This window comes from Stenotrophomonas sp. TWI1149 (assembly GCF_039673155.1).
Classification (GTDB): domain Bacteria; phylum Pseudomonadota; class Gammaproteobacteria; order Xanthomonadales; family Xanthomonadaceae; genus Stenotrophomonas; species Stenotrophomonas maltophilia_AA.
In genome coordinates, this window is sequence record NZ_JBDJLB010000008.1 from 1 (window position 1) to 56,766 (window position 56,766).

Consider the following 56,766-nt stretch of genomic DNA (forward strand, 5'->3'; position numbering starts at 1 on the left):
CTTTAAAACAATTGATATGTTGCTTGATCAAACGTCTGCAAGATGGACATACATCCTTCCTGCAGGCGCCTTCACAAGATACCTGCGCATACTGTCAAAGAACTTGGGAGTCGGCCTCAGCGCCTTCCTCCGTATGCCCCGACGTTTCCGTCGTTGCGAGCCGCCCATTATAGACCGGCTTATCTGCTTCGTCAACACCTTTTTCAAGGCCGTTTCACCGTAGTGAACCGTTGTTGCCGATGCCGCTTCGTCGTTTGCCCCGAGAGGCTTTCGTCGTTGCGAGCCGCCTATTATGTCAGGCTTTTCGTTTCCGTCAACACCTTCTTTCGAAGGTTGTTGCCGTCGCTGCGGGTGGGTGTTCACCGGGGTGAAGACCGCGTCGCAGCGAGGGAGCGAATACTAAAGACTTCTGAAAATTCGTCAAGCGTTTTCGTCGATCTTTTTCATCAACGCGTCATCCCTACGTGCTGCTCATCAACAAGCGCGGCAGCACGCGCGTTGCGCGTGCTGCCGCTGGCTTGCTAACAATGCATCTCTTGTCATCAGGAATGCATGCGATGTCTGCGGTCGGCAAACGTTCGTTGTGGCGCGATCTCTCTCTGCCAGCGGTGATGGCAGGCTTCATTACGGTATTGGTGGGCTTCGCCAGTTCGGCGGTGATCGTGTTCCAGGCCGCACGTGCGGTGGGCGCCGATCAGGCGCAGATCGCCTCATGGATGTGGGCGTTGGGCCTTGGCATGGGCGTGACGTGCATTGGTCTGTCACTGCGTTATCGGATGCCCGTCGTGACCGCATGGTCGACGCCGGGCGCTGCCATGCTCGTGGTGGGTGCGAGCGCCGTCGGCTACAGCGATGCGATCGGTGCATTCGTCCTTGCCGCGGTGCTGGGGATGCTGGCCGGCTTCTCGGGAATCTTCGCGAAGGTGATGAAACGTGTACCGATGGCGTTGGCCGCCGGCATGCTCGCCGGTGTACTGCTGCGCTTTGGACTGGATGTATTCGTCTCCATGGGCACGCAGCTCGGGATGGCGCTGGCGATGTTCACCACCTGGCTGATGGGGCGGCGGCTGTTCCCGCGCTATGCGGTGATCGCCACCCTGCTTGTAGGGGTGATGGTGGCGGCCGGTCAGGGCCTGCTGCATATGCAGGACGTGCGGCTGGAACTGGCCACGCCGGTGTTCACCTGGCCGACGCTGTCGTGGTCGGCAGTGTTCGGCATCGCCCTGCCCCTGTTCGTGGTCACCATGGCCTCGCAGAACATCCCGGGCGTGGCCGTGATCCGCGCCTCCGGCTACGACACGCCGGTGTCGCCGGTGATCGGCTGGATCGGGGTGGTCAATACGCTGCTCGCCCCCTTCGGCGCCTTTGGCCTGAACCTGGCCGCGATCACTGCGGCGATCTGCATGGGGCGCGAGGCACACGAGGATCCGGCGCGGCGTTACACCGCAGCGGTGGCCGCCGGCGCCTTCTATATCGTGGTCGGGCTGTTCGGGGCGACGGTGGCGGCCGTGTTCGCCGCCTTCCCCAAGGAACTGGTGGCCTGCGTGGCCGGTATCGCGCTGTTCGGCACCATCGCCAACAGCCTGGCGATGGCGCTGCGTGAGGAGGCGGATCGGGAGGCAGCGCTGGTGACGTTCCTGGTCACTGCCTCGGGCCTGTCGCTGGCCGGGATCGGCTCGGCGTTCTGGGGGTTGGTGGCCGGTGGCATCTGCCTGGTGGCGCTGCGACCGCGCCCTGCCCGATCCGGCCGGGGCAGCGCGTGACGAACGCCCTGCCCCCGTCCATGACTTACTGAAGCGGCAGCACCCGGAAGGTCTGGGTCAGGGTGTGGCTGGCACCCGCCGCCAGGGTCACCACGTCCGGACCGGCGTTGGCCGCTTCCAGGCACACATAGTTGCGCCAGCCGGCCCCGACATCGGCCATCCTGCTGGCGCCCGCCTCGCCCGGGTTCCACGCGACCAGCGAGCGGCTGCCGGTGGTGGTGATCTCGATGCGCCGCTTCAGGCCCGGGTCCTTGAGCAGGTAGCGGCCGCCGGCCTGCGTATAGATGCGGTCGCTGCGACCGGGATCGCGCGGGTCGCGCAGGCTCCACTCGCCCTGCTGCTGACGCGGCGCGGCGTAGTTCTCGAACTTGTCCAGGTAGGACAGGCCGTCCAGGCCTTCGACGCTGACCTGCATCGCGTCGCTGACATGGAAGTAGTTGTGCAGGGCCTGGGTGAAGGCGACCGGCTGCCGGCCGGTGTTCTCGGTGATCAGGCGCTGTTCCAGGGTGCGGCCGATCCGCAGTTCCATGCGCAGGCGCAGGTCCAGGTTCTCAAGCACCGGCGGGGCCAGGGTCAGCACCATCGTGCCGTCAGCCTCGCGGCGTGCCTGCTGCAGGGTCCACGGCACGTTGCGGACGAAACCGTGCGAGGGCACGTCATTGCCCTGTCCCTGACGGCCGAAGTAGGGCCAGCACACGGGGGTGCCGCCGCGGATCGGCGTCGGCAGCGGCTGGGCGCTCGGCGAGAGCCACATGACGTCCTGCCCGCCCTTGGGCACATAGGACAGCAGCTGGCCGCCGAACACGCTGATCGCGGCGGTGGCGAACGGGGTCTCGACCGTCCACGCGGGGAAACCCTGCACATCGGCCAGGCTCAGGCCGGGCACCTTGGGCAGGGCAGCGCGCGGCGCGGCCGGGGACTGGACGTACTGGGCATGGTTCGGCGGCAGGGTGAACACGGTGGATGCGGGCATGGTCGGCGTTGAAGAAGGAGGAGCACCGCGCAGGGCGGTAAGGATGCGCTGGCCGGCACGGCCATCCGCAGGGGTCCAGCCCAGCCGCTGTTGTTCGGCCTGGATGGCGCGGCGGGTCGCGGTGCCGATCATGCCGTCCGCAGTACCGATATCGTGGTCGCGGGCCAGCAGCAGGGTCTGCAGCTCGCGGCGTTCGGTCCGGCCGATGCCGGGATCGTCGGTTGGCCAGGCCGCGACGATACCTGTTCCACCGCGCAGGCGGTCGGCCAGCGTGGCGATGGCCAGCGCGTAGCTCTCGGCGGCGTTGTAGGCGTAGATCGCGTCGTAGTTGCGGAACACCAGCCAGGCCGGGCCCTTGGCACCGGTCGGGAGCAACAATGCCGCATTGCTGTCGGCCGGGAGTCCGGTAGGCGCCAGGGCACCCCCGGCGATCGGCACGATGCCCAGCGCGCGCCAGTCGGCCAGCGGCTTGCGCTGGGTGCGACCGGCCAGGCCGGCGTTGAAACCGGCCGGAATCTTCACCTCGACGCCCCATGGCTGCCCGGTGCGCCAGCCGGCCTTCTTGAGGTAATTGGCCGTAGACGCCAGGGCATCGGGAATGCACGCGACCAGATCACGACGACCATCGCCATCGCCGTCCACCGCGATGCGCGCATAGGTGGAGGGCATGAACTGGGTGTGGCCGAACGCGCCGGCCCAGGAGCCGGTCAGGCCTTCGGCACGCAGGTCGCCGGCGTCGATCAGCTTGAGCAACGCCAGCAGTTCGCCGCGGAAGAAGGGCTGGCGGCGGCCTTCGCAGGACAGCGTGGCCAGCGACTGCAGCAGCGGGCGCTTGCCGAACACGCGCCCGTAATCGCTCTCCACGCCCCAGACGGCGACGATCGTGGCCGGATCGACGCCGTACTCGGTCGATACCCGCGCCAGCAGATCACGGTGCTCGGCCAGGCGGGCGCGCCCATCCGCCACGCGCTGGGTATCCACCAGGGCGGCCAGGTAATCCCACAATGGCGTGGTGAACTCCGGCTGCGCATCGAGCAGCGGCAGCACGCTGGGATCCGGGGTCAGCCCGGCGGTGAGCGCGTCGAAGCGCTCACCCGTGAGGCCCTGCTTGCCGGCCTGCGCCTTGAGCGTGCCCAGGCACGTGGAGAAGGCATCCGGCGCAGCGATCGCGAGCGACGGTGCGCCGAGACACAGCCCGGCCAACAACAGGGGCGACCATCGCATTGGCGGGAATCCTTGCAGCCAGTGGACCTGCATCATAGCGGCAATGCCGCGCAGGTCAGGCCGGCTGCAGCAGGCGCAGGCCGAAGGCGGGATCGGTGGCGTTCCAGTGCGCCGTCACCTGCAGACCGGCGTCGGCGGCCATCCGGGCGAACACCGCGTCGGTGTACTTGTGGCTGTACTCGACGGTCATCGCTTCACCTTCGGCGAAATCGAAGCTCTGCCCATCCACATGCACGCGCTGGTCGCGCTGGCTGACCAGTTCGGTTTCGATGCGCAGGCGCGGCACGCTGTAGCGGGCGCGATGGCGGAAGCCGTCCAGATCGAAGTCGCTGCCGATGTCGCGATTCAGACGCCGCAGCAGGTTGAGGGTGAACTCGGCGGTCACCCCGGCGGCGTCGTTGTACGCGGCCTCGATCAACGCCGCATCCTTGTGCAGGTCGATGCCGATCAGGGCCATCCCCTCCGGGCCCATGGTCTGGCGCATCGCCTTCAACAGCGCGACCGCCTCGTCATGGGCAAAGTTGCCCAGCGTCGAGCCGGGGAAGAACACCAGGCGGCGGGCCGGTTCGCGCTGCGGGGACGGCAGCTGCACCGGCTGGGTGAAGTCGGCACACACCGGCAGCATCTCGATGTCGGGCAGCGACGCGGCCAGCCGGCTGATGCTGTCCAACAGCGCGGCACGGGAGATTTCGATCGGGGTGTAAGCAACCGGATCGCGCAGCGCATGCAGCAGCAGTTCGGTCTTGCGCCCACTGCCGCTGCCCAGCTCCACCACATGCAGGTGCGGGCCGACCACCTTGGCGATATCCCGCGCGCAGTCCTGCAGCAGCTGCAGCTCGGTGCGGGTCGGGTAGTACTCCGGCTGCCGGGTGATCTGCTCGAACAGCGCCGAGCCGTGGGCATCGTAGAAGTACTTGGACGGCAGCTGGCGCGGCGTGGCAGAGAGCCCGCGCAGGATGTCGGCGGTGATCTGGTCGCGATCCGGCTGCAGATCGGTCAGTGCGTCGAGCGCATCCCGGACCGAACTCATGCGGCGTCCCGTGCAAGGCGCACGCCGGCGAACTGCCACCGGGCCGACGGGGCGAAGAAATTGCGGTAGCTGGCGCGCAGGTGATCCGCCGGCGTCACGCAGCTGCCGCCTCGCAGTACCCACTGCCCGCACATGAACTTGCCGTTGTACTCGCCCAGGTTGCCCGGGAAGGTGCGGAAGCCCGGATACGGCCCGTAAGCGCTGCTGGTCCATTCCCAGACATCGCCGAACAGCTGGACCATGTCGCCGTCCTCCTCCGCGCCGCCGGGGTGCAGCTGATCGGTCTCGACAAAGCGTCCCCGCAGCGGACGGCCCGCGGTCGCTGCTTCCCACTCGAACTCGGTGGGCAGGCGGGCGTCCTGCCAGCGCGCATACGCGTCGGCTTCGAAATAGCTGAGATGGCAGACCGGTGCGTGCGGATCGAGCGCGCGCCAGCCTCCAAGGGTGAACTCGCGCTCCAGTGCGTCGTCCCAGTACAGCGGATGCTGCCAGTGCTGGTCCTGGCACAGCGTCCAGCCCTCGCTCATCCACCAGCGCGGCTCGCGGTAGCCGCCGGCCTGCACGAACTGGCGGTACTCGTCGTTGCTGACCGGGCGGTTGGCCAGCGCATGGGCGGGGACCAAGGCACGGTGCACCGGCGATTCGTTGTCATAGGCGAAGGTGGGCTGGGTCGGCCAGACCGGCGCGCCGATCTCCACGATCTGCTCGGGACTGCTGAGCCACTGCAGGGGCAGCGCAGATGCCGGCGTCGCCACGAGGTCATCGCGGTAGGCGGGCTGCAGCGGGTTGGACCAGAACGCGTGCTTGATGTCGGTCAACAGCAGTTCCTGGTGCTGCTGCTCATGGTGCAGGCCGAGCAGCAGCTGCTGCTGGGCCTGCCCACTCAACGTGCCGGCCTGCAGTGCGGCGATCACGCGCTGGTCGATCTCGGCGCGGAAGTGCAGCACCTCGTCCAGCGTCGGCCGCGAGAGCAGGCCGCGCTGGGGACGCGCATGCGCCGGGCCGATGCTCTGGTAGTAGCTGTTGAACAGGTAATGCCAGTCCGCATCGATCGGCACGTAGCCGGGCCGGGTGGCCAGCACGAAGCGCTCGAAGAACCAGGTGGTATGGGCCAGATGCCATTTCGCCGGGCTGGCGTCGGGCATGCTCTGCACCATGGCATCTTCGGCGCTGAGCGGCGCGGCCAGCGCGACCGTGCGGGCGCGCACGCCGGCATAGCGGGCGGCCAGCGACGACGGCGGGGCGGCAGTGAGGGGTGGTGCGGCAGCAACGGCGGTATTCATCCCGATCAGGATCGACCAGCCGGGGTGAGTGCCACGTCATGGCACGGCATCGGTACGGTGACAGCGCTCAAGTTGAATACGCGTGGGCCGCTATCGGGGAGACCCCTTGCCTGTGTTGTCCGGTTTGCACGCTGCAGCCACGGCGCGCCGGCCCACCACGTGGACCCCTACTTGCGGACGCACCTGCTACGCCAGCCCAGCCACTATCTGTTCGTGCTGCCTGCCGTGCTGGTGGCCGTCGGGCTGTGGGGCGCCACGCCGGCGGCCGAGGTCGGCAATCCCGTGCACCGCCTGCTGCCGCTGGTGCTGGCCTGCCTGGGCGTCGGCCTCGGACTGATCTACGCCCGCGTGCGGGCCGTGTGCCTGATGCTGGCGATCGCGCTGGCCTTCGCCGTGCTGCACGGCGTGGTCGGCACCTTCCTGCGCCAGGGCACGATCTCGGCGCTGACCCCGCTGATCTTCCATGCGGTGTCCTGGTGGCTGCCGCTGCTGTTCCTCTTGCACGGGCTGTGGCCCGAGCGCGGGCGGCTGCGCCAGGACCTGCTGCTGCGCGGCGTGGTCAGTGGAACCGCACTGGGCATTTTCCTGCTGCTGGCCGCCCAAGGCCCCGACGGCATGCAGGCGCTGCTGTCAGACCGGCACCTGGCGTGGCTGCCCGGTGGCTGGAGCGCGCTGGCCCAGTTCCCGGCGCTGCTGTTCGTGGTGGCCACCGCAGCGCTGGCGGTGCAGGCCTGGCGCCGGCCGCGGCCCCTGCACACCGCCCTGCTGGTCGCCCTGATCTGCCTGTGGTGGATGTTGCCGCGGGTGTTCGTCTCGCCCGCGCTGTTGCCTGCGGTCAGCGGCATGGCCCTGCTGCTGATCACCTCGGCGATGCTGCAGGAAGGCTTCCACATGGCCTACCGCGACGAACTGACCGGCCTCCCCGGACGCCGGGCCTTGAACGAGTGCCTGCAGCGGGTCGGGACGACCTACACCATCGCCATGGTGGACGTGGACCATTTCAAGCGTTTCAACGATACCCACGGCCACGACGCCGGCGATGACGTGCTCAGGCTGGTGGCCGCGCGCCTGGCCGACATCGGCGGCGGTGGCCGCGCGTTCCGCTATGGCGGCGAAGAATTCGCGCTGGTGTTCCTGGATCGGCCTGCCCCGGCCTGCGTAGCGGCGGTGGAGGAGATCCGCGCGCGGATCGAGGGCGGGCGCATGCACCTGCGCGACCGCGCCGCCCGCAGCCGCGATGATGCGGCAGGGCAGCTGCAGCGCGGACGCGGGGGCAGCGGCGAAGTGGTGCAGGTGACGGTGAGCATCGGCGTGGCCGACAGCCGGGTCGCCAACAGTCCGCAGGCGGTGATCAAGGCCGCCGACCAGGCCCTGTATGCGGCCAAGGACGCCGGCCGCAACTGCGTGCGCGCGCATGGCCAGCAGGGGACCGTGCCGGTGCGCACGGCCGCGCTGGCTCAGGGCACTGCGTCGAGATAGAACCAGCGGCCGTCTTCGCGGACGAAGCGGCTATGTTCGAGCATCTTCACCGCGCTGCCGCCGCCGACCTTGTAGCGCGCGGTGAAGCGGACCTGCGCATGATCGGCATCCGACCGGGTATGTGCGTGGATCGTCAGCCCCAGCCACTGGGTGCGCTGCCCGGGTGCTTCATCCAGCGACAGCTCGGCCGGACGCGTGGACGGGTGCCAGCTGGCCAGCAGGTAGTCGGCCAGGTGGCGCACGTAGGCGCTGTAGCGCGACCGCATCAGCGCTTCGGCATCCGGTGCGGGGGTGCCGGCATGGTAGAGGCCGCAGCAGGCGGCGTAGGCCAGCGGGCGGCCGCAGGGACAAGGATCGGAGGGGACGATGGTCATGGGGGTATTGTCGCGCGATGGGCGGGCGTATGCTGGCGCGCCTTCTGCCGCGATGTGTTGCCGTGCTTGAGCTGGTTCCCCCTGAGCTGTTGTGGTTGGTGGCGATTTCCTTCATCGCCGGCCTCGTCGATGCCGCCGTCGGCGGCGGTGGGCTGGTGCAGCTGCCCGGGTTGTTCACCGTCTTGCCGCAGCACACGCCGGCGATGCTGTTCGGCACCAACAAGTTCAGCTCGATGTTCGGCACCGCGGCCGCGGCATTCCGCTATGCGCGCAATGTGCGCTTCCCGTGGCGGCCGGTGCTGTTCGCGGCGGGCACGGCCTTCGTGTTCTCGTTTGCCGGGGCCACGGCGGTCAGCCTGCTGCCCAAGGACGCGGTGCGCCCGCTGGTGCTGGTGCTGCTGGTGGCGATGCTCGGCTACACGCTGTGGAAGAAGGACTTCGGTGCCCTGCACCGCCCGCGCGAGATCGGCCGCAGGGAGCTGGTGACCGCACTGGCGATCGGTGCGGTGATCGGGTTCTACGACGGCTTCTTCGGGCCCGGCACCGGCAGCTTCCTGATCTTCCTGTTCGTGCGCTTCTTCGGGCTGGACTTCCTGCGTGCGTCGGCCGCGTCCAAGGTGGTGAACCTGGCGACCAACGTGGCGGCGATCTCGTTCTTCGTGCCGACCGGCAACATCCTGTGGCTGTTCGCGCTGCCGATGGCCGCGGCCAACATCATCGGCTCGGTGGTCGGCACGCGGATGGCGCTGCGCGGTGGCACGCCCTTCATCCGCAAGCTGTTCGTCGGCCTGGTGGTGGTGCTGATCGCCCGGATGGGCTGGGATACCTTCGCCGGTTAGTCGGACGGGCCAGCCCTGGGGCTGACCCCTCGATGGCTCAGCGCTTGGGCTTGGCCGGCTTCTTCGCGGCGGCCTTCGTGGCGGCCTTGGCGGCCGACTTTTTTGCAGCTTTCTTTGCCGGCGCCTTGGCCGCGGCCTTGGGTGCCGCCACCTTCGGGCGCGATACCGGTGCCGGTGCGTCCACGGCGTCCACCGCGGCGTCGGCCTGCCCTGCGGGCGATCCGGCGATCACCTGGTCGGCACCCTCCTTCGGGGCATCGACCACGTCAGACGCCGCGATCGCCGCGGGTGCCGGTGCCGATACTGCGGCCGTCTCACCCGCGCGGGCCCGCTCCGGCAGCTTCAGGCGCCGGCCCTCGTCGTCGTACTCGATCAGCAGCACGCCGGAGTCGTGGCGACCGCTGATTTCCACGAAGCAGGCCCCCCCGATGAAGGGCTCCAGCGTCATTACCGACTTCAGCGGGGTGGCCACGACCATCTGGAACCCGAAGTTGTCGAAGATGTTCATCGCCAGCGCGGTGAACTCGTTGTCGGCCTTGTCGAAGGCTTCATCGAGCACCACCGCCGCGTAGCTGGGCAGCTGGCCGTCGGCACCGCCGAGCTGGTAGCGCAGCGCGGCGGCCAGGCAGGTGGTGGCCAGCTTCTGGCGCTGGCCGCCGGACTTGCCCGCACCGCTGCGGTAGATCTCGACCTGCTGGCGGGTGGCGGCATCGAGTTCGACGCCGACGAACTCCACGTGCAGGCGCACGTCCAGCACCAGCTCGCGCCAGCGCTTGTCCTCGCCTTCCTGCGAGCCGAGCTTGGCGACCAGCTCTCGCAGCACCGCGAACTGCGCTTCGGCCAGTTCGCGCTGCTCGGTCTGCTGCTGGGACAGCACATCGCGCAGGCGCTGATGGAAATCCAGTACCTCGGGCAGGCGGCGGTCGGTCAGTTCGATGGTCAGCAGGGTGCCGCGGTTGAACGGCACCTGCTCCAGCGAGGCATTGACCTCGTCCAGGCGCTGGGCGATCGACTTGCGCGCCTCGGCCGTGTGCCGCTGCAGGGCCAGCAGGTTGTTCTTGCTCTGGCTCTGCAGCAGATCGAAGAAGCGCGCTTCGTGCTGCGGCAGGCCATCGTTCTCCAGCCGCTGCAGGCGGGCGAGGAAATCCTCGGCGCTGGACAGGCTGACGGTGAAATCGCCGCTGTCTTCCGGCCAGGCCTGGCAGTAACGGCGGAAGCAGCCGAGCAGCAGGTTCTCCAGGCGGTTGTGTTCGGCCTGGGAACCGCCGAGCTGTTCGTTGAGCGTGTTGCTGATCTGCCGGAAATGGGCTTCCAGGTTCTCCAGGCTGAGCACGCCGAGCGCTTTCAGACGTTCGTCCAGGCCCTGTTGCTGCAGCGGCGTGACCACGCGCTTGGCCAGCGGCGCGCACTGCTCGTGCAGGCGCTCCAGGCGTTCGTGCTCACGGCCGAGCTGGCCGCGCTCCACGCGCACGTCTTCATAGGTGCGCTTGGCCTGGGCCACATCGGCCCGGGTCTTCTCGATCTGTTCGCCCAGCCTGCGCAGATCGGCATTGCCTTCGCGCAGGTCGTGCAGGGCCTGGGCGATGTCGTCCAGGCGCTGCAGCGGTGCGGCCACATCGATCTCGTCCCAGCCCAGCGTGCACAGCTGATGGCAGGCCAGGCGGGCCTTGCCGTCCTGTTCGCGCTGCGCGCGCAGGCCGGCCACGTCGCTGTCGCAGGCGGCGATGCGCTGGGCCAGTTCGATCGCTTCGCGCTCGTACAGATCCAGCTTGTCGCGGTTGTTGAAGCCGAGCAGCCAACGACGGCGATCGCTGATGTTGTGGCGATCGTCCTTCTCGAAGCGCTCGCCCGGATGCTTGACCTGGCCTTCCTTGGTGATGCCGCGGTCGGTGTCGCGCAGATGCCGCGCATCCACGCATTCGTAGTCGAAGCGCTTGCCCAGCTCGCGGCGCAGCCAGCCGGCATAGCCGTGCTCGCGCAGCTCCAGCTTGTGCAGCAGCGAACGCGCGCCCGGCTCACGGCCGTGCAGCGCATCGTCGTTGCGGCGTACGCGGTAATACACCAGGCGGGTACCCAGGTGGGTCTGGTTGATCCACTCCGAGACCTGGGCGTGGTGACGCTCATCGACCAGCAGCGACTGCGCGAAGCCGTGCAGCACGCGCTCGATGGCGCCCTGCCATGCGGCGTCTTCGTCGCGGACCTGCAGCAGTTCGCCCACGAACGGCAGCGCCGCCTCGGGAATGCCGGTGTCGCTGCTCAGGCGCGCGCGCAGCTGCTGCATGGGCGCGGGAATGCTGGACGGGGTGCGCTTGAGCGCGTCCAGTTCCGAGCGCACCTCGGCGAAGCGGCGCTCGTCGTCGCGCTTGCCCCCCATGCGTTCGGCGATGGCCTCATCCAGTTCGGCCGCGGCGCGCTGGCCGTCGTCCAGGCGGGCCTGCGCGCGGGCGAGCTGTTCGGCAAAGCCATGCGCGGTCTCGGCCAGGGTTTCCCCCAGCTCGCGGCTGGCATGGTTGGCCTGGCTGCGCTTGGCAAGGCGGCGGTCGCGTTCCTGGGCGACACGGCCCTGCTCGCGCTCCAGCTCTTCGATGCGTTCGCCGCCCTGCTGGCGACGCTGCGCCTCCAGTTCGGCGAGGTGGCTTTCATGGTTCTCCAGCGCACTGCGGCGCTGGCCTTCTTCCCCGGACAGACCGCGGTCGCGGGTGTCCAGTTCCAGCAGGCGGGCCTCGAGCAGGGCCAGGCGGCGCTGCTCGCGCACGCCGTCGATGCCCAGCTTCATCTCGTCCAGGTCTTCGCGCTGGCGGCGCAGTGCCTGCAGGTCGGCGTAATGCCCACGCGCCGGCAGCAGGGTCTCGACCTGGCGACGCGCGGTGACCACGGCCTGGTGGGCGCCATCGAGTTCGGCGAAATCATCGACCAGCCGCTCGGCCGCATCGAAGGTGCGCGGTGCATCGAGCATGAAGTCGCGCAGGAACACGTTCAGATCGCCGAGGTTCTTCGCCGACTGGGTCTTGTGCAGCAGGCGCAGCGCCATCTCGTTCTCGATCCCGAGCACGTGGCGGAAACGCTCGGCGTAGCTGGCGAAGCTGTCGAAGTGATGCACATCGCCCAGGCGCTGCTTGAGCTTGCGCAGGTCCAGGTCGAAACCACCCAGGTCGCGTGCGATGTCGAAGCTGCGCTCGGCCACCATGTAGTGCTTGCGCACATCGGCCGCGGCGGCACCGTTGCCGGCGATCCAGAACAGGCGCACCAGGCTGACGATGCGGCCGTCGTTGCTGCGGTATTCCAGCACCAGCGCGGTCCAGGTGGCGCCCTTGCGCAGGTACTGGGTGGCGATCTCGCCGGTGCCGCTGTCCTGCTGGTCGGCCCAGGCGCCACGCACGTAGGAGACCAGGTTGCGGTCGCGGCCGCTGCGTTCGGCTTCGCGCGCGGCGGCGTTGAAGTCGACCAGGGCCGGCGGTACCAGCAGCGCGGACATCGCATCGAGCAGGGTCGACTTGCCCGAGCCGGAGCGGCCGACGAACAGGAAGCCGCGTTCGGCGATCGGCACTTCGGTCAGGCCGGAGAAGGTGCCCCAGTTGTGGACCTGCAGGCGGCGCATGCGGAACTGCTGCGCGCGCGGGTCGGGCTGGTCGCCGGGGAACAGAGCGGGTGCGGGAATGTGGACGGTCATGGCAGGGCTAGCAATCCAGGCAGGGCAGCGGCGCGCGGGCGCGCGCTCAGGCGTCGAGGTCGGCCGGCGCTTCGCGCAGGCGACGGTACACCTGCGCCAGGGCGGCGACATCTTCGGCGGAGAACATCAGTTTCAGTGCCGGCGAGACTTCATGACGCGCATCGTCACCGCCGAGGCGGGTGAGGATGTGGTTGTCCTTCATCTTCTGCACGGCACTGGCGACGCGGCGGTTGAAGCCGGCGCGGTCGGTGGACAGGTGGCGCTCGTACACGGCCAGTGCTTCGGCCAGTTCGCCGTCCTCGACCACCGCGCGCACGCCGCGCGCATCGGCTTCGGCCAACTGCTGGCGCAGGTGCAGCAGCAGCACCGAGTCGATGAAGGTCAGCGGCGAGGTGCGCAGCAGTACCGGCGCATCGATATCTTCGGTATCGGCCTGGCGGGTGAAGGCCACCCCGCTCTCGCGGTCCAGCACCAGTTCCAGGAACAGGTCCGAGAGCGCCGAGCGGATCGCCGCTTCGCTGCGGATCAGCGCCGGCCACAGCTTGGCGTGGCGCAGCTGGTCGATGCTCGGGCCGATCAGCAGCTGGCACAGCGCGCGGCGGCCATCCAGCGGCAGCCGGCCGGTGTCGCCCATGTAGAACACGTCATTGTTACGCCGCAGGACGGGCGTCACCACGACCGGTTCGTCGTCGTGCTCGTCTGCGCCGCCGTCGATCGGGGCGTCGGTGGATTGGTCATGCCAGCTCATGGCGTTTCTCCTGGGTGAACCAGATCAGCGGAATGCGGGCGCGACGCCAGTGGCCATCGCCGCCGCGCCATTGCGCGATCTCCTGTTGGTCGGTGGCGACCTCGCCATGGCGGGTGCCAAGGGAGAGGTAACCGATGATGCTGCCGAGGCCCTGCGGGGCCTCGCGGTGTTCAAGCACCTGGGCGATCGACAGCCGCGGCTGCGCGCCGAGCAGGTCGTGCAGGTCGCGGCGCAGGGTGCGGAAGTCGATTTCCGAGGCCGCCACCAGATCACCGACACTCTCCAGCGAGATCGCGGCGGTGTCGTTGCGCTGCACGCTGCCATCGACCTGCGCTTGGCGCGGATCGTGCAGCTTCCATTGCGAGAGCGAGCGCAGCCGGCTGGTGGTCAGCTGCAGGTCGCGGCCGATGGAGCGCTGCGCCGGGATGTGATCGCGCAGGCCCAGCGCCTCGCCCTGGGCCTGCTTGAGCAGCTGGTTGAGGCGGCGCTGTTCCAGGTAGCCACGGCTCTGCACGAAGCCGCGCAGGCTGCGCGCGAAGTGCTGCAGCACGTCGTGGACCTGGCCACCACGCTCGAGCATGGTGGTGGTGAAGCCGCGCAGGAAGGTGCGCTCGGTGCGGTCCAGCTTGCGCGCGAAACCACGCGCGAGCACGGTCTCCAGCGCGGCATCGAGCTGGGCGCTCTGTTCGGCATCATTGAGCAGGCGCCAGAACGCCTCGAAGCTGCGCCCGGCGTCACTGTCGCCGATCACGTCCACGCCTTCGAACAACTTGGACAGCACGTCGCCGCGCTCGCCCTCGTCATCGATGATGCGTTCGCGGAATTCACGGTTGAGGCGTTCGAAGTCGTCGCGCACGCGGCGGAAGTCTTCGGTCAGCTCGTCGGCCAGGCCGATGATCTGGCGGGTCCGCTCCAGCGCGCGCTTGCCGTCCAGCGAGGAGACCTTGCCGCCGCTGACACGGGCGATCTCGGCATCGATGCGGTCGCGCTCGTCGCGCAGCGCGGACAGCCGCGCATCCGGGTTGGATTCGGTCAGCGCGGCCAGCTGCGAGAGCTGCTCGATCACCAGCGCCAGCCGGCTCTCGGTTGCGGCGGCGCGCGCCTGCTCCAGGCTGTCGGCGAAGCGGATCGCCTGCGCGGCCTGGGTGGACAGTTCGTACTGTTCCTGGTCGGCGCCTTCCGGCAGGCGACGTTCCAGCCAGCCCTGGGCCAGCCAGTGCGCGATGTAGGCCTGTGCGGTGCGCGGCAGGTCGCGCGACAGCTCATCGGCCTTGAGGTCATCCAGCGCGCGCTGCAGGCGTTCATGCAGCACCGCGGTGGACAGGGTGCGCTCGTCCTGCATCAGCAGGCTCTGCAGCAGGCCGATGATCTCCGGCGCGTGATCGGCCGCCAGCAGCTTCCACTGCGACTGTTCGCGCAGGTGGCGGTAACGGGTAATGCGCTCGCGATGTTTCATTCGAGACCGGGGACAGGAAGACGGGCCGCGCGGATCGCGGCGGCCGGGAGGGAAACGGGACGCGCACGCAGCCGCAGGGCCGGGCCGAAGCCCAGCGCCTGCCGGTCGCGCGCGACAGCGCGGGGAATCAGCGCTTGCCGCCCACTTCGATGAAACGCAGGAACTCGGCGCGGGTGCGCGCGTCCTCGCGGAAGCTGCCCAGCATCTTCGAGGTGACCATGCTGACGCCGCGCTTGTGGATGCCGCGGGTGGTCATGCACTCGTGCGCACCTTCCACCACCACGCCCACGCCGACCGGCTGCAGCACGTCCTGGATGCACTGGGCGATCTGCGCGGTCATCTTCTCCTGGACCTGGAAGCGGCGTGCATACGCCTCGACCACGCGGGCCAGCTTGCTGATGCCCACCACCTTGCCGGCCGGCAGGTAGCCGACGTGCACGCGGCCGATGATCGGCGCCATGTGGTGTTCGCAGTGGCTTTCGTACTCGATGTCGCGCAGCACGATCAGTTCGTCGTAGCCGGCCACTTCCTCGAAGGTCCGCTCCATGTAGGCGCGCGGGTCGTCGCGGTAGCCGCTGAACCAGTCGCCATAGGCTTCGGCAACGCGGCGCGGGGTATCCAGCAGGCCTTCACGGGTCGGATCTTCACCGGCCCAGCGCAGCAGGGTGCGCACCGCCGATTCGGCCTCGGCCTGGGTGACGGGGTTGGCGTCGTTGTCTTGCTTGCTCATTACATACAGCACCCGAAGGGGGGCGAGCATCGTACCCGACAGACCCCTCGGGCGTCCTGCGCGGCGGCGCCCGGGCCCCGCCCGGGCAGGCGCTCATTGGGCCGCGGTTGTGCCACGGGTATTGATAGGACGCGAATTAGTAGTATCCTATCTATTCTGATGAACCGATCCCTCGACGAACGTACCCAGCTGCAGATGCAGCTCAGTTCCGGCCTGCTCTATGCAGGGCGGCAGTGGCAGCGCCTGGCCGACCAGGCCCTGGGCAGCTACGGCATCTCGGCCGCCTGCACCATGCCGCTGCTGATGATCGGGCGCGCCGGCGGGGGTATCCGCCAGGTGGCCTTGGCCCACCAGCTGGGCATGGAAGGCCCCTCGCTGGTACGCCTGCTGGACAAGCTGGCCGCCAGCGACCTGGTCCGCCGCGAATGCGACGCCAGCGACCGCCGCGCGAACCTGCTGTGGCTGACCGACAAGGGCGAGGCCTTGGTCAGCGAGCTGGAGACCCAGTTGATCGGCCTGCGCCAGGACGTGTTCGGCGAGCTGACCATGGATGAACTGCGCACCGTCCTGAAGCTGTGGCAGCTGCTGGCCGATGCGGCCGACCGCGTGACGTAAGCCTGTTCCCCCGTTGTACCGCCCGGTGTTGTGCTGCGACGGCATGACGTACGACGACCCACGGTCGTCGCCTACCTTTCTCCTGTGAATCCTTTGCCTCGATGTACGGTGAATTCAGTCTCTATGGTGTGTTCGTCCCGACCCTGCTCGGGCTGATGCTGCTTGCCTACCTGCTCAAGAGCGGGTTGCGCGTGGTCCTGCAGCGCACCGGCGCCTACCGCCACATCTGGCACCCCGCCCTGTTCAACCTGGCCGTGTACGTGATCGTGCTCGGCGGGTTGTTTTCCCTGATGCGTTGGATGCAATCGTGAACAAGATCCTCAAGCAGACATTCCCGGTCGTGTTGACCGTCGTGGCCGTGGTGGCCGCCGTGCTGGTGCTGCGCCACCTGTGGGCGTACTACATGGACGAGCCGTGGACGCGCGATGCGCACGTCAGCGCCGACGTGGTGCAGGTCGCGCCGGACGTGTCCGGGCTGGTGGAGGCGGTGAAGGTCGCCGACAACCAGCCGGTCAAGCGCGGTGACGTGCTGTTCGTGGTCGACCGCGCGCGCTATGAGATCGCGCTGGAACAGGCCCAGGCCGCGCTCGGTGAACGCCGTGCCACGCTGGACCAGCTGCGCCGCGAGATCGCGCGCGACCGCAGCCTGCAGGATCTGGTCGCCGCCGAGGATGCCGAAGTGCGCCGCGCCAAGCTGCTCGCCGCGCAGGCCTCGATGGCCACCGCGCAGGCCGCCGTCGATCTGGCCAAGCTCAACCTGGCGCGTACCGAAGTGCGCAGCCCCAGCGATGGCCACGTCAACGACCGCACCGTGCGCGCGGGCGACTACGTGACCGCCGGGCGCCCGGTGATGGCCGTGCTCGATACCGGCTCGTTCCGCGTGGACGGCTACTTCGAAGAAACCCGCCTTCAGGGCGTGCATGCCGGCCAGAAGGTCGACATCCGCCTGATGGGCGAAGCGCAGCCGCTGCAGGGCCACGTGCAGAGCATCGCCGCCGGCATCGAAGACCGTTACCGCAGCGAAGGCAGCAGCCTGCTGCCGAACGTGACGCCTGCCTTCGACTGGGTGCGGCTGGCCCAGCGCATCCCGGTGCGCATCCATATCGACCGCGTGCCGGCCGGCGTGAATCTGATCGCCGGGCGTACCGCCACGGTCACCATCCAGCCGGACACCGCCCCGGCCACGCCGGTGCAACCGGCACGGACGGCGCTGTGAACCGCCCGGCGCTGCACCGCATCGCGCTGGGGCTGGCGCTGACCACGCTGGCTGCGTGCCGCACCGTCGGCCCGGACTACGCGGTGCCGGCCGGGTCCGCCTTCCAGCGGCCGGAGGCGAATGCCGCCTTCCTCGAGACCGGCAACCCGCAGGTCGCCGCTGGCGCCGCGCTGCCCGCGCGCTGGTGGGAGCTGTACCAGGACGACACCCTCAATGCGCTGGTGCAGCAGGCGCTGCGCGACAACGTCGAACTCAAGGTCGCCGATGCCAACCTGCGCCGCGCCGCCGCCGTCTACGAGCAGGCGCTGGATGCCGGTGGCGTTGAGTACGAGGCCGAGGCCGGGGTCAGCCGCGCGCAGCTGTCGGCCGAATCGTTCCTGCTCGAACACGAACTGCCGCCGATCAACCTGGCCGACGGCAAGTTCGCGGTGTCCTACCAGTTCGATCTGTTCGGCAAGCTCAAGCGCGCCTCCGAGGCCGCGCATGCCGACGAGCAGGCCACCGCCGCCGCGATGGACCTGGCGCGCGTATCGCTGGTCGCGCAGGTGGCCGGCAGCTATGTCGACATCTGCCACGCCAACCATGAGCTGCACGTGGCCGAACACTCGCTGCAGCTGCAGCAGCGCAGCCGCGAGGTGACCCAGCGCTTGATCACGGCCGGCCGCGGTACGCCGCCGGAGCTGGCCCGCGCCAATGCCCAGGTCGCGATGCTGCAGGCCGCGCTGCCGCCGCTGCATGCACACCGCCAGGCCTCCGAATACCAGCTGGCCGCCCTGCTTGGCCGCACGCCGGGCCAGCTGCCCGAGGGCGTGAGCGACTGCAGCCAGGCCCCGACCCTGGCCCAGGCGCTGCCGATCGGCGACGGCCGCGCGCTGCTGCAACGCCGCCCGGACATCCGCCAGGCCGAGCGCAAGTTGGCCGCCGCCACCGCGCGGATCGGCGTGGCCACCGCCGAGCTCTACCCGGACATCCGCCTGGGCGCCTCGGTCGGTGCGGCCGGCCTGCTGGAAGATTTCGGCACGCCGCTGACCCAGCAATGGTCGATCGGTCCGTTGATTTCCTGGACGCTGCCCTCCTCCGGCACGCACGCACGCATCCACGCCACCGAAGCCGGTGCCGACGCCGCGCTGGCCGAGTTCGACCACAGCGTGCTGCAGGCGCTGCGCGAAACCCAGACCGCGCTGAGCCGTTATGCCCAGGATCTGCAGCGCCTGCAGTTCCTGCAGCAGGCGCAGCAGCAGGCCGACCTGGCCGCCAGCCAGAACCGCCGTCTGTACCAGGGCGGACGCACGCCCTACCTGGCCAGCCTGGATGCCGACCGCAGCCTGGCCAGCGCCGATGCGACCCTGGCCGAAGCGCAGGCGCAGGTCTCGCGCGACCAGATCCAGCTGTTCCTGGTGCTCGGCGGCGGCTGGAATGCCGACGCCGTCGCCACCGGCACGGCCGCGAGGTAAGCCATGCTGCTGCTGGACAGACAGGCCTGGTTGTTCTCGGTCAAGACCTTCCTGGCGGCGATCGCGGCGCTGTACATCGGGCTGGCCGGCAACCTCTCGCGCCCGTACTGGGCGATGGCCACGGTCTACATCGTGACCCAGCCGATGCTCGGCCCGACCCGCGCCAAGGGTGCCTACCGCATCCTGGGCACGCTGATCGCCGGCGCGGCCACGCTGTGGATGCTGCCACACCTGGTGGAAACGCCACTGCTGCTCAGCGCGGCGATGTCGCTGTGGCTGTCCGCGTGCCTGTTCATCGCCCTGCTCAACCGCGGCCCGCGCGGCTATGCCTTCCTGCTGGCCGGTTACACCACCGCCTTCATCGGTTTCCCGGCGGTGACCTCGCCGGACACCATCTTCGACACCGTGGTGGCACGCAGCGAAGAGATCATCCTCGGCACCGTGGTGGCCGTGCTGTTCGCCTCGCTGTTCTTCCCCGCCTCGGTGCGGCCGATGCTGCGCTCGCGGATCGGCAGCTGGATGGGCGATGCCGCCGACTGGTGCCGGCAGATCCTGACGCGCGGCCATGCGCACGGCCCGCGCAACCGCTTGGCCGCCGACCTGGTGCAGTTCGAAGCGCTGATCGAATTCATGCGTCGTGACGATCCGCGCCATGCCGGTGCGGCGGTCTCAATGGAGCGACTGCGCGAGCGCATGCTGCTGATGCTGCCGGTGCTCTCTTCGATCGCCGACCGGCTGGGTGCACTGCGTGCGGGTGGCCGCGCGCTGCCGCCCGGGCTGGAGCCGTTGATCGCCGATCTGGCGCACTGGCTGGAGCAGCCGGGCCGATCAAGTGCGAGCGCCTACGCCACGCTGCGCGCGCGCATCGTCGCGCTCAAGCCGGCGGTGGACGGCGAGCTGGATCACCTGCTGCTGGTCACCCTGCTGCTGCGCCTGGAAGAACTGGTCGACCTCTGGCAGGACTGCACCACCCTGCACGCGGCCATCGACGAAGGCACCGCGCCGAGCGATACCGCGCACTACCGCGTGCGCACCCAGCGCGTGGACCATGTACGGCACGTGGACTACGGCATGGCGCTGTTCTCCGCGGCCAGTGCCGGTGTCGCCCTGATGACCTACTGCGTGCTGTGGATCGGGCTCGGCTGGGAAGGCGGTGGCAACGGCGCGATGATGGCCGCGGTGGCCGCCGCGTTCTTCGCCGCGCAGGACGATCCCGCACCGAGCATGCTGTCCTTCCTGCTGTGGGCCATCGTGGCCAGCCTGGTGGCTGGCGTGTACCTGTTCGGGATCTTCCCGGCGGTGCACGACTTCGGCAGCCTGGTGCTGGTCCTGGCGGTGATCTTCCTGCCGCTGGGCCTGCTGCTGCACCGGCCCAAGACCGCGCTGATCGGCCTGCCGCTGACGGTGAACCTGGTGGCGCTGCTGAACGTGCAGAACACTTACAGCGCCAACATCCAGAGCTTCATCAACTCGGCCGTGGCGATGTTCATCGGGATCGGCTTTGCGGTGGTGATGACGCGGCTGTTCCGCTCGGTGGGTGCCGAGTGGACCGCGCGCCGGCTGGTGCGCCAGGGCTGGAACACGCTGGCCGATGCGGCCGAGGGCCGCGGCCAGCAGGACCGCCAGCAGTTCGCCGCGCGCATGCTCGATCTGCTCGGCCTGCTGGCACCGCGCCTAGCGGCCACGCCGGAAGGCAGCGACATCGCCTCGGTGGACATGCTCACCGAAGCGCGGATCGGCCTGAACATCCTGCAGCTGCGCCGCTCGCGGCACGGCCTGCCGGCGGCCAGCGTGGCCGCGATCGACGCGATCCTGGACGAAGTGGCGGCCCATTACCGCGCGCAGGCGGCGCGTCGGCGTCCCCTGCCCGCCCCCACCGGGCTGCAGGCCCGGCTGGAGGCCTCGCTCAAGCGCGTGCAGACCGTGGAGGCCGGCAAGGCCCGCGATGAGGCCCTGATGGGCCTGATCGGGTTGCGCTATGCGCTGTTCCCCGAAGCACCGGTGGCCGCCGCGCCGGCCGAGACCACCGCAGGCCCACCCGGCCTGCCCGCGCCGCGCTGAACCGGCCGGGGCGCGGGCCGGCCGGTCCGCGCCGATCAGGGCTATCCTGACGCATGCATTTGCGCATGGATCAAGGTGATTTCCGATGAGTTACGACCTGATGGTGTTCGACCCCGCCGTCGCCCCGCGCGAGGCCGAGGCCTTCCTGCAGTGGTATGACGCGCAGACCGAGTGGAACGAGACGCACGACTACGACGACCCGAAGGTGTCGGTACCGGCGCTGCAGGCGTTCTTCGCCGCGCTCGCCGAGCACTACCCGCCGATGGACGGCCCGCTGTCCGATGAGGAAGACGACCGCCCGGAAGTGACCGACTACAGCATCGGCCAGCACGTGGTCTATGCCTCGTTCGATGACGAGGTGGCCGAGAACGCGCACGGCCTGGTGCAGGTGCTGGCCAACACCCACCAGCTGGGCTTCTTCGATGTCAGCGGTGACGGCGCCATCGTGTTCCCCGATGGCACCGTGGTGATCCCGGAGTAAGACCGGACACGGGGCTAGAACAACTGCCCCTGGGCCGGCGCCGTCACGATGGCGTCGGCCAGCGTTTCCCCCACGCCGCCCTGCAGGCGTGCGGCCAGGCCGGACAGACGGCTGGCATGCCGCGCCAACGCGGCCTCCACTACCTCCGCACTGCCGAGCACGTGCAACGACTGCCGCGCGCGGGTCATGCCGGTGTAGATCAGCTCGCGCGAGAGCACGCGGTTGTCGCGTCGCGGCAGCTGCAGCCAGACCTCATCGAACTCCGAGCCCTGTGCCTTGTGCACGGTCATCGCGAACGCGCTTTCATGTGCGGGCAACGCACCCGGGTGGAAGCCGCGCGGTTGGTCCGGCGTCTCGCCGGGGAACCAGGCGGTCACGCTGCCCTGTCGATCGATCAGGCAGATGCCGATGTCGCCGTTGAACAGGCGGTGCCGGTAGCTGTTCTCGGTGATCAGCAGCAACCGTCCGTGGAAGTAGCCCGGCGCCATGCCCGGGCGCGGCACACCGGCCAGCAGCGCTTCGATGCGGGCATTGAGTCCGCGTGCACCCTGTGGGCCCTCGCGCACGGCGGTGAGCAGGCGGATGCGGCCGGCATTGGCCAGCGCCACGCCGGGATCGGCCGCTTCACCGAGGCCACGCCAATGCCCGAGCAGCTGCTCGCGGTGGTGCTGCAGCGGATCGCTCTGGTCTTCGTGGAAGTGCACACCGGCCAGCCTGCCCATGCGTAGCAGCGCCAGGGCGGTGGCACTGTTGCCGTCGCGCACGGCATGCGCCAGCGGCGCCAGATCGAGCGCGTCGGTCTGCCGGTAGCCCCGCTGCAGCTGCACGCGCCGGCCGCCGAACCGACGTGGCGGTGCCAGCGGTTGCAGCGCACCGGGCGCGAGCAGCGCGCGCAATGCCTGCGCATCATCGGCCTGGGTGCCCAGGCCATCGCCACTGGCGCGCAGGACCGCACTGAGCACATCACCGGCTTCCACCGAGGGCAGCTGATCGGGATCGCCGAGCAGCACCAGCCGGCTGCCATCGGCGACGGCCTCGACCAGCTTGGTCATCAGCGGCAGGTCGATCATCGAGGCTTCGTCCACCACCACCACGTCATACGGCAGCGGATTGTCGGCGTGATGGCGGAAGCGCGGCGAATCGGGGATTACCCCGAGCAGGCGATGCAGGGTGGTGCCCGTGCTCGGCATTGCATCGCACAGCGCCGGCGCGATACCGACCAGGCGCAGCCGCTGCACGGCCAGGCGCAGGCTCTCGGCCATGCGCTCGGCGGCGCGGCCGGTGGGCGCGGCCAGCGCGACCCGTGGCAGTGCCTGGTCGGCCTGCACCGCCTGTGCGGCCAGCAGCACCAGCAGCCGCGCGATGGTGGTGGTCTTGCCGGTACCGGGGCCACCGGTCACCAGCACCAGCGGATGCCGCAGCGCGACGGCCGCGGCACGCGCCTGGTGATCGACGCCGTCGCGCGCCTGCGGGAACAGCTGGCCGAACAGCGTGGCCAGGGAGCCTGGATCGGCCTCGGCCAGCGGATGCGTGGCGATGCGCTGCAGGCCAACGGCGAGGCGGCGCTCGTACTCGCGGTAACGGCGCAGATAGAGCAGCCCGTTCTCCAGTACCAGCGGCGCATCCCCGGCGACCACGTCGTCCGCCTCGGGCACATCCACCCACGGCGAGGCGCGCAGCTGCGCCAGCCACGCGTCGGGCGCAGGCCACTCGATCTCGGGGTCGATCAGCCGCTGCGGTTGGTGCGGGTCCAGGCCGGCGTGCCCTTCCGAGACCGCCAGCGACGCCAGTGCGGCACCGAGCAGCACCACGTCGGGCGTCTCCGGGCGCAGCCGGCGCAGGCTCTGCGCCAGCGCGTGGTCCAGCGTGCGCAGCGCGTTGCCGCGGTACAGCGTGGTGAGCAGGCTCATGCCTCCCCCCGTGCGCGCGCGGCCATGCGGGCCTGGGCGTGTTCGCCGCCGGCGAACAGCGCATCCAGTGCATCGACCAGGGCCGGATCGAAGCGGTGTGCGTACAGGCCGGGGCTGTCCTCGCGGCGGGCATCCAGGCCACGGCAGAACAGGTAGCGGATGCCGCCCATATCGCGCGTGTAGTCGTACTGCGAACCCAGCCGGAAGCGCAGCCAGCGATGCAGCGCCACGGTGTAGATCAGCGCCTGCAGGTCGTATTCGCTGTGCTGCATGGCACTGGCCAGCCGGGCCGCGTCGTAGCCGGGCAGTCGGTTGGATTTGTAGTCGAGCACGTACCAGCGCTCCGCGCGCACGTAGGTGAGATCGATCTTGCCGGTCATCAGGCCCTCCAGCCGCCGCCGCGTGCCGAAGCCATGGCGGTCGCGGACCAGTCCGTGCGCGTGCAGCAGGGTCAGCAACGCCGGGACCGCGGTCGGCTGCATCGCGAAGTGGAACTCGATCTCGGCGCGGCGTGCCTCGGCCGGCAGGTCGTGCAGTGCACCGCCTTCCGGCAGGGGCACGGTCAGGGTCTGGCCGACCAGCGCGGTCAACATGGCCACGCCATCGTCCAGGTCTTCCTCGGCATAGCCTTCCGCGCGCAGCGAAGCACGCAGGATCTCGGCTTCCTCGCCGGGTGCCGGCTGCCCGGCCTGCCATCCGCCCCATTGCGCGAAGTCGGTGTTTTCCAGCGCATCGTGCAGCACGTTGCCGAAGCGGCTGCCCATGAAGCGCGGGTCGATCTCTTCCAGGGGCACGGCCGGTTGTTCGGTCTCCAGCGTGAGGTCCACACCGGCCGGTTCGTCGGCGGCCGGGGCCGGTACTTCGGTCGCGGCCGCATCGGTGTCATGGCCCGCGTCGGCATGCGCCAGCTGGGTAAAGCTGTACACCCACCAGTCGTGCGGCACGCGGCGGGTCAGCGCGCGTACCGGTGGCAGTTCGCCCTCGCGCTCGAACGCGAGCTGCGCCGGGCGGGGTTCCACCGGGCCGTCGATCACGGCGATGTCCGGATGCGCACGCAGCGCCTCCAGGTCCGACAACATCGGCGCCAAGCGGGTTCTGGCCAGCCCGGCGAGATCGCCGGCGGCGATCCACAGCGCGTGCTCGGCACGGGTCAGCCCGACGTAGAGCAGGCGCGCGTCTTCGGCTTCCTGTTCCTGCGCGCTGCGCGTGCTGGCCGCACTCCAGCTGTCGTCCTTGTCCAGCTTCCAGTGCAGCTCACGGCGGCCGTTGGCGTACACCGTGCAGTTCGCCTCGGTGTTGGGCGCGCCGCCGCCGATGCCGACGAACGGCAGGAACACCAGTGGATACTCAAGCCCCTTGCTCTTGTGCAGGGTGATGATCTGCACGCGGCGCGCATCCGATTCCAGGCGCAGCAGCTGCTGTTCGTCATCCTGGTCGGCATGCGCCATCTGCACCTGCAGCCAGTCGAGCAGGCCATGCATGCCCAGGGTCTGCCCGGCCGCCTGCTGCAGCAGCTCGCCCAGCTGCAGGTAGTTGGTCAGGCGGCGCTCGCCATCCAGCAGACCGAGCAGGCACTCGGCATGTTCGGCGCAGAGATCGGCGATCACCGCGAACGGACCGCCGCGCTGCCAGCGCTCGCGCCATTCCAGCAACCGCACCTGGAACGAGCGCTGCGCATCGCCTTCGCGTTCCAGCGCGTCGATCGCCTCGGCATCTTCGCCGAGCAGCACGGTCGACAGCGCGGCGCGCAGGCGCCCTTCATCGGCTGGCTGCAGCAGGGCCAGCAACAGCAGGCGCAGGTCGTGTGCCTCGGGCGTGGCGTACAGGCTCTGCTTGCCCGCGGCGACCGCAGGAATGCCCACCGCACCGAGCGCCTGCTGGATGCGCGTGGCCTCCTTGTGCGAGCGCACCAGCACCGCGATGTCGCCGGGCTGCACGGGCGCACCGCGCAGCAGCGCGCGCCCTTCGCGGGCCTCGCCGAGGATCTGGTGGATCGCGGCCACGCAGGCGTCGCTGGCCTGCTGCCGGGAAGGATCGGCCTTGAGGTCGCCGCCCTCGGTGTTGTGCAGCACGCGCACGGTCAGGCCGGGCGCGGGCATCCCGTCGCGCAGGAAATCCGCATCCACCCGGGTGCTGCCGGGATGCACCGGCTCGAAAGCGATGTCGGCCTCGAGGAAGGCACGTTCGCCGGCGTTGGCGTACAGCGCTTCGATCGCGTGCAGCACCGCCGGACGCGAGCGGAAGTTGCGGTCCAGCGCGGGCGCTGCGTCGGCCTGGCGCTTGGCCTTCAGGTAGGTGTGGATATCGCCGCCGCGGAAGCCGTAGATCGCCTGCTTGGGATCGCCGATCAGGAACAGCGCCGGTGCCAGGCCGGCCTCGCGGGTCTCCTCCGAATCGCCGAACACGCGCTGGAAGATGCCCCACTGACGGTCGTCGGTGTCCTGGAACTCGTCCACCAGCGCGATCGCGTACTGCGCACGCAGCTGCTGCACCAGGGTCGCCCGGTGCGGGCCCTCCAGTGCATCGGCGACACCGTCGATCAGGTCATCGTAGGTCTGCACGCGGCCGATCCGCTTGAGCTCGGCCAGGCGCGCACGCGCTTCGTCGCGCAGGTCATGCAGGAACGCGGTGGCCTGCTGGCGCAGCCACTGCTCACGCGCGTCGGCGGCATGCCACCAGCACTGCAGCGCATCGAACAGCGGCGAGACCGGGCACTGTCCCTCCATGCCGTCCTTGCAGAAGGCCAGCAGCTGCACCGGCAGCAGCTTGCCCAGGTGGCTCTTGTCGCTGCGCGGCCAGTGCTGCGCGCTGCGGCCGGCAGACAGCTCGCCGAAGGCCTTGTCGAAACTCGGCCGTTTGGCACGTCGGCCGTCGAAGACCTTGCGATCGAAGGCGGTGGCGATCCGTGCCTGCGCGTCCTCGGCGTACGCCTCGATCGCGTCGGCCAGGGCCGCAGCGGCGAGCCGCAGCTGCGGCGCCGGGTCGTCGACGCTGTGGGTGGGGCGCGGCGGCAGCAACGGCAAGGGCTTGATCAGCGTGGAGAGATCGCCGGCCAGCGCCTCGGGAGACGACCACAGCCAGGTCAGCGCATCGACCGTGGCCGGGTCGTTGGCATGCACACGCCAGAGGTCGGCGGCGAGTTCCTCATGCAGCTCGCGCTCGCTGGGCAGCAGGGTCGGCGGATCGAAGGTGTGTCCGCTCTCCAGGGCATGCTCACGCAGCACGCGGGTGCAGAAGCCATGGATGGTGAAGATCGAGGCGAGGTCGATTTCATCGGCCGCGGTCTGCAGCCGGCGCGCCAGCGCAGCCGGGGTTTCTTCGCCGAGCGCGAGCTGGCGTTGCAGGATCAGCCGGGTCAAGGCGACCTCCGGGCTGTCCTGGTCGCTCGGCACGCGCGCCACCAGCTGTGCGGCCAGCGCCAGGCGCTCGCGGATGCGCTTGCGCAGTTCCTGCGTCGCGGCATCGGTGAAGGTGACGGCCAGGATCTGGCCGATGCGCCAGCCTTTCTCCACCACCAGCCGGGTGAACAGCGTGGCCAGGGTAAAGGTCTTGCCGGTCCCCGCGCTGGCCTCGATCAGGCGCACGCCGTCCAGCGGCAACGCCAGGTAGGGATCGTCAAGCAGGTCGTGGTCGATCATCGCAGGGCTCCTTCCTCGTCGAAGCCCGGGAACACCCGGCCTTCGCGCACCGCGGTGAACACCACGAAGCTGTTGTGCAGCAGTTGACGGTAACTGTCCGCGCTGGCGAACGGATCGTGGCCACGCAGCGCCAGCTGGTAGCCGGCGCCGGTGGATTCGCCCCAGCTGCGGTCGCTGCCATGCCACTTGGCGCGGCCCTCGGCCTCGCGCTTGGCCTCGGCGGCGGTGTACAGCACCCAGCCGGTGGACGGGCCATACAACAGCGGCGCGCGCAGGCCTTCACCGCGCAGCTGCAGCAGGCGGCGCAGGACCTGGCGTGCGCGCTCGGCGTCCAGCGGCGGCAGCGTGTGCGGCCCCAGCCCGTCATCGCCCGCCTCGTGGAACTGGACCAGCGACCGTGCATCGCCGGCCGCGTTGGCCAGCAGCCAGTCCAGGCCCTGGCGGATCGCGGCACGGCCGTTGAGCGGGCCCGGGCGCAGGCGCACCAGGCCGTGCGGATGCAGGCCGTCGACGCGGCCGTGCAGGCGCACGCCATCAATCTCCACCTCGTAGCGGCGGCTGTCGGCCGCGGTACCGGCCTGCCACTGGGCCAAGGCCTGCGCGTACGGCTCGGTCTGCGCCTGCAGCAGCGCGAACTGGCGCTCGCCCAGCGCACCGGAGGGCAGCAGCGCACGTGCGCGCAGCCGGGGATACAGCGGCGCGGCATCCTCGTCGAGGGTGGCTTCGATCACCGCCTGCTGCAGCAGCGCGGTGTCGCTGCCGCGTGCGGCCATCACCAGCGGCTCGACGTCTTCGGCGTTGTCCACGTCGTCGGGCAGGCGCAGGCCGAGCCGTTGCGAGAGGAACTGGCTGGCCGGATCGGTGAGGAAGCGACGCAGCGCGTCCACGCTCAGGTCGGCCTCCCCGCTGCCGCTCTCCATCGGCGGCAGGGGCCGCGCGAACCACGGCGCCAGCGCGCGGCGAGCACCACCGAGCGAGCCGGCGGCCGGGTGCCACTGCTGGCGGTAGCTGAAGCGGCGCGGTTCTTCTCCGCCACCGAACGCGGCCGGCGCGAACGGCTGCAGCGAATGCCGCACCGTCATCTGCCTGGCGGCCGCGGGCGGATCCAGGTGGTAGTCGGCCGCCGCGTCGATCAGCTCGCTGACCAGTACCGAGGGCTCGCGCACGCTGCCATCGCGCGGGTCGGCACCCAGATAGCTCAGGTAGAACACGTCCTGCGCCGAGGCGAACAACTGCAGGAACAGGAAGCGGTCATCCTCGCGCAGCGAGCGGTCGCCGTGCCGGCGCTTGTCGGTGCCCAGCTCGGCGGTGAGCTGGTTGAGCCCGGCGGCCGGGTCGCGGCGCGGGAAATCGCCGTCGTTCAGGCCGAGCACGCAGATCACCCGGAACGGCAGCAGCCGCATCGGCACCATCCGGCCAAAGCTGACGCCGCCGGTGAGCAGCGGTGCGCGCGTATCGGCCTGGGCGAGGACGCCGGCGAAATGCGCACGCAGCACCGCCGGCGGCACCTCGCCCTCGAAGCCGGCGGTGTCGGCGTCGCGGGCGAACTCGTTGATCAGTTTGCGCAGGCGCTCCAGTGCGCGCTGGCTGTTGGCGGCCTGCGGCGGCTCGGGCAGCAGTGCATCGAGCAGGGCCAGCAGGCGCTGTCGCCACTGCCCGGGCGACATCGCCTCGCCAAGTACTTTCTGGTAACGGGCCAGTACACGCAGCAGGCCGAGCAGGCGGTCCAGCGCATCCAGCGCACTGCCTTCCAGCTCCGGCCACGGCGCGACGCCGGCGATATCGCCGTCGCTGCCGCTGGCATGGCCGAGCAGCAGGCGATCGAGCGCGAACTGCCAGGTAAAGGCATCGTCGACCGGCGCCTGGTGCTGTCCGCGATGGGTGGCATCCAGCCCCCAGCGCGCGCCGGCGGCCTGCAGCCAATCGTGCAGGCGGTCGAACGCCGCGGCATCGAGACCGGCCGCCTCGGCCAGCGGCGCGCTGGCGAGCAGGTCGAGCACTTCGTTCAGGCCGAAGCGCGAGACCGGGAGACCGAGCAGATGCACGAACACATCGGCCAACGGCTCGCCGGCCAGTGGGCTGGTGTCGGCCAGCGCATACGGAATGTGCTCGTCGCCCCCGCTGCGTCCGCCGAAGACCGCTTCCAGGTAGGGCACGTAGGGATCGATGTCCGGCGCCAGCACCGCGATGTCGCGCGCCTGCAGCGGCGGATCGAAGCGCGGGTCCTGGAGCAGGCCGCGCAGCTGGTCGTGCAGCACCTGCAGTTCGCGCAGGCGGGTGTGGCAGGCATGCACCTGCAGGCTGGGATCGTCATGGCGCAGCCCGTCGCGCAGCGCGCCGGCCGGCTGCCCGCGACGGTGGAACAGGTCGCGCTGCAGGCGGTGCAGCAGGCTGTCGGACAAGCCACCGTCGTCCATGTCCGGACGCGCATCGTCTTCGGGATCATCGTAGGCGGCGATCTCGCCGGAGGGGTGCACGACCTCGTAGCTGCCCAGCACCGCCATGAAGTCGCGACCGGCCGCGCCCCAGGCCTGCAGCAGGCGGTTCTCGCCCGCCGCCTCGCCGAACGGGTCCGGCGCGCCGCTGCGCAGCTTCTCGCCCAGGGTCTGCAGATCGCCCCAGTAGGCCTGGGTCGGCGTGGGCAGATAGAAATGCATCGTGCCGACCCGCGCCTGGGTCGCCATCACCCGCAGCACGTCCGGGGAGATGTTGAGGGTGGCGAAGGCGAACACGCGCGCCGGCAGGCCCTGCGGCAGCGGCTGCCCGGCGCCCTCGAAGCGGGCCAGATAGGCATCGATGCGGCGCGCACGGTACTGCTCGCCACCGGCAATGCGCCGCCACAGGATCGCCTGCGGGTCGTTCGGTGCCGCGCCGGCCTCCCAGCGCAGCAGCCAATCGCGACGCCAGGCCTGGTACTTCTCGAACACCGAGGCCAGCTCGGCGGCCAGCGCCCACGGCTTGAGCGGATCGGCCGCAGACAGATAGGCCTGCAGGGCCGCCATCGGCGGCTGCGCCATCAAGGCCGGGTCGCGCAGGGCGGCGTACAACCGCCAGCGCAGGCCCTCGGCATTGAGATCGTCATGTTCGCCGGGCACGTTGGCGTTGAGGGCGCGGGCGACCAGCTCACCGGGGGTGAGGAACTCAAGATTGGCGGCAATGCCATACTCGGCCGCCAGGGTCGACTGCAGCCAGCGGCGCATCGCGACCTGCGGGATCAGGACCACCTCCGGCACCAGGATCGATTGGCCCGGCACCGGCGTGCGCAGCGTCGTGGCCAGCAGGGCGGCCAGCACATCGAGCGAGTTGGAGTGGTACAGGCGGAAGTCTGAAGCAGCGTCGGTCATCGCAGGAGTGTGCCGCAGCGCGCGCACGAACGCAGCGCCGGCGCTATCTGGACGAGGGAAATGCCGAGGCCCACACCGGCCCGACACGCTGTGTTGCAGCCCACGGCATGGCCGCCGGGGCGCCGCCCTCACCTGCCCGTGCGACAATACTGCACGGTGCAGTTCGGTTATGTTCAGCCGTTCACCACGATCTTACAACGTTGGAATTTTGTTAATGGCGCTCATGACGGTTTCCGAAGAGAGTCTGGTGCAGTTGTCCAACGTCCGCATAGACCGCGGCGGACGCACGATCCTGCGCGACGTTTCGCTGACCGTTCCGCGCGGCAGCATCACCGCCGTGCTCGGCCCGTCGGGCAGTGGCAAGTCCACCCTGCTGGCCGCACTGACCGGTGAGCTGCGGCCGGCCGCCGGTGACATCACCCTGTTCGGCCAGCCCATCCCGACCGGCGCACGCGCGCTGTTGGAGATGCGCAAGAGCGTGGGCGTGCTGCTGCAGGGCAACGGCCTGCTGACCGATCTGACCGTGGCCGAGAACGTGGCCCTGCCGCTGCGCACCCACACCCGCCTGCCCAAACCCGTGCTGCGCCGCCTGGTGCAGATGAAGCTGCACGCGGTCGGCCTGCTGGCCGCTGCCGACGCCTGGCCGCGCGAGCTGTCCGGCGGCATGGCGCGCCGTGTGGCCCTGGCACGCGCGCTGGCACTGGACCCGCCCCTGATGATCTACGACGAGCCGCTGACCGGGCTGGACCCGATCGCCTCGGGCGTGATCATGAGCCTGATCCAGCGCCTGAACCACAGCCTGGGGCTGACCAGCATCATCGTGAGCCACCACGTGCACGAGACCCTGCCGATCTGCGACCAGGTGATCGCGATCGCCAACGGCGGCATCGTGTTCCAGGGCAGCCCGGCCGCGCTCGAATCCAGCCAGGACCCGCTGCTGCGGCAGTTCCTGCATGGTGAGCCGGACGGCCCGATCCCGTTCGATGCCGCACCGCGTGCGAGGGTTGCCTGATGCCGTTCGTTGACGCCACCCGTTCGCTCGGTCGCGCCGGCCTGTTCTCGGTGACGGTGCTGCGCGGCTCGCTGCCGACCGCCGATTTCCTGGCCGAGCTGACCCGCGAGATCTACAAGATCGGCGCACGTTCGCTGCCGATCATCGCCGTGGGCGGTGCCTTCGTGGGCCTGGTGCTGACCCTGCAGGGCTACCGCACCTTGACCACCTTCGGCGCCGCCGATGCCTTGTCGACCCTGCTGGGCCTGTCGCTGTACCGCGAACTGGCGCCGGTGCTCACCGCGCTGCTGTTCATCGGCCGCGCCGGCAGTTCGATCGCCGCCGAACTGGGCCTGATGCGCGCCACCGACCAGATCAAGGCCCTGGAGCTGATGGCGATCGACCCGGTCGCCAAGGTCGTCGCACCGCGCTTCTGGGCGGCGGTGCTGACCGTGCCGCTGCTCACCGGCATCTTCTGTTCGCTGGCGATCAGTGCCAGCTACTTCGAGGCCGTGCACGTGCTCGGCCTGGACAATGGCGTGTTCTGGTCGGCGCTGAGCAACAGCGTGGACTTCTGGGACGACTTCGGCGTGGCGATGCTGAAGTCGGCGATCTTCGGCGGCACGGCGGCCCTGGTCGCGTCCTATGTCGGCTTCCATGCCGAGCCCACCATCGAAGGCACCTCGGTCGCCACCACGCGTGCGGTGGTCAACGCCTCGCTGCTGGTGCTGGTCTTCAACTTCGTGCTGTCCGCCATGATGTTCCAGTAGGTACCGACCGTTGGTCGGTACGCCTCTTCGGTGCGCTTCTTCGGTACGCAAAGACTTCCCGCCCGGACACCTGTCCAGGCACCTGACAAAGAACAGTGAGATATCCCATGGCCATCCGCGGTCCCAGACTCGAATTTTCCGTCGGCGCCTTCCTGCTGCTGGCGCTGGCCTCGCTGCTGGTGCTGGCCGTGGCCTCCACCAACCAACGGTGGGGCACCGGCGGCAGCGGCTACGAACTCAAGGCGCGCTTCACCCAGATCGGCCAGCTGCGCAAGCAGGCGCCGGTCAAGATCGGCGGCGTGACCATCGGCCAGGTCTCGGGCATCGAGCTGGATCCCCAGAAGTTCGACTCGATCGTGACCCTCAAGCTCGACGGCAAGTTCAAGGACCTGCCCGCCGACACCTCGGCCGGCATCTTCACCAGCGGTTTGCTCGGCGAGAGCTATATCGGACTGCAGCCGGGCGGAGATCCGGACGTACTCAAGTCCGGCGACGAGATCGTCTTCACCCAGCCGGCGGTGGACCTGCTCCAGCTGGTCGGCAAGTACATGTTCAGCGGTCCGGCCAATACCGGTGGCGCTGACTCCCACGATGGCAACGGCGCGCCCGCGCCTGCAACGGAACCGCAACCATGAAAAAGACCCTGATCCCGGCGCTGCTGGCCTCGGCCCTGCTCGCCGCCACGCCTTCGCTCTCCTTCGCCCAGGCCGCCCCCGCAGCCGCTGCCGCCCAGCAGGGCCAGGCCAGCAAGGCCGTGATGGACGCCAGCACCCGCATCCTGACCTCGCTGCAGCAGCGCCGCACCGAGTTCCGGGCCAACCCGGCCGTGCTGCGTGAGTTCATCAACAGCGAGCTCAACAAGACCTTCGACCGTGACTACGCCGCCCGCCTGGTGCTGGGCGTGCACGGCCGCGGCGCCTCCGATGCCGACGTCAAGCTGTTCGCCGATGCCATGGCCGACAACCTGATGCAGCGCTACGGTTCGGCCCTGCTCGAGATCCAGGGCAAGCCGACCTTCCGCCTGAAGAGCGAGTCGCCGCTGCCGGGCAACCGGGGCGTGCGCGTGTCCACCGAGCTGATCCGGGCCGGCAACGAGCCGACCCCGGTCGACTACCTGATGCGCAACGTCAACGGCCAGTGGAAGATCTTCGATGTGATGATCGAAGGCATCTCCTACGTGCAGACCTTCAAGACCCAGTTCGACGCCCCGCTGCGCCAGAAGTCGATCCAGCAGGTGGCCACCGAGCTGCGCAACGGCAGCATGCAGGCCGGGCAGGCCCCGCGTGGCAAGTAACAGCGCCAGCGTGCAGCGCAACGGCACCTCGCTGGTCTTCAGCGGGCTGCTCGACCGCGCGGCGGTGACGGCCCTGTGGCCCTCGCTGACCGCGCTGGACGGCGTGCAGCAGTTGGATCTGGCGGCAGTGAGCCGGCTCGACAGCGCCGGTCTGGCGCTGCTGGCCGAGCTGGCCGCACGCCTGCGCGCAACCGGGACAACGCCGACGATCGTCGGCAGCCCGGACGGTTTCACCGACCTCCGTGCCGCCTACCGGCTGGCACCTTCCCTGGATTTCCATGCCCTTTCTGCGGCGAGCTGACATGAACGTCATACGCACCCTCCCCCTCCTTGTGCTGGCGCTGGCCCTGAGCGCCTGTGCCGGCAAGCCCGCACGCGACAGCGCACCGGTCAGCGTCGAGGTCGCCCCTGCGGCGGCACCGGCGGCCGATGTGGCCGACACCGATGCGGTACCGGCCGAGCCCGTCGCCGACACGGCCGCCCAGGCAACGCAGGCCAGCACCGATCCGGCCGCCGCACCGGTCACCGGCGGCACTGCGCCGACCAATGCCGAAGACGACTTCGCCGCCCTGTACGGTGGCCCGGCCCCGACCGCGGACGGCACCGAGCCCACCGGCGCGCCGTACGATCCGTGGGAACCGTTCAACCGCAGGGTGCACAGCTTCAACAACGTGGTCGACCGTGCGGTCGCACGGCCGCTGGCGGTGGCCTATACCAACGTCGTCCCGCGCTTCGCACGGACCGGCGTGAGCAACTTCTTCAGCAACCTGCGCGCACCGGTGACGATCACCAACCAGCTGCTGCAGGGGCGTCCGGATGATGCCTGGGACAGCCTGGGCCGCTTCCTGATGAACTCCACGCTGGGTATCGGCGGTCTGTTCGATCCGGCCAGCAAGGCCATGGTGCCGCGCCGCAAGGAAGACTTCGGCCAGACCCTGGGCACCTGGGGCTGGCGCCGTTCGCGTTACGTCGAACTGCCGTTCTTCGGCCCGCGTACCGTGCGCGATGTGTTCGGCCTGGCCGGCGACATGCCGCTCTCGCCGATCCGCACGATCGAAGAGGACAAGATCCGCATCGGCCTGCAGGGCCTGCAGCTGGTGGACATGCGTTCGCAGCTGCTGGCGGTGGACGACATGCGCGACAACGCGGTGGACGAGTATTCGCTGGTCCGCGATGCGTGGCTGCAGCGCCGCAACTACCAGATCGAGAACGACCTGCGCGGCAAGCATGCGCGCGGCAAGGACGATCCGGATGCGCCGATTCCGGTCGATGCGATGCCGATGCCGAACTGGGGTAATTGATCGGAGTACCGACCCACGGTCGGTACCTACCGAGCACTGACCAACGGTCGGTACCTACCGAGGCGGTAGACCACGACCGTTGGTCGTGGTGCGAGCAAAAAAAAAGCCCCGCCGAAGCGGGGCTTTTTCTGTTTCCGGGTCCGCCGATCAGGCTGCCAGCGCAGCGTCGATCGCGGCCACCAGTCGCGCGTCATCGGCCGGCACGTCCGGGGCGAAGCGCGCGATGACCTGGCCGTCGCGGCCGATCAGGAACTTCTCGAAGTTCCACAGCACGCCCGGGGCGGCGTTGACCACCAGGTCCGGGTACTTGGCCACGGCGCCCTGCAGCTTCTCGCGCATCGGGCCTTCGCCGGTGGCGGTCGGCTGGGCGGCGGTCAGCTGCTGGTACAGCGGATGGGTGTCCTCACCGGCGACGCTGATCTTGGCGAACATCGGGAAGCTGACGTTGTATTCCAGCTGGCAGAACTGCTGGATGTCCGCTTCGCTGCCCGGCTCCTGCGCCAGGAAGTTGTTGGCCGGGAAGCCCAGCACTTCCAGGCCGGCGGCCTGCTTGTCGGCGTACAGCGCCTGCAGGCCTGCGTACTGCGGGGTCAGGCCGCACTTGGAGGCGACGTTGACGACCAGCAGCACCTTGCCGCGGTAGTCGGCCAGCGAGGTCGGCTGGCCTTCGATGGTGGTGACGGGGATGTCGTAGACGGTCTGGCTCACTGCAGATTCCTTGCGTTGCATCGGGGGTGGCACAGCATAGCCGTGCCGTGGGGAGATCAGTCGACGCAGATCGTGCCGAGCGCCACGCCGCCATCGATGCGCTGGCGGCAGCCGAAGTTCTGGCTGACATCGCGCTGGCAGACGCCACGCGCGGCCGTTCCCGGCGCGACATCGCTGGTGGCCAGGCACTGGCCACTGCAGTCGGCCTTGGCGCTGCAGACCTTGCCGGCATCGGCGTAGGGCACCACGCACTGCACGCGCTGCAGGCGGCCCAGCGGCTGCAGGCTGCCACCGGCGGCGGTGCATTCAGCGGCGCTCGGCGTGGCGGGTGTCGCCGCCGTGGTGTCGGTGGAGGGCGTGCTGCTGCACCCGGCCAGGGCGAGCAGGAGGGACAGCATCAGGGTCAGACGCATGGGCGGTTCCTTGAAAGGTGGAAGACGGCAGGGAAAGGACGTGCCACGCAGCATGCGCGATCGCATGCATGCGTCGCGTCGCCGCTTAGTCCTGCACGGTGCTGGCCTCGTCGCCGGCCATATCCTCGTCCTCGCCGCTCATGTCGCCGAGCAGGTCCTGGGTCTGTTCACCGCCCAGCGTTTCCACGCTGCGCAGGCGGCGTTCGATGGTGCGCGTCTTGCGGCTGGCTTCGCCGAGGCTGCGGCCCACCGTGGTGATCTGCTTCTCGGCCTTTTCCAGGATGCCGGCGAACTTGCCGAACTCACTCTTGACCGCGCCGAGCAGGCCCCACACTTCACTGGAGCGCTGTTCGATGGCCAGCGTGCGGAAGCCCATCTGCAGGCTGTTGAGCAGCGCGGTGACGGTGGTCGGGCCCGCCACCACGACGCGATGGTCGCGCTGCAGCAGGTCGATCAGGCCGGGGCGGCGGATCACTTCGGCGTACAGGCTTTCGGTCGGGAGGAACATCACCGCGAAATCGGTGGTGTGCGGCGGCGCGATGTACTTGTCGCAGATCGACTTGGCCTGGATGCGGATCGCGCGCTCCAGCTGGGCGCCCTGCAGGCGTACGCCCTCGACATCCCCCTGTTCCTGCGCATCGAGCAGGCGCTCGTAATCCTCGCGCGGGAACTTGGAATCGATCGGCAGCCACACCGGGGTGTCTTCATGGCCGCGGCCCGGCAGGCGCACGGCGATGTCGACGATCTCGTTGCTGTCCGGGCGCACTTTGACGCCGCGCGCGTACTGCTCCTGGGTGAGCGTCTGCTCGAGGATGTTGTCCAGCTGCACTTCGCCCCAGCTGCCGCGGTTCTTGACGTTGGTCAGCACGCGCTTGAGGTCGCCCACGCCGGTGGCCAGCTGCTGCATTTCACCGAGGCCGCGCTGGACCTGCTCCAGCCGCTCGGAGACCAGCTGGAAGGAGGCGCCCAGACGGGTTTCCAGCGTGGTCTGCAGCTTCTCGTCGACGGTCACGCGCATCTGGTCGAGCTTCTCGGCGTTGTCGCTCTGCAGGCTCTTGAGCTGCTGCTCGAGCGTGGCCCGCATCTCGCCGATACGCTGTTCGTTGCGCTGGGTCATCTCCTGCAGGCGCAGGCCCAGCGATTCGGCCAGGCGCTGCTGCGACTGCCCGGTTTCATCGCGGCCCAGGCGCGCATCGTCGGCCAGGGCCTGGCGCAGCGCGGCCATGTGGCTGTCGGTGCGGGTGGACAGATCGGTCAGCGCGCGCGCGAAGCTCTCCAGCCGCGCGTCCTGCTGGCGGCCCAGGCCTTCGAGCTGCTCGCGCAGTTCGCTGCGGCCGACCCGCGCTTCCTCGCGCAGGGTCTGTTCGAGGTCGCCATGGCCGGAACGCCGCAGCAGCGCGAGCAGCTGCAGCACGAGGACGGCACACACCAGGCCGCCGAGGATGAGGAATTCGGTTTGCATGCGGCAAGTGTAGGCCGCGGCGGTCTCAAAGGCTGCGTCAGAACCCTTCGAGGACGAGCTTGCCGCGTGCGCGGTGGCTCTCGATCAGGGCGTGCGCCTGGCGCAGGTTGGCGGCGTTGATCCGGCCGTAGTGCTCCCCCAGCGTGGTGCGCAGGACGCCGGCATCGATCAGCGCTGCCACGCGTTCAAGCAGGTCGTGCTGGCGCTGCACGTCGGGGGTGTTGAAGCTGGAGCGGGTGAACATCGATTCCCAGTGCAGCGACAGGCTCTTGCGCTTGAGCGCCATCACATCGAGCTGGCCGGGGTCGTCGATCAGCGCCAGCTGGCCCTGCGGGGCGAGCACGCTGACGATCTGATCGTAGTGCTGGTCGGTATGGGTCAGGCTGGCGACGTGGGTGACCTCGGCGATGCCCAGGCGCTGCAGGCCTTCGCTCAGCGGCTGGGTGTGGTCGATCACATGGTGCGCGCCCAGCGCGTAGACCCAGTCCTGGGTATCCGGGCGCGAGGCGGTGCCGATCACGGTCAGGCGGGTCAGCTGGCGGGCCAGCTGGACCAGGATCGAGCCGACGCCGCCGGCCGCGCCGATCACCAGCAGGGTCTGGCCTTCACCGCCGTTCTCGGGGATGCGCAGGCGGTCGAACAGCAGCTCCCAGGCGGTGATCGCGGTCAGCGGCAGCGCGGCTGCGGCGGCGTCATCCAGGCTGGCCGGCTTGTGGCCGACGATGCGCTCGTCCACCAGCTGGTACTCGGCGTTGCTGCCGGCGCGGCCGATCGCACCGGCGTAGAAGACCGCGTCGCCGGGCTGGAACAGCGTCACCTCGTCGCCCACCGCATCCACGATGCCGACCGCGTCGAAGCCCAGCACGCGCGGCTCGGTGACCGCCACGCCGTTGCGGACCTTGGTGTCGACCGGGTTCACCGAGATCGCGCGGACCTCGACCCGCAGGTCGCGCGGGCCGGGGGTGGGGATCGGCAGGGTGATGTCCACCAGCGCGGCGGGATCGCTGATCGGCAGGCCATGCTGGGTATAGGCGACGGCTTTCATCGTGGGGAGATCCGTTGGGGAAGACGGACAGCGTGCGCTTCACGGCCGGGCGGAGAAAGGCGCAAAATCGGGCAGCACTTTCACTGCAGGAATGAAAATGATCCGGTTCGACGACCTCGCGCTGTTCGTCCGCACCGCCGCGCTGGGCAGTTTCTCCAACGCCGCGCGCGAGGCCGACCTGCTCCCGGGCCAGGTGGCCGCGGCCGTCGCGCGACTGGAGCGGGAGCTGGACCTGCGCCTGTTCGTGCGCTCCACCCGCAGCCTGCGCCTGACCGCCGAAGGCGCGCTGTACCTGCCCTACGCGCAGGAGGTGCTGGCCGCGCTGCGCGAGGGCGAAGCCCGGGTGCGCGGGAAGGATGCCGAGCTGCGCGGCACGCTGCAGGTGGCCGCACCGTCGGACCTGGGCCGCAACCTGCTGCTGCCGTGGCTGACCGAGTTCCGCGCCGCCCACCCGAAGCTGCAGCTGCGCCTGCAGTTGTCCGACCAGGTCGCCGATGTCTTCCGCGATCCGGTCGACATCGCCTTCCGCCTGGGCCGCTTCGACAACGCCAGCTACGTCGCCCTGCCGCTGCTGCCCGGCAATCGCCGGGTGCTGGCCGCTTCGCCGGACTACCTGGCCCGGCACGGTGCGCCGGACAGCCTGGAGGCCTTGAAGGACCACCACTGCCTGCTCTACCAGCTGGCCGGGCGCGCGTATGACCGCTGGAGTTTCGAGCTCGATGGCCGGCGGACGGTGATCCCGGTGCGCGGCAACATGGTCTGCGACGATGCCGACGTGGTGCGCCGCTGGGCGGTGGCCGGGCAAGGCATCGTGTTCAAGTCGTGGCTGGATGTCTGCGCCGATGTCCAGGCCGGGCGCCTGCAGGTGCTGCTGGACGGCGCGGGCGACAGCCTGCCGTTGAACCTGGTGTGCCCGCACCGCAAGCAGTTCTCCCCGGCGATCCGGCAGCTGCATGCGATGTTCGCGCACCGCCTGCAGCCGCTGCTCGCCGGATTGCCCACCAGCGCGCGCTGACGCTATCGCCCGGCGCGCGGCTGCCGGACAATGCCCCTCCCCGTTGTCGAGTCGCCGCCATGCCGTGGATGGGCATCCAGGATCTGTGGACCTTTGTCGCTGCCGTGCTGGTGTTCCTGGCGTTGCCGGGACCGGGCACCTTCACCCTGCTTACCGCCACCGGTCGCGGTGGGGTGCGCGGCGGCTACACGGCGCTGTTCGGCCTGTTGCTGGGCGACCAGATCCTGATGTGGCTGGCGGTGGCCGGCGTGGCCGCGCTGCTCAAGGCCAACCCGCTGGTGTTCCACGCCGTGCAGTACCTGGGCGCGGCCTACCTGGTGTGGATCGGCATCGGCCTGCTGCGCCAGCCACGCGCCCAGGGCGAGGAAGGCGGTATCCGGCTCACCCCGGGCCACTACTTCCGCCAGGCGGTGCTGATCAACCTGCTCAACCCGAAGGCGATCATCTTCTACATGGCCTTCCTGCCGCTGTTCATCGATCCGGCCCGTCACCAGGGCGTGGTGACGTTTGCGACCATGGCGCTGATCATCTTCGCCATGGGACTGGCGTACTGCTCGGTGCTGATCGGGGTCGGCAATCTGTTGCGCCGTCGGATTCTCCAGCACCCGCGGGTCGGGCTTTGGCTGAGGCGCGTGGCGGGCGTGTTCCTGGTCGGGTTCGGCGTGCGGCTGGGCGTCAGCGGCTGAGGCCGGCCCACCGCGGGAAGGGCGGCCACCGCGCGCGCCCCGTTCGTCAGCGCCGCATCGCGTCGCGCAGGTAGTCGATGAACACCCGCAGCTTGGGCGCCATCTGCTCGCGGGCCGGGTAGTACAGATGGAACCCGGCGAACGGCTGCTGCCAGTCCTGCAGCACGCACTGCAGGCGGCCGGCCGCCACATCGCCGGCGTACAGCGCCTCGAACCCCTGCGCCAGGCCCATGCCGCCGATCACTGCGGCACGGATCAGGCCGGCGTCGTTGAACACCAGCCGGCCGGCCACCTCGACCTCGAGATCGCGGCCGTCGCGGGTGAACTCCCATGCCATGCGCCGGCCGGTGCTGAGCCGATGCACGATGCACTCGTGGGTGACCAGTTCGGCCGGGGTGGCGGGTATCCCGTGCCGGGCCAGGTAGTCCGGCGTGGCCACCACCACCTGGCGCTCCAGCGGTCCGATCGGTACCGCGATCATGCCGCGGGCCAGGCTTTCGCCCAGCCGGACCCCGGCATCGAAGCCACCGGCGACCAGGTCGCTCAGCGCGGTTTCCACGAACAGCTCCACCTCGATTTGTGGATACCGCGCCAGGAAGCCCGGCAGGTGCGGCAGCACCAGCAGTTCGGCGGCGATCCGCGGCACGTTGATGCGCAGCTTGCCCGCGGGCACATCGCGCACCTGGTCCAGGTCCTCGAAGGCGGCGTCGATCCGGGCCAGGCCCTCGCGCACCTGTACCAGGAAGCGCGCGCCCTGCTCGGTCAGGCCGACCCGGCGCGTGGTCCGCTGCAGCAGCCGCACGCCGAGATGGGCTTCCAGCGCGCGCACGGTCTGCGACAGCGCCGAGGGCGACACGCCCAGCTCATCGGCGGCCCGGGTGAAGCTGGCATGGTGCGCGACGCGGGCGAAGGCGACCACGGCGGGCAGCGGGTGCTGGGCACTCATTGTGAAGGTTGGCTTCAAGGACGATGCAGGAGCAGCCAGTTTATCCACATAGTCCACAGGAGGATGCTGGGGGTGTTCCCTCTCTTCCCCCGGAGTACCCGATGCAGACCCGTACCCTTGGCCGCACTGGCCCCACCGTCTCCGCGCTCGGCCTGGGCTGCATGGGCATGAGCGCCTTCTATGGCGGCCGCGGCAGCGATGCCGAATCGATCGCGGTCATCCACCGCGCGCTGGAGAGCGGCGTCACCCTGCTCGACACCGCCGACATGTACGGCCCGCACACCAACGAGGTGCTGGTCGGCAAGGCGATCGCCGACCGCCGCGACCACGTGTTCCTCGCCACCAAGTTCGGGATCAGGCTGGAGCCGAGCGACACCGCCGCGCGCAGCGTCGATGGTCGCCCCGAGTACGTGATCGCCGCCTGCGAGGCCAGCCTGCAGCGGCTGGGCGTGGACCACATCGACCTGTACTACCAGCACCGCGTGGACGGCACGGTGCCGATCGAAGACACCGTGGGGGCGATGGCGCGGCTGGTCGAGCAGGGCAAGGTGCGTTTCCTCGGCCTGTCCGAAGCCTCGGCCGGCACGATCCGCCGCGCCCATGCGGTGCACCCGATCACCGCGGTGCAGACCGAGTACTCGCTGTGGTCGCGCGATCCGGAGGAAAACGGTGTGCTGGCGACGGTGCGCGAGCTCGGCATCGGCTTCGTGCCCTACTCGCCGCTGGGCCGCGGCTTCCTGACCGGCGCGATCCGCAACCCGGCCGATTTCGAGGCCGATGACTATCGCCGCCAGTCGCCGCGCTTCCAGGGCGAGAACTTCGACCGCAACCTGGCCCTGGTCGACGCGGTCACCGCGATGGCCAGCGACAAGGGCGTGACGCCCGGGCAGCTGGCCCTGGCCTGGGTGCTGGCGCAGGGCGACGATCTGGTGCCGATCCCGGGCACCAAGCGGCTGGCCTACCTGGAGGAGAACCTCGGCGCGCTGCAGGTCGAGCTCAGTCCCGATGACGTGTCGCGCATCAATGCGATCTTCCCGGCCCATGCCGCTGCCGGCCCGCGCTATGCCCCCGCGGCGATGGCGACGTTGAACCGCTGAGCTTCATCGGCCGGATCGGCAGGCGCGATCCGGCCGATGCACCCCTACGGGTGCGCCGGGAGGACAATGACCCCCTCTCTGTCTGGATGGACCCTGGCCCATGCGTTGGCTCACCCCGTTGTTGCTGCTGCTGGCCATCGCGCCGGCCCACGCCGATGAAATCCGCTGCCTGACCGGCGGCAGCCGCCAGCAGATCCACCTCGAATGGAAACTCCCCGAGGGCACCGCGGACGGCGAACGGGTCAGCCATGTGCGTTATGCCGGCAAGACCCAGTGGCTGCGGCTGACCCTGGCCTCGCAGGAGAGCACGGTGCTTGCCGAGGACCGCCCCTGGCAGTTCGACACGGTGTGGGACGAGCACCTGGACGGCAAGGTCATCGGCCACTATGCGATCAGCTCGCAGGGCGCGCGCATCTATGGCTTCTCGTACACCAACGCCCGCACCGGCCAGCAGACCGCGTTCGGCGAAGACGTCGAGGCGATCACCGACACCGGCTGCCACTGGGAATGAGTGTCCAGCGTTTGTGCCGTTTTCGTCACCTTCGCCCCGGTCATGCGCGCCGCGCAGCTGCTTACGACGCTTGGCAGTAGTAATGCTGCGCCGCGTTCGGTAAAACTCGCAGACTTGTCGTTAACAGTCATCCACCGCGAGGCCCCATGTCATTGCTCCGGCGCAAATCCCTAGACACCGTCACCGTCCATGAAGCCGGCAGGCAACTGATCCCGACCCTGAGTTGGCCGCACCTGATCGCGCTGGGCATCGGCGCGATCGTCGGCACCGGCATCTACACCCTGATCGGTGTCGGCGCGAACCTGGCCGGCCCCGCGGTGCTGATCTCCTTCGCGATCGCCGGTGCGGTCTGCGCCTGTGCGGCCCTGTCCTACGCCGAGCTGTCGACGATGATGCCGGCCGCCGGCAGCGCCTACACCTACAGCTACACCGCGCTCGGCGAAGTGGTGGCCTGGGTGGTCGGCTGGAGCCTGATCCTGGAGTACTCGCTGGTGGTCAGTACGGTGGCGGTCGGGTGGTCCGGCTACGCGGTCGGCTTCCTGCATGGCTTTGGCATCGACCTGCCCCTGATGCTGACCGCGGGCCCCCACGTGGAAGGCGGCTTCATCAACCTGCCCGCGGTGCTGATCACCTTCCTGGTGGCCGGCATGCTGATGGCCGGCACCAAGGAGAGCGCGACCCTCAACGCGGTCCTGGTGGTGATCAAGATCATCGCGCTGACGGTGTTCGTGGCGATCGCCCTGCCGCACTTCGATACCGGCCACATGGAGCCGTTCATGCCGTTCGGCTTCGTCAAGTCGCTGGGCGCGGATGGCGTGGAACGCGGGGTGATGGCGGCCGCGGCGATCATCTTCTTCGCGTTCTACGGCTTCGATGCGATCTCCACCGCGGCTGAAGAAACCAAGAAGCCCGAGCGCGACCTGGCGATCGGCATCATCGGCTCGATGGTCGGCTGCACCATCATCTATGTGCTGGTGGCGCTGGCCGCCGTGGGTGCGATGAGCTACACGATCTTCGGCCAGAGCGCCGAGCCGCTGGCCCTGATCCTGCGCGAGCTGGGCAGCCCGGGCGCGGCCAAGTGGATCGGCGCAGCGGCGGTGATCGCGCTGCCGACCGTGCTGCTGGCCTTCCTGTATGGCCAGAGCCGCATCTTCTTCGTCATGTCGCGCGATGGCCTGCTGCCGCGTGGCCTGTCCAAGGTCAGCGCGCGCACCGGCACCCCGATCGCCACCACGCTGTTCACCGCCGTGTTGGTTGCGGCGCTGGCCGGTGTGGCACGCCTGGACGAGATCGCCGCACTGGCCAACGCCGGCACGCTGGCCGCGTTCACCGCGGTGGGCCTGTGTCTGGTGGTGCTGCGCAAGCGCGAGCCGAACCGGGTGCGCAAGTTCCGCACGCCGCTGGCCTACGTGGTCGGCCCGCTGGCGGTGATCGGCTGCGTGTACCTGTTCTTCAGCCTGCCGAGCACCACGCAGTTGTACTTCCTGGCGTGGAACGTTCTCGGGCTGATCGCCTACTTCGCCTATGGGCGTCGCAATGCGGTGCTGGGCAAGGCCTGATCCGGGCGTGTGCCGACCAACGGTCGGCACCTACCGCCGCCATGGACCGGTAGAGCCGAGCATGGCTCGGCACTACCGGTCCGGGATCAGGGTTTGGCTGCCTGTTGGGCATGCGCCTGGGCCTGCGCCATCACCCTCAGCAGGTTGCCGCCCCAGATACCGGCGATCTGCTTCTCGCTGTAGCCCTTGCGCAGCAGCCACGCGGTGATCTTCGGCAGCTGGCTCACGTCCTGCAGATCAGCCAGGCCACCGCCGCCATCCCAGTCCAGCCCGATGCCCACGTGCTCAGGGCCGACCACCTTCAGGATGTGCTCGAAGTGGGCGAAGAAATCGTCGAGCGTGGCCTTGCGCAGCGGGATGCGCTGGTCGATCTCTTCCAGCCCCTTCTTCAGCGCGACGCCCTGCTGGATGCTCATGCCGTCGTAATCGGTACCGAGCTGTTCCATCAGGGCCGTCTCGGCCTTCTTGCGCGCCTCGCTCTTGCCGGTATCGATCAGGTAACCGCCATACGCGTTGACCTGGATCACGCCGCCGGCCTTGGCCAGCCGCTTCAGGCGCGCATCGTCGAGATTGCGCGGATGGTTGTAGATCGCCTTGGCCGAGCTGTGCGAGAGCACGAACGGCACCGGCATGCGTTCGATCAGATCATCGAACACCGCATCGGAGGCATGCGACTGGTCGATGACGATGCCCAGCCGCACCGCTTCATCGACCAGCGCCTTGCCGGCGGGGCTCAGGCCCTTCCACTCGGCGCCCTTGGGATCGGTGGCCGAATCGGCGAACTCATTGTTGGCGAAGTGCACCGTGCTGAGCAGGCGCAGGCCGGCCAGGTGGTAGTAGCTGAGCAGCGTGGGGTCGTCGACCAGCGGGCTGGCGTTCTCCATGCTGATGTAGACCACGCGCTTGCCGGCGGCCTTGATGCGCGCGGCATCGGCGGCGGTCAGCGCGAGCTGGAAGGTGTCCGGGTGCGCGGCGAGCATCTCGCGGATCTCGGTCAGGCGCAGCAGGCCGGCATCGCGGTCATGCTGGTGCGCCTGCGCGCTGCGGTCGCCCTGGTCGGTGTAGATCGCCCAGAAGCCGCCATCGAGCGCGCCTTCGACCATGCGCGGATAGTCCACCTGCGACAGCGCGTTGTGGTCGTGCCGCTGGGTGATGTCGAAACCGTCGCGGTGGAAATTGGCCGGCGTGTCGAGGTGGCTGTCCAGGGTCAGCAGCCGGTGCTGCAGCGTGGACGCCCTGGCCAGTTCCTGCGGGGTGAATTCGATCGCGTGGGCGGCCAGTGGCGTGCACAACGCCAGCGAAACCAGCAAAGACAGACTGCGCAACGTCATGACGCCTCACCTTGGATGGGAAGCGTCAGACCATAGCGCTGTGGCGCCTGGCTGGGTAGGTACCGACCGTTGGTCGGTACCGGCACGGGTAGGTATCGACCGTTGGTCGATACCTCCGACAAAGCGCACCGACCAACGGTCGGTGCCTACGATCAATCCACCACGCGGCAGAACACGGCCTTGAGGTAGCGCGATTCCTGCACGTGGGCCATGAACGGGTGGTCCGGGCCGGCGCCGGCTACCTTCAGGATCTGGATGGTGCGGCCGGCGTAGAACGCGGCGCGGCGCAGCATGTCCAGGAACTGATCCTCAGCCACCAGGCCGGTGCACGAGAACGTGGCGAGCAGGCCACCGGGCTTGACCACGCCCAGCGCCAGCTTGTTCATGTCCAGGTACTTCTTCAGCGCGGTGATGACCTGGTCGCGGTCGCGGGTCATCTTGGCCGGGTCGAGGATCACCACGTCGAACTGCTCGCCGCGGTTGGAGGCATCGCGCAGCCACGGGAAGATATCGGACTGGATGAACTTCGGACGCACGTTGTTGAGCTTGGCGTTGCCCTTGGCGATGGCGATCACGTCTTCATCGATGTCGATGCCGACCACCTCGGCCGCACCGCGCGCGGCGGCATACACCGCAAAACCACCGGTGTTGCAGCACAGGTCCAGCACGGTCTTGCCTTCCACCTGCTGGCTCAGCCACTGGCGGTTCTCGCGCTGGTCGGCGAAGAAGCCGGTCTTGTGCGCGCCGGCCGGGTCGGCGCGGAACTTCACGCCATACTCGGTGATCACCGAGGCTTCGGTGGTGGTGTTGCCGTGGAAGTCGAAGCTCTCCTGCTTCTGCACGTGTTCGTCGGCGAAGCTGTGGAAACGGCAGCCCGGGAACTGCTCGCGCAGGGCCTCGTAGACCCACTCGCGGTGGCGGAACATGCCGGCGGCGAAGAACTCGACCACGACCAGATCGCCATAGCGGTCCACGACCAGGCCGGACAGACCGTCGCCTTCGCTGTGGACCACGCGCCAGGCGTCGGAGATCTCGTCCAGCTTGAGCACCTCACGACGCAGCGACACCGCCTGGGCGATCTTGCGCGAGAACCAGCCGGCGTCGACCGGGATGGCCTGATCGGTCTCCAGGATGCGCACGGCGATGCGCGAGTGACCGTTGTAGAAGCCACGCCCGATCCACTCCCCATCCACGCCGACGACGTCGACGATGGCACCGGGTTTGGGACGGACGGCCGGCTTTTCGACCAGTTTCTGGAAGATCCACGGGTGGCTGGAGCGCCAGGCGTTCTTGAGGCGGACAACGGGGGCAGGGGTATTCATGGGCGTATTGTAAACGGCCCCCGGCCCCGGCCGGCAGGCCGCCAGTTGACGGCGGCCGGGCCACCCCGCAGAATCGGCCGCAGAAGGGGAGTAGCTCCCAGACGTTGTCGCCGTCAATTCGAGCCCGCAGGCTCCGGTGCAACGGCAGTCCCACCCATCGGGACTGCGAGCGAGACCTTCGCCGTATGGCGAAGCTCTGTCCCCGGATCCCCCCGATCCTCCGTTGCAGATCCTCGCCGTCCGGCTTGAGGCATTCTATTTTTCCAACGGACAAACCCAATGCAGACGATCGGTAATGTGTGGTTGTGGGGCGGCTTCGGCGCGGTGGTGATCATCGCGTTGCTGGTCGATCTCGTTTTGATGCGACACGGCGGGCCGCACAAGGTCACCTTCAAGGAGGCCCTGTGGTGGTCCATCGGCTGGGTCGCGCTGGCCCTGGCCTTCAACGGTGGCCTCTGGTACTACCTGAACGAGACCGCCGGCCAGGTGGTGGCGAACAAGGTCGGCCTGGAGTTCCTGACCGGTTACCTGGTCGAGAAAGCCCTGGCCGTGGACAACATCTTCGTGTTCCTGATGATCATGGGCTACTTCGCGGTGCCCGAGGAACAGCGCCAGAAGGTGTTGATCATCGGCATCCTGGGCGCGATCGTGCTGCGTACGATCATGATCTTCGCCGGCAGCGTGCTGCTGACCAAGTTCCACTGGCTGCTCTACGTGTTCGGCGCGTTCCTGCTCTTCACCGGCTGGAAGATGTGGTTCTCGGCCGGCAGCGAGCCGGATCTGGAGACCAACCCCGCCCTGCGCTGGATGCGCAAGCACCTGCGCCTGCTGCCGGACTATGCCGGTAACGCGATGAGCGTGATGCGCGACGGCAAGCGCTGGTTCACGCCGCTGTTCGTGGTGCTGATCCTGATCGCGGTGACCGACGTGATCTTCGCGGTGGACAGCATCCCGGCGATCTTCGCGATCACCACCGACCCGTTCATCGTGCTGACCTCCAACGTGTTCGCGGTGCTGGGCCTGCGTGCGATGTTCTTCCTGCTGGCCGGCATGGCCGATCGCTTCCACCTGCTGCCGTACGGCCTCGCCCTGGTGCTGGCCTTCATCGGCATCAAGATGATGCTGATCGACATCTTCAAGATCCCCACCCCGATCTCGCTGGGCGTAGTGGCGGTGATCATCGCCGCGACCGTGGTGTTGAGCCTGAAGAACCCGCCGAAGGAAGGCGGCCACGCCTGACCGACCGTGCCGCCTGCGGGATTGTCCCGCAGGCGGTACCTCTCTCTCCCACGGCGTTGCCCTTGTGTTCATCCGGGGCGACGCCATCCCTAAGGGTATGAACGCCAACCTGCCCCAGCCCACCGGCGCGCCGCCGGTCCCGTCCCGCAACGACCGTGGTGGTGTGCTGCGGGCGTTCAACCTGAGCCTGGCCTTCGTGCTGCTGCTGGTGGCGGTGTATACCGCCCAGGGCCACTTCGACTGGCGTCCGTGGGCGGTGGCCCCGCTGGACAAGGCCGGCCTGCTCGGCATTCTCGGTGCACCGCTGCTGCATGGTTCAATCCAGCACCTCGGTGCCAATGCGGCCGCCCTGCTGATCCTCGGCACGTTGGCCGGCAGCGTCTATCCCAAGGCCACCCTGCGCGCGCTGCCCCTGTTGTGGGTCGGCTCGGGGCTGGGCGCCTGGCTGCTCGGCGATCTGGGCAGCCACCATCTGGGCGCCAGTGGCATCACCCACGGCCTGATGTTCCTGGTGTTCGTGCTCGGCCTGCTGCGCCGCGACCGGCCGGCGATCGCGGCCGGACTGATCGCCTTCCTGTTCTACGGCAGCATGCTGCTCACCATCCTCCCGCACGAACCGGGCGTGTCCTGGCAGTCGCACATGGGCGGTGCCTTCGCCGGCATCATCAGCGCGCTGCTGTTCCGCCTCTCCGACCCGATGGCGCCACGCAAGCGCTACAGCTGGGAGGACGAGGAAGAGGACGACATCGAGGCAGCGCGCGACGCCGATCTGGAACCGCCCTCCCCGACCCGCGTACCGGTGCTGTGGCAACCGCGCGAGGGCCGCGACTTCGTGGTGCTGCCGTTCCGGCGGCGCGATGAAGGGTCATCGCTGGACTGACCGGCAACGCCATCTGATGGCATGCCGGGGTAGTGCGACGCCATGCGTGGCTGCCGTGCGCCGGACATTGCGATATCGCGTCCACCGACCCAGGTCGATGCGCGTAGCACCGATCACGATCGTACCGACCAACGGTCGGTACCTACCGGGTCGCCGGTGTGCCATCCCCATCCACCGCACGCCGGCCCAGCGCTGGGTCATCGGTGAAGAACGCATCGATGCCGGTGGCCAGGTAGGCCCGCATCTCGGCGACCGAACCTTCCGCGTTGCGGGCATTCGGCTCGCCGCTGCGGAACTCCGCGGCCTGGAAGTAGTTTTCCGGCCGGAACGTATACGGCACCACCATCAGGCCGGCCGCATGCGCATCGCGTACCAGCGACGTCGGGGTGCCCAGTTTTCCCTGCGCGTCCAGTGGAATGACCATGCGCAGGCTCGGGCCGATGCCGTCGGCGTAGGTCGCGACCTCGCGCAGTCCCGCCGGGGTGATCAGGTCGGCATAGCGCTGGCTGCCCTTGGCGGCCAGCACGTCGCCGGGCTGCTGCTTCGGGTCACCGAGCAACTGCAGCAGGCGGATGTTGGAATCGGGCGCCAACTTGCCGCGCAGGTAACGCAGGTTGCCCACCTCGAACGACTGGATCGTCACCGGCGCCACGCGGGTATAGGCGTTGCCCTGCAGCGCGGCGACCACCTTGTCTTCCATCGGCAGGCCGATGCGCGTGAAGTAGGTGCCGTGCTTGATCTCCGGTACCAGCCCGATGCCGCGGTTGGCGCGGCCGGCCTGCTGCACCAGGAAAGCGATGATCTCGTCCAGCGTAGCGATGCGGAACTGGCCGTCGAACGCGGTGCTGCGCAGCTGCGGCAGGCGCTCGCGGGCGTAGAGGGTTTTCAGTTCGGCGAGGGTGAAGTCTTCGGTGAACCAGCCTTCGATGCGTTCGCCATCGATGGTCTTGACCGCCTTGCGGCTGGCGAACTCCGGATGCGCGGCCACATCGGTGGTGCCGCCGATCTCGTTCTCGTGGCGCGATACCAGCACGCCGTCCTTGGTCATCACCAGGTCCGGCTCGATGTAGTCGGCACCGTCGGCGATGGCCTGGGCATAGGCGGCGAGCGTGTGCTCGGGCAGCAGCGCACTGGCGCCACGGTGGCCGTAGACGGCGGCCTTGGCCGGGGTGGAGGAAGACGATTCGGCGCTCATGGCCACCGATGGTGCCACGGCCAGCGACACCAGCAACACACCTCCCCACAACTGCTTGGACACTGCAAACCCCTGTCGATAAAGAACCCGGTCAGTCTGCGGCAAGGCTGTGACAGCGCGAAGAAAGGCGTCCCCTACTTCCCGATGCAGAAGCTCGAGAAGATCCGCCCCAGCAGATCATCGGCGCTCATCCGCCCGGTGATCTCGCCCAGCGCCTCATGGGCCAGGCGCAGTTCCTCGGCGGCCAGCTCCAGGTGCTCGTGGACCAGCTCCGATTCGGCGCGCTCGGCATGGCCGATGGCCTGGCTGATCGCCTCCACATGGCGGGCACGCGCGGAGAACTCGCCGTCCACGCTGTCGCCGGCGCTGCCACTGGCCAGCGCGCGCAGGCGCGCGTGCAGCTGATCCAGGCCGAGGCCGGTCGCGGCCGAGACATGCACCACGTCCGCAGGGGCGTCGGACGGGATCGCGTCCAGCAGGTCGCTCTTGTTGTGGATCCACAGCTGCTGCGGCACCTCGGCGATGCTGTCGCCCACCGCGTCACGGCCGGCCTGCGGGTCGCGCGCATCGACCACCACGATGGCCAGGTCGGTGCGCTGCATCTCCGCGCGTGCCCGGCGCATGCCTTCGCGCTCGATGGCATCGCCCCCTTCGCGCAGGCCGGCGGTGTCGACCAGGGTCAGCTCCAGGCCGTCGATGCGGATGGTTTCGCGCAGGGTGTCGCGGGTAGTACCGGCGATGTCGGTGACGATCGCCCGCTCACTGCCGGCCAGCGCATTGAGCAGTGAACTCTTGCCGGCGTTCGGCGGGCCCACCAGCACCGCATGCAGGCCGTCGCGCAGCTTGCGGCCGCGTTCGGCATCGTCGCGCAGCCGGAGCAGCGCCTGCAGCGCGGTGACCAGGCCACTGCGCACCTGCGCCCCGCCGAGGGTGTCGAGCGGTTCGTCGGCGAAATCGATCGCCGCCTCCACGTGGATCCGCAGCAGAACAAGCTGTTCTGCGACCTCATCGACGCGGCCCGAGAACACGCCGTCCAGCGAGCGGCGGGCCGCGCGCGCCGCGCGGGTGTCGCTGGCGGCGATCAGGTCGGCGATGGCCTCGGCCTGGGCCAGGTCGAGCTTGCCGTTGAGGAAGGCGCGCTCGCTGAACTCTCCGGGCCGGGCCTGGCGTGCGCCCAAGGCAATGCAGCGCGCGACCAGCTGCTGGAGCACCACCGGGCTGCCATGCCCCTGCAGTTCCACCACTTCCTCGCCGGTGAAGCTGTTCGGGGCCGGGAACCACAACGCGATGCCGTCGTCGATCACCTCGCCGCCCGCATCGCGGAAGCGCGCGTAGTGCGCGTGCCGCGGCTGCATCGCGCGCACGCCGATGGCTTCGGCGATGGGGCGCGCCTGCGGGCCGGACAGCCGCAGCATGCCGACGCCGCCAGCGCCGGGCGCGGTGGCGATGGCCACGATGGTGTCGGGGGCATGGGTCATGTCGGGCTCACTGCAGCGTGCGGGGAATCAGGGGGCATTCTACGGACCACGCGGCGGCGCGGGCCGCAGATGCAGGAAACCCGCCTTGCGGCGGGTTTCCTGTGTGGCTTATTTCTTGGCGGTGACGACCGGCAGCGGATCGCTGCCATGACGCTTGGTCATCCACCACTGCTGGAGCAGGCCCAGGCCACCGTTGACGACCCAGTAGAGCACCAGACCGGACGGCATGAAGGCCATCATGACGCCGAACACCAGCGGCATCAGCTGCATCATCTTGGCCTGCATCGGGTCCATGCCCGGCGCCGGGGTCAGCTTCTGGGTGGCCCACATCACCGCCACGTTGATCACCGGCAGGATGAAGTACGGGTCACGCGCGGTCAGATCCTGGATCCAGCCGAGCCACGGGGCCTGGCGCAGTTCCACCGATTCCACCAGCACCCAGTACAGCGCGAAGAAGATCGGCATCTGGATGAGGATCGGCAGACAGCCGCCCATCGGGTTGATCTTCTCTTTTTTGTACAGCTCCATCATCGCGGTCTGGAACTTCTGGCGGTCATCGCCATAGCGTTCCTTGAGCTGCGCGATGCGCGGCTGGAAGCGACGCATCTTGGCACCGGACTTGTACTGCACGGCCGAGAGCGGATACAGCACCAGCTTCAGCAGCACCACCAGGCCGACGATCGCCCAGCCCCAGTTGTTGACGACCTTGTGGACCTGGTTGAGCACCCAGAACAGGCCCTGGCCAATGATCGCCATCAACGAGAAGCGGCTGTAGTCGACCACGCGGTCCAGGCCCTTCACGTCTTCCTTGGCGATCAGGTTGACCAGCTTCGGGCCGACCCACAGGCGGGCCTCGGTGCTGACCTGCTGGCCCGGGGCCACGGTGAAGGCCGGGCCACGCGCTTCGATCTGGTCGCGGCCGTTGTTCTGCGCCAGCGAGTACTGCGCGGCCTGGTCGGCCTGCGGAATCCACGCGGTGAAGAAGTGGTGCTGCAGCATCGCCAGCCAGCCGCCGGTGATGGTGCGGTTGAGGTGGCCGTCGTCCAGGTAATCCTTGAACGCGCGACGCTCGTAACCGTCCTGCGGGCTGAACCAGGTCGCGCCGTTGAAGCTGAACGAGTCCGGGTTGGTCATGCTGCGCGAAAGAATGGTCGGGGTGCGGTCCAGGGTGCGGAACACGTAGCCGCTCCACGGAGCGCTGCCGCCGTTGACCACTTCATCCTTCACCGTGATCGCGTACTCGTTGCGACCCAGCGAGTAGGTACGGCGGATGGTCACGCCGTTCGGGCCGGTCCATTCGAAGGGCACCGTGACCTCGTCCTGGCCCTTGGCCAGCACAAAGTCGTGGTTGTCACCGACCAGCTTGAAGCCGTTGGCGGCGGGCACCGGCATGGTCTTGTCTTCGCTGATCCAGCCACTCACCGCGCGGTACGGGTGGGTCGCCTCTTCGGTCAGCAGGCGGACCGGCGGGCTGCCTTCTTCCTTGGTCTGCGGGAACTGCAGCAGCTCGGCGTCCAGCACCGTGCCACCGTCCAGCACCAGGCGCAGCACGTCGGTGGTGATGGTCACGCGGGCCGGGCCCGTCGCGGCCTGCGCGGTCGGCTGGGCCGCCGGCAGCGTGCCGTCGGCCTGGGGCACGGCGGCACCGGGGATGCTGCCGGCAGCGGCACCCGGCACGCTGGCCTGGGTGGTCTGGGCGGCCACGGCCGGGGTCGGCGGCGCGGCTTTGTCGCGGCCCCACTCCATCCACAGCAACACGGCCACCATCAGCCAGGCAAAAATCAGGAAAACGCGGGTCTGGTTCATCAGCGTGCAGGCTCGGCGGGGCCGGCACGCAATGCCGGCTCGGACTGGGAAAGGGGTGCAACGCCCAGGGGCGGCGGCATTGTGCCGTCCGCGCCCGGCATGGGCAATGCGCCAAGGCGGCGCAGCAGGCGTTCAAAGGCCTGGCGGAGTTCGGGATTGCTGGCGGTACGGGCAGCGCTGCGGGCAACGACGACGTAATCGCCGGCACTCATCCACGGCCGTAGATGGCGTGTGGCATCGCGCAACACACGCTTCACTCGGTTGCGACCCACGGCTCGGGGATCAACTTTGCGCGACACCGCAAGACCCAACCTGGCTGGCGTATCGCTCTTCAGCCAGTGCAGGGTCATCAGCGGATCGGACACACGGCGGGCGCCGTTGAAGACCGTTGTATATTCGGCACGCGTACGAACCCGCGCAGAGCGAGGAAATCGCTTGCGCGGGTCGGAACTGCTCACAGTCAGGATTGCGTCTGCCGCGGAAAGCGGCATTGCAATCAAGCGCTCAGGACTTTACGGCCCTTGGCGCGGCGACGCGACAGGATCTTGCGGCCGTCAGCGGTCTTCATACGGGCACGGAAGCCATGGTCGCGCTTACGCTTGAGGTTGCTGGGTTGGAAAGTGCGCTTGGTGGCCATGCGGGCCTCTATATGAAGGGGACGGAAAGAACCGGAAATTCTATAGACCTCATCGAGGTCCCGTCAAGTGTCTGTCACTACGGGAATTCACCGGGCTGTGCAATAGCTGTGGATCATTTTGTGAATAACTTTGGGACAACCATTCCCGGCCCCCCTCGTCGGTGGTAGTCTGCGCCATCCATTCTTCCCCCCTTCCGGCCTGCGGTGCGGCGCTTTTGTTCGCCTATCCGCTGGCCTCAGACGATTATTGCCGATGGATGCCTGGTCTCGTTCCCTCGAACGCCTCGAAGCGGAGTTCCCGCCCGAAGATGTTCACACCTGGTTGAAGCCGCTGCAGGCAGATCTGCGCGCGGACAGCCTGGTGCTTTATGCGCCAAACGCCTTCATCGTCGACCAGGTGCGCGAGCTGTACCTGCCGCGCATCAAGGAGCTGGTGGCGCACTTCGCCGGTTTCGGCGACGTTTTTCTTGAAATCGGCTCGCGTCCGCGTCCGGTAGAGGCGCAGATCGCGTCGATTCCGGGCCTGTCCGCGCCCGCGGCCCCGGCGGAACCGCTGGTGCCGTTCGCCGGCAACATGGATTCGCACTACACCTTCGCCAACTTCGTGGAAGGCCGCAGCAACCAGCTGGGTCTGGCCGCGGCGTTCCAGGCGGCGCAGAAGCCGGGCGACCGGGCCCACAACCCGTTGCTGCTGTACGGCGGGACCGGCCTGGGCAAGACCCACCTGATGTTCGCGGCCGGCAATGCGATGCGTCAGGCCAATCCGGCGGCCAAGGTGCTGTACCTGCGTTCGGAGCAGTTCTTCAGCGCGATGATCCGTGCGCTGCAGGAAAAAACCATGGACCAGTTCAAGCGCCAGTTCCAGCAGGTGGACGCGCTGCTGATCGATGACATCCAGTTCTTCGCCGGCAAGGACCGTACCCAGGAAGAGTTCTTCCATACGTTCAACGCCCTGTTCGACGGCAAGCAGCAGATCATCCTGACCTGCGACCGGTACCCGCGCGAAGTCGAGGGCCTGGAAGCACGGCTGAAGTCGCGGCTGGCCTGGGGCCTGTCGGTGGCGATCGAGCCGCCGGACTTCGAAACGCGTGCAGCGATCGTGCTGGCCAAGGCCCGCGAGCGTGGCACCGATATCCCCGACGATGTGGCGTTTCTGATTGCCAAGAAGATGCGCTCCAATGTCCGCGACCTCGAAGGTGCGTTGAATACCCTGGCCGCCCGCGCCAATTTCACCGGCCGTGCGATCACCACTGATTTCGCCCAGGAAACCCTGCGCGACCTGCTTCGCGCCCAGCAGCAGGCGATCAGCATTCCCAACATCCAGAAAACCGTGGCCGACTACTACGGGCTGCAGATCAAGGATCTGCTGTCCAAGCGTCGGACCCGGTCGCTGGCCCGTCCCCGTCAGGTCGCCATGGCCCTGACCAAGGAACTGACCGAGCACAGCCTGCCGGAAATCGGCGACGCCTTTGCCGGCCGGGACCACACCACGGTGCTGCATGCCTGCCGGCAGATCCGGACGCTGATGGAAGCGGACGGCAAGTTGCGGGAAGACTGGGACAAGCTGATCCGGAAGTTGAGCGAATGATGCATGTACGCCGCTAAGGCGTCATCGCATAAAACGGTGCAGAATCCGGTAGTAAGCGCGGGATAGGTTGTGGATAAAAAAGCCGCTCGATTCGACGGTAAAGTTATCCACACCTTTCCCCACCCCTTGGGGGCTAGTAATGCAGAGGGTTTCGAGGTCAGAAATCCTTTTGTTTACAAAGGCTTAGTCGTGTTTTCCCGCGATTCTGGCCCTACCAGCACCACCAAGCTTTTGATTTATTCCACATTTTTTTAAAGCATAGGGGCACGGAACCACATGCGTTTCACACTGCAGCGCGAAGCCTTTCTCAAGCCGTTGGCACAAGTCGTCAACGTGGTCGAACGCCGCCAGACCCTGCCGGTTCTGGCTAATTTCCTGGTTCAGGTCCAGAACGGACAGCTGTCGCTGACCGGCACGGACCTGGAAGTGGAAATGGTGTCGCGGATCGCGGTGGAAGATGCCCAGGACGGCGAGACCACCATCCCCGCCCGCAAGCTGTTCGAGATCATCCGCGCCCTGCCCGATGGCAGCCGGATCACCGTCTCGCAGACCGGTGACAAGATCACCGTGCAGGCCGGGCGCAGCCGCTTCACCCTGGCAACGTTGCCGGCCAACGACTTCCCGTCGGTAGACGAAGTCGAAGCGACCGAGCGCGTGGCCATCGGCGAAGCGACCCTGAAGGAACTGATCGAGCGCACGGCGTTCGCGATGGCCCAGCAGGACGTGCGCTACTACCTCAACGGCCTGCTGTTCGACCTGCGTGGCGATGCCCTGCGTACCGTGGCGACCGACGGTCACCGCCTGGCGCTGTGCGAAACCGAGCTGGAAAAAGCCAGCGGCGCCAAGCGTCAGATCATCGTGCCGCGCAAGGGCGTGACCGAGCTGCAGCGTCTGCTGGAAAGCGGCGATCGCGAGATCGAGCTGGAAGTCGGCCGCAGCCATGTCCGCGTCAAGCGCGACGATGTGACCTTCACCTCGAAGCTGATCGATGGCCGCTTCCCGGATTACGAGGCCGTGATCCCGATCGGTGCCGACCGCGAAGTGAAGGTCGATCGCGAAGCGCTGCGTGCCTCGCTGCAGCGCGCTGCGATTCTGTCCAACGAGAAGTACCGCGGCATCCGCGTGGAAGTCTCGCCGGGCAACCTGAAGATCAGCGCGCACAACCCGGAGCAGGAAGAAGCCCAGGAAGAAATCGAGGCCGATA

Annotated in this window: 47 protein-coding genes (1 of these 47 only partly in view); 24 read left to right on the top strand and 23 right to left on the bottom strand. The window is 68.7% G+C overall.

Translation table 11 applies throughout. From position 1 onward, the window contains the following. The first annotated feature begins 557 nt into the window (after window positions 1–557). Window positions 558–1,763: a benzoate/H(+) symporter BenE family transporter gene (locus ABE424_RS10465; RefSeq protein WP_346491390.1), complete on the top strand. Its 1,206-nt coding sequence runs from the start codon at window positions 558–560 to the stop codon at window positions 1,761–1,763. A gap of 25 nt (window positions 1,764–1,788) precedes the next feature. Here the strand turns inward: ABE424_RS10465 and ABE424_RS10470 are convergent, their stop codons facing one another. The 3 genes from ABE424_RS10470 to egtB are packed head-to-tail and all read right to left on the bottom strand — an operon-like array spanning window position 1,789 to window position 6,273. Further along, window positions 1,789–3,960, bottom strand: a complete 2,172-nt coding sequence (locus tag ABE424_RS10470; RefSeq protein WP_346491391.1) for a lytic murein transglycosylase — start codon at window positions 3,958–3,960, stop codon at window positions 1,789–1,791. A 55-nt stretch (window positions 3,961–4,015) separates the two neighbouring features. Beyond that, entirely contained in the window at window positions 4,016–4,990 is a 975-nt protein-coding gene (gene egtD / locus ABE424_RS10475; RefSeq protein ID WP_176991036.1) for an L-histidine N(alpha)-methyltransferase, read from the bottom strand. After that, complete coding sequence (egtB, locus tag ABE424_RS10480; RefSeq protein ID WP_346491392.1) at window positions 4,987–6,273, bottom strand: ergothioneine biosynthesis protein EgtB; 1,287 nt, start codon at window positions 6,271–6,273, stop codon at window positions 4,987–4,989. The genes egtD and egtB overlap by 4 nt, the downstream gene beginning before the upstream one ends. A gap of 171 nt (window positions 6,274–6,444) precedes the next feature. On the opposite strand from egtB, the gene ABE424_RS10485 reads away from it, so the two are divergent. Beyond that, window positions 6,445–7,752: a GGDEF domain-containing protein gene (locus ABE424_RS10485; protein ID WP_346491393.1), complete on the top strand. Its 1,308-nt coding sequence runs from the start codon at window positions 6,445–6,447 to the stop codon at window positions 7,750–7,752. On the opposite strand, the gene ABE424_RS10490 is transcribed toward ABE424_RS10485, so the two are convergent. Further along, window positions 7,731–8,126, bottom strand: coding sequence for a YchJ family metal-binding protein (locus tag ABE424_RS10490; RefSeq protein WP_346488506.1), 396 nt, complete (start codon window positions 8,124–8,126; stop codon window positions 7,731–7,733). The genes ABE424_RS10485 and ABE424_RS10490 overlap by 22 nt on opposite strands. Window positions 8,127–8,188: 62 nt before the next feature. Between ABE424_RS10490 and ABE424_RS10495 the strand changes: the two genes are divergently transcribed. Continuing rightward, window positions 8,189–8,965 carry a TSUP family transporter gene (locus ABE424_RS10495; RefSeq protein WP_346491394.1) on the top strand — a complete coding sequence of 259 codons (777 nt, stop codon included), beginning with the start codon at window positions 8,189–8,191 and terminating at the stop codon, window positions 8,963–8,965. A gap of 37 nt (window positions 8,966–9,002) precedes the next feature. On the opposite strand, the gene ABE424_RS10500 is transcribed toward ABE424_RS10495, so the two are convergent. From ABE424_RS10500 to folE, 4 genes are all read right to left on the bottom strand, one after another. Beyond that, complete coding sequence (locus tag ABE424_RS10500) at window positions 9,003–12,635, bottom strand: SbcC/MukB-like Walker B domain-containing protein (RefSeq protein WP_346491395.1); 3,633 nt, start codon at window positions 12,633–12,635, stop codon at window positions 9,003–9,005. 46 nt (window positions 12,636–12,681) lie between these two features. Next, window positions 12,682–13,383 carry a DUF4194 domain-containing protein gene (locus tag ABE424_RS10505; protein WP_346491396.1) on the bottom strand — a complete coding sequence of 234 codons (702 nt, stop codon included), beginning with the start codon at window positions 13,381–13,383 and terminating at the stop codon, window positions 12,682–12,684. Then, complete coding sequence (locus ABE424_RS10510; protein ID WP_346491397.1) at window positions 13,370–14,839, bottom strand: DUF3375 domain-containing protein; 1,470 nt, start codon at window positions 14,837–14,839, stop codon at window positions 13,370–13,372. Before ABE424_RS10510 ends, ABE424_RS10505 begins: the two co-directional genes overlap by 14 nt. Window positions 14,840–14,966: 127 nt before the next feature. After that, the gene (gene folE / locus ABE424_RS10515) at window positions 14,967–15,569 is read right to left on the bottom strand and encodes a GTP cyclohydrolase I FolE (protein WP_019183982.1); all 603 of its coding nucleotides are present in this window, start codon (window positions 15,567–15,569) and stop codon (window positions 14,967–14,969) included. Between the two features lie 159 nt (window positions 15,570–15,728). On the opposite strand from folE, the gene ABE424_RS10520 reads away from it, so the two are divergent. The 6 genes from ABE424_RS10520 to ABE424_RS10545 all read left to right on the top strand — a co-directional run bounded on the left by ABE424_RS10520 (window position 15,729) and on the right by ABE424_RS10545 (window position 21,396). After that, window positions 15,729–16,184 carry a MarR family transcriptional regulator gene (locus ABE424_RS10520; RefSeq protein ID WP_176991028.1) on the top strand — a complete coding sequence of 152 codons (456 nt, stop codon included), beginning with the start codon at window positions 15,729–15,731 and terminating at the stop codon, window positions 16,182–16,184. A 101-nt stretch (window positions 16,185–16,285) separates the two neighbouring features. After that, a complete protein-coding gene (locus ABE424_RS10525; RefSeq protein WP_019183984.1) occupies window positions 16,286–16,495 on the top strand; it encodes a DUF1656 domain-containing protein in 210 nt (69 codons plus the stop codon). Beyond that, complete coding sequence (locus ABE424_RS10530) at window positions 16,492–17,400, top strand: efflux RND transporter periplasmic adaptor subunit (protein WP_176991027.1); 909 nt, start codon at window positions 16,492–16,494, stop codon at window positions 17,398–17,400. The genes ABE424_RS10525 and ABE424_RS10530 overlap by 4 nt, the downstream gene beginning before the upstream one ends. After that, window positions 17,397–18,854 carry an efflux transporter outer membrane subunit gene (locus tag ABE424_RS10535; protein ID WP_346491398.1) on the top strand — a complete coding sequence of 486 codons (1,458 nt, stop codon included), beginning with the start codon at window positions 17,397–17,399 and terminating at the stop codon, window positions 18,852–18,854. Before ABE424_RS10530 ends, ABE424_RS10535 begins: the two co-directional genes overlap by 4 nt. A 3-nt stretch (window positions 18,855–18,857) precedes the next feature. Continuing rightward, a complete protein-coding gene (locus ABE424_RS10540; protein ID WP_176991025.1) occupies window positions 18,858–20,915 on the top strand; it encodes an FUSC family protein in 2,058 nt (685 codons plus the stop codon). A gap of 85 nt (window positions 20,916–21,000) precedes the next feature. Further along, window positions 21,001–21,396, top strand: coding sequence for a hypothetical protein (locus ABE424_RS10545; RefSeq protein WP_088435243.1), 396 nt, complete (start codon window positions 21,001–21,003; stop codon window positions 21,394–21,396). 14 nt (window positions 21,397–21,410) lie between these two features. Here ABE424_RS10545 and recD read toward each other — a convergent pair whose 3' ends face one another. The 3 genes from recD to recC are packed head-to-tail and all read right to left on the bottom strand — an operon-like array spanning window position 21,411 to window position 30,288. Further along, on the bottom strand, window positions 21,411–23,306 hold the full coding sequence (gene recD / locus ABE424_RS10550) for an exodeoxyribonuclease V subunit alpha (protein WP_346491399.1): 1,896 nt from the start codon (window positions 23,304–23,306) through the stop codon (window positions 21,411–21,413). Then, the gene (recB, locus tag ABE424_RS10555; protein WP_346491400.1) at window positions 23,303–26,944 is read right to left on the bottom strand and encodes an exodeoxyribonuclease V subunit beta; all 3,642 of its coding nucleotides are present in this window, start codon (window positions 26,942–26,944) and stop codon (window positions 23,303–23,305) included. Before recB ends, recD begins: the two co-directional genes overlap by 4 nt. After that, the gene (recC, locus tag ABE424_RS10560; RefSeq protein WP_346491401.1) at window positions 26,941–30,288 is read right to left on the bottom strand and encodes an exodeoxyribonuclease V subunit gamma; all 3,348 of its coding nucleotides are present in this window, start codon (window positions 30,286–30,288) and stop codon (window positions 26,941–26,943) included. The genes recB and recC overlap by 4 nt, the downstream gene beginning before the upstream one ends. A gap of 223 nt (window positions 30,289–30,511) precedes the next feature. Here recC and ABE424_RS10565 point away from each other — a divergent pair, with 223 nt between their 5' ends. The 6 genes from ABE424_RS10565 to ABE424_RS10590 all read left to right on the top strand — a co-directional run bounded on the left by ABE424_RS10565 (window position 30,512) and on the right by ABE424_RS10590 (window position 34,644). Further along, window positions 30,512–31,300, top strand: coding sequence for an ATP-binding cassette domain-containing protein (locus ABE424_RS10565; protein WP_176991021.1), 789 nt, complete (start codon window positions 30,512–30,514; stop codon window positions 31,298–31,300). Beyond that, complete coding sequence (locus ABE424_RS10570) at window positions 31,300–32,049, top strand: MlaE family lipid ABC transporter permease subunit (protein ID WP_176991020.1); 750 nt, start codon at window positions 31,300–31,302, stop codon at window positions 32,047–32,049. Before ABE424_RS10565 ends, ABE424_RS10570 begins: the two co-directional genes overlap by 1 nt. Window positions 32,050–32,156: 107 nt before the next feature. Next, a complete protein-coding gene (mlaD, locus tag ABE424_RS10575) occupies window positions 32,157–32,684 on the top strand; it encodes an outer membrane lipid asymmetry maintenance protein MlaD (RefSeq protein WP_019183994.1) in 528 nt (175 codons plus the stop codon). Next, window positions 32,681–33,343, top strand: coding sequence for an ABC transporter substrate-binding protein (locus tag ABE424_RS10580; RefSeq protein WP_346491402.1), 663 nt, complete (start codon window positions 32,681–32,683; stop codon window positions 33,341–33,343). The genes mlaD and ABE424_RS10580 overlap by 4 nt, the downstream gene beginning before the upstream one ends. Then, on the top strand, window positions 33,333–33,644 hold the full coding sequence (locus ABE424_RS10585; RefSeq protein WP_346491403.1) for an STAS domain-containing protein: 312 nt from the start codon (window positions 33,333–33,335) through the stop codon (window positions 33,642–33,644). The genes ABE424_RS10580 and ABE424_RS10585 overlap by 11 nt, the downstream gene beginning before the upstream one ends. Window position 33,645: 1 nt before the next feature. Beyond that, the gene (locus ABE424_RS10590; protein WP_346491404.1) at window positions 33,646–34,644 is read left to right on the top strand and encodes a VacJ family lipoprotein; all 999 of its coding nucleotides are present in this window, start codon (window positions 33,646–33,648) and stop codon (window positions 34,642–34,644) included. Window positions 34,645–34,791: 147 nt separating this feature from the next. On the opposite strand, the gene ABE424_RS10595 is transcribed toward ABE424_RS10590, so the two are convergent. From ABE424_RS10595 to ABE424_RS10610, 4 genes are all read right to left on the bottom strand, one after another. Further along, a complete protein-coding gene (locus ABE424_RS10595) occupies window positions 34,792–35,352 on the bottom strand; it encodes a glutathione peroxidase (protein WP_346491405.1) in 561 nt (186 codons plus the stop codon). Between the two features lie 56 nt (window positions 35,353–35,408). Next, window positions 35,409–35,765 carry a hypothetical protein gene (locus tag ABE424_RS10600; RefSeq protein ID WP_176991016.1) on the bottom strand — a complete coding sequence of 119 codons (357 nt, stop codon included), beginning with the start codon at window positions 35,763–35,765 and terminating at the stop codon, window positions 35,409–35,411. Window positions 35,766–35,850: 85 nt separating this feature from the next. Continuing rightward, complete coding sequence (gene rmuC, locus ABE424_RS10605) at window positions 35,851–37,227, bottom strand: DNA recombination protein RmuC (RefSeq protein ID WP_346491406.1); 1,377 nt, start codon at window positions 37,225–37,227, stop codon at window positions 35,851–35,853. Between the two features lie 37 nt (window positions 37,228–37,264). Further along, window positions 37,265–38,272, bottom strand: coding sequence for a zinc-binding alcohol dehydrogenase family protein (locus ABE424_RS10610; protein WP_346491407.1), 1,008 nt, complete (start codon window positions 38,270–38,272; stop codon window positions 37,265–37,267). Between the two features lie 91 nt (window positions 38,273–38,363). On the opposite strand from ABE424_RS10610, the gene ABE424_RS10615 reads away from it, so the two are divergent. Then, a complete protein-coding gene (locus ABE424_RS10615; protein ID WP_346491408.1) occupies window positions 38,364–39,287 on the top strand; it encodes a LysR family transcriptional regulator in 924 nt (307 codons plus the stop codon). Window positions 39,288–39,346: 59 nt separating this feature from the next. Beyond that, on the top strand, window positions 39,347–39,973 hold the full coding sequence (gene leuE, locus ABE424_RS10620) for a leucine efflux protein LeuE (RefSeq protein ID WP_176991010.1): 627 nt from the start codon (window positions 39,347–39,349) through the stop codon (window positions 39,971–39,973). A 46-nt stretch (window positions 39,974–40,019) separates the two neighbouring features. On the opposite strand, the gene ABE424_RS10625 is transcribed toward leuE, so the two are convergent. Further along, on the bottom strand, window positions 40,020–40,919 hold the full coding sequence (locus ABE424_RS10625) for a LysR family transcriptional regulator (RefSeq protein ID WP_176991009.1): 900 nt from the start codon (window positions 40,917–40,919) through the stop codon (window positions 40,020–40,022). A 101-nt stretch (window positions 40,920–41,020) separates the two neighbouring features. Here ABE424_RS10625 and ABE424_RS10630 point away from each other — a divergent pair, with 101 nt between their 5' ends. The 3 genes from ABE424_RS10630 to ABE424_RS10640 all read left to right on the top strand — a co-directional run bounded on the left by ABE424_RS10630 (window position 41,021) and on the right by ABE424_RS10640 (window position 44,086). Then, window positions 41,021–42,016: an aldo/keto reductase gene (locus ABE424_RS10630; RefSeq protein ID WP_346491409.1), complete on the top strand. Its 996-nt coding sequence runs from the start codon at window positions 41,021–41,023 to the stop codon at window positions 42,014–42,016. A gap of 100 nt (window positions 42,017–42,116) precedes the next feature. Then, on the top strand, window positions 42,117–42,527 hold the full coding sequence (locus ABE424_RS10635; RefSeq protein WP_176991007.1) for a hypothetical protein: 411 nt from the start codon (window positions 42,117–42,119) through the stop codon (window positions 42,525–42,527). 146 nt (window positions 42,528–42,673) lie between these two features. Then, window positions 42,674–44,086, top strand: coding sequence for an amino acid permease (locus ABE424_RS10640; protein WP_176991006.1), 1,413 nt, complete (start codon window positions 42,674–42,676; stop codon window positions 44,084–44,086). An 86-nt stretch (window positions 44,087–44,172) separates the two neighbouring features. Here ABE424_RS10640 and ABE424_RS10645 read toward each other — a convergent pair whose 3' ends face one another. Both ABE424_RS10645 and ABE424_RS10650 read right to left on the bottom strand, forming a co-directional pair. Then, window positions 44,173–45,417, bottom strand: a complete 1,245-nt coding sequence (locus ABE424_RS10645) for a dipeptidase (RefSeq protein WP_346491410.1) — start codon at window positions 45,415–45,417, stop codon at window positions 44,173–44,175. A gap of 152 nt (window positions 45,418–45,569) precedes the next feature. Continuing rightward, complete coding sequence (locus ABE424_RS10650; RefSeq protein WP_346491411.1) at window positions 45,570–46,739, bottom strand: class I SAM-dependent rRNA methyltransferase; 1,170 nt, start codon at window positions 46,737–46,739, stop codon at window positions 45,570–45,572. Between the two features lie 279 nt (window positions 46,740–47,018). Between ABE424_RS10650 and ABE424_RS10655 the strand changes: the two genes are divergently transcribed. Both ABE424_RS10655 and ABE424_RS10660 read left to right on the top strand, forming a co-directional pair. Then, window positions 47,019–47,978: a TerC family protein gene (locus ABE424_RS10655; protein WP_123730941.1), complete on the top strand. Its 960-nt coding sequence runs from the start codon at window positions 47,019–47,021 to the stop codon at window positions 47,976–47,978. A 97-nt stretch (window positions 47,979–48,075) separates the two neighbouring features. After that, window positions 48,076–48,858: a rhomboid family intramembrane serine protease gene (locus tag ABE424_RS10660; protein ID WP_346491412.1), complete on the top strand. Its 783-nt coding sequence runs from the start codon at window positions 48,076–48,078 to the stop codon at window positions 48,856–48,858. Between the two features lie 142 nt (window positions 48,859–49,000). On the opposite strand, the gene ABE424_RS10665 is transcribed toward ABE424_RS10660, so the two are convergent. From ABE424_RS10665 to rpmH, 5 genes are all read right to left on the bottom strand, one after another. Beyond that, window positions 49,001–50,053 carry a glycerophosphodiester phosphodiesterase gene (locus tag ABE424_RS10665; RefSeq protein WP_346491487.1) on the bottom strand — a complete coding sequence of 351 codons (1,053 nt, stop codon included), beginning with the start codon at window positions 50,051–50,053 and terminating at the stop codon, window positions 49,001–49,003. A 134-nt stretch (window positions 50,054–50,187) separates the two neighbouring features. Further along, window positions 50,188–51,531, bottom strand: a complete 1,344-nt coding sequence (mnmE, locus tag ABE424_RS10670) for a tRNA uridine-5-carboxymethylaminomethyl(34) synthesis GTPase MnmE (RefSeq protein ID WP_346491413.1) — start codon at window positions 51,529–51,531, stop codon at window positions 50,188–50,190. A 108-nt stretch (window positions 51,532–51,639) separates the two neighbouring features. Further along, window positions 51,640–53,337, bottom strand: coding sequence for a membrane protein insertase YidC (yidC, locus tag ABE424_RS10675; RefSeq protein ID WP_346491414.1), 1,698 nt, complete (start codon window positions 53,335–53,337; stop codon window positions 51,640–51,642). Continuing rightward, a complete protein-coding gene (rnpA, locus tag ABE424_RS10680) occupies window positions 53,337–53,828 on the bottom strand; it encodes a ribonuclease P protein component (RefSeq protein ID WP_346491415.1) in 492 nt (163 codons plus the stop codon). Before rnpA ends, yidC begins: the two co-directional genes overlap by 1 nt. Window positions 53,829–53,833: 5 nt before the next feature. Further along, the gene (gene rpmH / locus ABE424_RS10685) at window positions 53,834–53,974 is read right to left on the bottom strand and encodes a 50S ribosomal protein L34 (RefSeq protein WP_006404565.1); all 141 of its coding nucleotides are present in this window, start codon (window positions 53,972–53,974) and stop codon (window positions 53,834–53,836) included. A gap of 253 nt (window positions 53,975–54,227) precedes the next feature. Between rpmH and dnaA the strand changes: the two genes are divergently transcribed. Further along, a complete protein-coding gene (dnaA, locus tag ABE424_RS10690) occupies window positions 54,228–55,562 on the top strand; it encodes a chromosomal replication initiator protein DnaA (protein ID WP_176990746.1) in 1,335 nt (444 codons plus the stop codon). A gap of 276 nt (window positions 55,563–55,838) precedes the next feature. Continuing rightward, a protein-coding gene (gene dnaN, locus ABE424_RS10695) for a DNA polymerase III subunit beta (protein WP_019184048.1) crosses the window boundary here: on the top strand, window positions 55,839–56,766 show its 5' portion. It continues 173 nt past the right edge of the window; 928 of the gene's 1,101 nt are visible here — the first part of the coding sequence; it begins with the start codon at window positions 55,839–55,841; the stop codon falls past the right edge of the window.

What these genes read in the sequence shown, in the direction of transcription:
- ABE424_RS10510 (WP_346491397.1), bottom strand. Translation starts at nt 14,839, where the DNA reads ATGAAACATCGCGAGCGCATTACCCGTTACCGCCACCTGCGCGAACAG.
- ABE424_RS10665 (WP_346491487.1), bottom strand. Translation starts at nt 50,053, where the DNA reads ATGAGCGCCGAATCGTCTTCCTCCACCCCGGCCAAGGCCGCCGTCTAC.
- folE (WP_019183982.1), bottom strand. Translation starts at nt 15,569, where the DNA reads ATGAGCAAGCAAGACAACGACGCCAACCCCGTCACCCAGGCCGAGGCC.
- rnpA (WP_346491415.1), bottom strand. Translation starts at nt 53,828, where the DNA reads ATGCCGCTTTCCGCGGCAGACGCAATCCTGACTGTGAGCAGTTCCGAC.
- ABE424_RS10465 (WP_346491390.1), top strand. Translation starts at nt 558, where the DNA reads ATGTCTGCGGTCGGCAAACGTTCGTTGTGGCGCGATCTCTCTCTGCCA.
- ABE424_RS10470 (WP_346491391.1), bottom strand. Translation starts at nt 3,960, where the DNA reads ATGCGATGGTCGCCCCTGTTGTTGGCCGGGCTGTGTCTCGGCGCACCG.
- recD (WP_346491399.1), bottom strand. Translation starts at nt 23,306, where the DNA reads ATGAGCCTGCTCACCACGCTGTACCGCGGCAACGCGCTGCGCACGCTG.
- yidC (WP_346491414.1), bottom strand. Translation starts at nt 53,337, where the DNA reads ATGAACCAGACCCGCGTTTTCCTGATTTTTGCCTGGCTGATGGTGGCC.
- dnaA (WP_176990746.1), top strand. Translation starts at nt 54,228, where the DNA reads ATGGATGCCTGGTCTCGTTCCCTCGAACGCCTCGAAGCGGAGTTCCCG.
- ABE424_RS10615 (WP_346491408.1), top strand. Translation starts at nt 38,364, where the DNA reads ATGAAAATGATCCGGTTCGACGACCTCGCGCTGTTCGTCCGCACCGCC.
- ABE424_RS10565 (WP_176991021.1), top strand. Translation starts at nt 30,512, where the DNA reads ATGACGGTTTCCGAAGAGAGTCTGGTGCAGTTGTCCAACGTCCGCATA.
- ABE424_RS10545 (WP_088435243.1), top strand. Translation starts at nt 21,001, where the DNA reads ATGAGTTACGACCTGATGGTGTTCGACCCCGCCGTCGCCCCGCGCGAG.
- ABE424_RS10580 (WP_346491402.1), top strand. Translation starts at nt 32,681, where the DNA reads ATGAAAAAGACCCTGATCCCGGCGCTGCTGGCCTCGGCCCTGCTCGCC.
- ABE424_RS10625 (WP_176991009.1), bottom strand. Translation starts at nt 40,919, where the DNA reads ATGAGTGCCCAGCACCCGCTGCCCGCCGTGGTCGCCTTCGCCCGCGTC.
- ABE424_RS10540 (WP_176991025.1), top strand. Translation starts at nt 18,858, where the DNA reads ATGCTGCTGCTGGACAGACAGGCCTGGTTGTTCTCGGTCAAGACCTTC.
- ABE424_RS10640 (WP_176991006.1), top strand. Translation starts at nt 42,674, where the DNA reads ATGTCATTGCTCCGGCGCAAATCCCTAGACACCGTCACCGTCCATGAA.
- mlaD (WP_019183994.1), top strand. Translation starts at nt 32,157, where the DNA reads ATGGCCATCCGCGGTCCCAGACTCGAATTTTCCGTCGGCGCCTTCCTG.
- ABE424_RS10570 (WP_176991020.1), top strand. Translation starts at nt 31,300, where the DNA reads ATGCCGTTCGTTGACGCCACCCGTTCGCTCGGTCGCGCCGGCCTGTTC.
- recC (WP_346491401.1), bottom strand. Translation starts at nt 30,288, where the DNA reads ATGACCGACGCTGCTTCAGACTTCCGCCTGTACCACTCCAACTCGCTC.
- ABE424_RS10600 (WP_176991016.1), bottom strand. Translation starts at nt 35,765, where the DNA reads ATGCGTCTGACCCTGATGCTGTCCCTCCTGCTCGCCCTGGCCGGGTGC.
- ABE424_RS10610 (WP_346491407.1), bottom strand. Translation starts at nt 38,272, where the DNA reads ATGAAAGCCGTCGCCTATACCCAGCATGGCCTGCCGATCAGCGATCCC.
- ABE424_RS10655 (WP_123730941.1), top strand. Translation starts at nt 47,019, where the DNA reads ATGCAGACGATCGGTAATGTGTGGTTGTGGGGCGGCTTCGGCGCGGTG.
- egtD (WP_176991036.1), bottom strand. Translation starts at nt 4,990, where the DNA reads ATGAGTTCGGTCCGGGATGCGCTCGACGCACTGACCGATCTGCAGCCG.
- ABE424_RS10490 (WP_346488506.1), bottom strand. Translation starts at nt 8,126, where the DNA reads ATGACCATCGTCCCCTCCGATCCTTGTCCCTGCGGCCGCCCGCTGGCC.
- ABE424_RS10645 (WP_346491410.1), bottom strand. Translation starts at nt 45,417, where the DNA reads ATGACGTTGCGCAGTCTGTCTTTGCTGGTTTCGCTGGCGTTGTGCACG.
- ABE424_RS10525 (WP_019183984.1), top strand. Translation starts at nt 16,286, where the DNA reads ATGTACGGTGAATTCAGTCTCTATGGTGTGTTCGTCCCGACCCTGCTC.
- mnmE (WP_346491413.1), bottom strand. Translation starts at nt 51,531, where the DNA reads ATGACCCATGCCCCCGACACCATCGTGGCCATCGCCACCGCGCCCGGC.
- leuE (WP_176991010.1), top strand. Translation starts at nt 39,347, where the DNA reads ATGCCGTGGATGGGCATCCAGGATCTGTGGACCTTTGTCGCTGCCGTG.
- rpmH (WP_006404565.1), bottom strand. Translation starts at nt 53,974, where the DNA reads ATGGCCACCAAGCGCACTTTCCAACCCAGCAACCTCAAGCGTAAGCGC.
- egtB (WP_346491392.1), bottom strand. Translation starts at nt 6,273, where the DNA reads ATGAATACCGCCGTTGCTGCCGCACCACCCCTCACTGCCGCCCCGCCG.
- ABE424_RS10630 (WP_346491409.1), top strand. Translation starts at nt 41,021, where the DNA reads ATGCAGACCCGTACCCTTGGCCGCACTGGCCCCACCGTCTCCGCGCTC.
- ABE424_RS10520 (WP_176991028.1), top strand. Translation starts at nt 15,729, where the DNA reads ATGAACCGATCCCTCGACGAACGTACCCAGCTGCAGATGCAGCTCAGT.
- ABE424_RS10660 (WP_346491412.1), top strand. Translation starts at nt 48,076, where the DNA reads ATGAACGCCAACCTGCCCCAGCCCACCGGCGCGCCGCCGGTCCCGTCC.
- ABE424_RS10650 (WP_346491411.1), bottom strand. Translation starts at nt 46,739, where the DNA reads ATGAATACCCCTGCCCCCGTTGTCCGCCTCAAGAACGCCTGGCGCTCC.
- ABE424_RS10505 (WP_346491396.1), bottom strand. Translation starts at nt 13,383, where the DNA reads ATGAGCTGGCATGACCAATCCACCGACGCCCCGATCGACGGCGGCGCA.
- rmuC (WP_346491406.1), bottom strand. Translation starts at nt 37,227, where the DNA reads ATGCAAACCGAATTCCTCATCCTCGGCGGCCTGGTGTGTGCCGTCCTC.
- ABE424_RS10635 (WP_176991007.1), top strand. Translation starts at nt 42,117, where the DNA reads ATGCGTTGGCTCACCCCGTTGTTGCTGCTGCTGGCCATCGCGCCGGCC.
- recB (WP_346491400.1), bottom strand. Translation starts at nt 26,944, where the DNA reads ATGATCGACCACGACCTGCTTGACGATCCCTACCTGGCGTTGCCGCTG.
- ABE424_RS10590 (WP_346491404.1), top strand. Translation starts at nt 33,646, where the DNA reads ATGAACGTCATACGCACCCTCCCCCTCCTTGTGCTGGCGCTGGCCCTG.
- ABE424_RS10500 (WP_346491395.1), bottom strand. Translation starts at nt 12,635, where the DNA reads ATGACCGTCCACATTCCCGCACCCGCTCTGTTCCCCGGCGACCAGCCC.